Consider the following 57,671-nt stretch of genomic DNA (forward strand, 5'->3'; position numbering starts at 1 on the left):
TAATAGATCAAAATTGGCGATTACCGTCAACCCCACCGATGTCATCAATACAAAAAACCTGTGTAAGATCACACTATTTTTAAATCAGAAATACGGTGCGGAATGACGGATTAACATATCTTTAAATACTATGTTATCTTCATTCTTTTTGTGGGGAACGGGGTATCTTCTAATAGGAATAGCAAATCAATTTAACGACTTATTTCCTGATAAAATCAATTTATTTTTTATATTTTTAGCAATGGCAATAATAGGAATGGGATCGTCCATGAATAATATTATTATTACCATTTATATGCAGAAATTCGCAACTAATGATAACTCGGCTAAAATATTTGGCTTAACGTCAATTTCTGTTGGTTTTTCCATGTTTATTGGCCCTTTGATAGGTTCCGCAATATCTTATTTTTTTTCCATAAGCATCGTTTTTTTTACAACATTTGTAGGTATTTTTTTAACCGTAATTATGGTTGTTTTAATAAATCGTAAATTCACGTCATGATACCGTTTTACCCTTTTACTATTGTGGGAACCCAGTGAACAAAAAACACAATTTTAGAAAGTTTAATTCCAGCAATAGCAATTATTATTAAATTCTTTCAAGAAATTTTATCTGAATTAGCTTTGAATCGATATGACAGACACCGATATAAAGGTATCTGTCAGCTCAAATCCGTTTTATGATTCTGATTTATTGTGCAGAAAATATCTATAAAGCGTCATTATCATCATCGTATGTCCGATTCATTTCTTGGATAGTAAATTCTTTAACAGATTGAACTTTGATTGGGCCGTTGGGGCCATATTTGTAGATATTGCCAGCCAGATCGCTAACTAAAAACATGACATATGACATTCTATCGCGTTGCCTATTTCTTTCTGTGCGAGCAACGCCATGTATATTGGCTCGAACATTCGGGGTTAAATTTTCTGTCAGCACTTCGATCGAACTACCAAAGTTAATTATTAGGTATCCTGGAACAGGATCAATAGCTAAAAGCTCATCATTTATGTAAGCCAATAGGCCACGTTCAGTCGATCTTAGGACGGTTACCCATCCTAAATCCCGATGAAATTTAGAGCCTCGGGTGGCTTTCTCTGAGCGGAAGTGGTTAAACGATAACATCAGGTTTCCTCGCCCTTCTGAAATACCATCGGTGACGAGTTCCCAGTCACGACGAGGAATACCAACATAAGTTAGCACAGAGCGTAGTACACATATACCGATGTGTGCCATATGGTGACCTAGTGTTGCGACTTCTGATGGCATAAGGTTCCAGTGTTCCCGTTCGAGGCGGAACTGTTCCCACTGATCATGTTCTCTGCTGAAATAACCTTCGTAATAATTGGGAAAAGTATATGATTTGAATCCCGTATAGGGGCGAAGGTCACCTTCTGTGGCGGGTTCAAAGAAGTGGTATGCAAATCGATCGCCGTGTTCAAAATCCATATATGATGGTGCTTTCAGGAGGAAAAAACCATCCCGGAGGGCTCGGTTAAAGCCGTCGTTGTCAGTAAAAATAAGATCATCTCCCTCTAGATAGGAGCGTGCCATGTCTGCTGATTTATATGTTTTTGAGGCTTCGCTTTCTGATGGCATTGGTGGTAGCTTGATTGGCGTTCGCATTGTTGATGATGTTGTCATAATGATAGTCCTTAGTTGTGGTGACAGAACTTTTGTTTCTTTTTTGTATCTCGGAAATATATATTAACAATACTACATGTGGTGTTTATTCTTATATGTCCGTTATCTTGAAATCCATAGGGTATATTCTTATATTATTTTCTTATAGTGTATTAATCTATTTTTTCGTTATATTAAAGTCTGGATAATTCTATTAACAAGTTTATTTGTTAAAACGTTAAGTAACTATTCGGCAAAGTAATTGATGTTGATTATTAACTATCCTAGCTGACTTTTTGAATATTACAAGAATTTGATGGTTTATATATGAAAAATAATGGAAATATAAATGGCGATAATAGAGTCATGTTTTTTTAATCGATTGTTAATATGAAAGTTTTATAAATTACTTGATGATGTTTTATTGCTTTTATTATTTGTTATTAAATGTGATAGTTTACCAATGATATTTTTATAACTCTCATTAAGTCCTGTAATTAATATTTTATTGTGATTATATTGTATATTATTTAAATGCTATTGCTTAAATAGCATGTTTAACATCATGGCGATATTGATAATTAATCCGATTTTAATGGTTTAATATTATATTTATCAATTGGTTATGTGATTTTCATCGATTCGTTTTATTTTACTTAATAGGGGAAATGGCCCTAAGAGAGGGCCGTCTATTATGTTTATTTAACAACAAATAGTTGCAGGAAAAATTTTATGCTTCATCATGATATTCATTGATATAAAGCGTTAGTTCAATTCCTGGCTTGATATCTGTTATTTTTATACCATCGTTCCAGTTCATTAAATCCTTAATGTTGATACCATGACGTTTAGCTATACTGGTAATTGAATCACCTTGGCGTACACGGTAAATAATAGCATTGTCATTATTTACCCTTAATAATTGTCCAATTTTTAACAATCTGGCGGTTTTCAGATTATTCAGGCGCTGTAATTCACGGATGGAAACATTAAACCGCTTTGCAATAGCGGATAATGTATCACCTGAACGAACTTTATATTGGCTTTGTTTACTCAGTCGGTGGTTGTTTTTAGCAACTTCTTGGCGAATATTGCTCAAAACTGTTTTATTTGCCAGCGAGTTTTTAAACTGATCAACTTTTGCCTTTGGCAGCATGATGTAATGTGGGCCGTTAGGTGATGTCACTCCTCGCTTATACCCAGAGTTGTAGGCTTTAATCGATGTCAGGGACATGCCCGCCAGTTCTGCGGCTTGAGACAGCGTGATTTGTTGACCGACATCAACCTGATCAAGCGCCCGCTGATTATTGGATTTCGGCAGCGTAATGCCATATTTATCGCTGTTACGGATGACATCACTGAGTGCCAGAACTTTAGGCACATAGAGCGCAGTCTCCCGTGGTAGTGATAGTGACCAAAAATCCGTTGGCTTACCTTTTACTTGGTTCTCTTTTATTGCGCGCATAACACGGCCTTCACCGCTGTTATAAGCAGCAATAGCCAATAACCAGTCACCATTGAACATTTTATTCAGGCGTTGTAACAGATTCAGGGCGGCAGTTGTCGATGCGGCAACGTCCCGACGGGCGTCGTACCATTTATCCTGAGTAAGACCGTAATTGCGACCCGTATCCGGGATAATCTGCCACAGACCAGCGGCCTTGGCGTGTGAGGTAGCATGCGGGTTAAAAGCACTCTCCACTATGGGTACCAGTACCAGTTCCATCGGCATATCGCGTTGCTTGATCTGCCTGATTATCCAGTACATATACGGTTCAGCCCGTAAAGTTACATCGTGGAGATAGCTCTTGTTTTTCAGGTAATAATTTCGTTGTTCACGTACCCTGTAATTATCAGGGATCTTCATCTTCAACTCATCACGGATGTATCCCCACAGCTCATGCTGAGCGCCAGAATCACCCTCTCCCCAGTAGGTAGCAAGCTGATTGGTATCATCAGTTGCTATCTTGCCTGTCTTTAGACTCGTTGAAGACGAATTCTGTGCCCGTTGTCCGGCTGTCGTCGACCAATCTGGCCCTGATTGACAGCCAACCAGCAAGACAGATGCGAACAGAATCGCTTTTGTCTTCATAATTAATTTTTATAGTCGCTTAAAAGACGACCAATAATACTTATCTTGGTTTGATATAGCAACTCTATAAATCAAAATTGATCTTTTTGTCTTCTTAGTTGACGGAAAACGGCGGAAAGCGGTTGAGAGTTGGGTGTAATTCCAATATTTCTTTGTAAATCAATATCATCACATTTTAAGAAAATATTGATTTTTTTCTCAGTTTGTAATGTGGTTGGTATTGTTGGTTGATTATTTTCCCTCATTCTGATTACTTTTTGCTGGTATTCGCTGATAGTCTGATTGGGTAAAACAGCATGAGCAAACTTCATATTAGAAACGGTATATTCATGGGCACAACAGATGAGTGTGTCATCAGGCAGCTCAGCTATTTTTCCGATAGATGTATACATCTGCTCAGCGGTGCCTTCAAAGAGACGTCCACAGCCACCAGAGAACAAGGTATCCCCACAAAAGAGATAAGGCGCTTGATAAAAAGCAATGTGCCCCAGAGTATGGCCTGGAACATCGATGATCTGGAAAGAAAAATGACCAAAATTGATGCTATCACCGCCACATACTATGATGGTGGCACCTTTGCTTTGGGTTTCTGCTGGGCCGTATACTAGTAGCTCAGGGAATCGCTCAATAATTCCAGGGACGCCACCAACATGATCGTGATGATGATGGGTAAGTAAAATTGCATCGGGTATCCAACCACGAGATTCCAAGGTATCAAGAACAGGTTGTGATTCTGCCGGATCAACGATGACAACATGTCTATTTTCGTCACAAAGTAACCAAATGTAATTATCCGAAAGGGCAGGAATGCTGATAAGCTCCATTGTATACCTCTTATTAACAGCGGGTTATTAAGGAAGAAGCCATGAAATCTGCACATACAATACAGAATATAAATCCCCCGGCTTCTTGGGCTGATTTACCTTGGGGGGAGTATTACCGTGCCGCTTTGGAGCGCCAATTACAACCCTGGTGGCCGAAAATATTTGGTTTCCACCTGTTGAAAGTCGGTAATTTGAGTGCCGAAATTGACAGTAATGTCTGTCCGATTTTTAATCAGATTAATGTTGGTAAGGAAGGCAAGAATATGCAGGTGATTAGCGATCCTTACCATCTGCCGTTTGAAGAAAAGTCCGTTGATGCTTGTTTACTGAGTCATATGCTGGCTTACAGCGCTGATCCCCACCGTCTTTTACGGGAAGTTGACCGGGTGATGATTGATGATGGCTGGCTTATTATCAGTGGTTTTAATTCATTGAGTCTGCTTGGTTTGGGGAAATTAGTACCGGGATTATGGCGTCATCAACCCTATTGCAGCCGGATGTTTTCCATGATGCGCCAACTTGATTGGTTGAGCTTGCTTAATTATGAAGTGGTGTATCGTGACAGCTTTCAAGTATTGCCTTGGCGAAATGAAACAGGTTTTTCTAATCGGCACTTGTCTGTATTAGGCTGTGTCAGTCTGATTATTGCTCGCAAGCGTACACTGCCATTAACACTAAACCAGAGAAAAGTGGCGCGATTAAAACCTAAATTGGGTAATGCCGTTGGCGTAACAAAGTGTTACCGAAAGCGTAATTAATCTCTATTTTCAAGGTATCCCGTGTCGGTTTCTGTTGGCAAGTTTGCTGCGGCACGGGCCAGTTCATCACAACGCTCATTTTCATCATGTCCGGCGTGGCCTTTGACCCATTGCCAATCAATGTCATGGTGGCTAATGGCTTGATCGAGACGCTGCCATAAATCGACATTGCTGACAGGCGATTTATCTGCTTTACGCCAGCCACGTTTTTTCCAGTTATGGATCCATTGTGTAATGCCTTGACGCACATACTGGCTGTCGGTGGTTAAGACAATTTTGCAAGGGCGAGTCAGTGTCTCCAGGCCAATAATTGCCGCCATGAGCTCCATTCTGTTGTTTGTTGTATGATAAAAACCTTCGCTAAGGGTTTTTTCGTGTTGTTGATAACGTAATAACACACCGTAGCCTCCAGGCCCCGGATTGCCGAGACAAGATCCATCGGTGAAAATTTCTACCTGCTTGCCCATATCTGGTAGACTCTTCTTATTCAATTCAAAACCCTAAGTTTGACATAAAAAGGCATTATGAGCACGGCAATTACACGACAAGTTGTTCTTGATACCGAAACTACCGGTATGAATAAATTAGGTGTTCACTATGAAGGGCACAAGATTATTGAAATTGGGGCTGTGGAGGTTATTAACCGTCGTTTAACCGGTCGCCATTTTCATGTCTATATTCAGCCGGATAGATTGGTCGACCCTGAAGCATTTGAAGTGCATGGGATCAGCGATGAATTTTTGCAGGATAAACCGCTGTTTGCTGACATTGCGGATGAGTTTATTGAATTTATTCGCGGCGCTGAATTGATTATCCATAACGCTCCCTTCGATATTGGCTTTATCGATTATGAGTTTGGCAAGCTGGATCGTGATATTCCGCCAACTGCGGATTTCTGCAAGATTACTGATAGCTTACAACTTGCAAGAGGGCTATTTCCGGGGAAAAGGAATAACCTTGATGCGTTATGTGATCGTTATGATATAGACAATTCTAAACGAACCTTACACGGGGCGTTACTCGATGCTGAGATATTGTCTGATGTCTATTTGATAATGACAGGCGGGCAGACTTCTCTTGCCTTTTCAATGGAAGGAGAGATTGCTAGCGGTGCGAATGTTTCTGAAATACAGCGTATTACCCGGCCTCAAATAGCATTAAAAGTTATTTATGCAACGGATGAAGAGCTCGCTGCACATGAATCCAGGTTGGATTTAGTGGAGAAGAAAGGCGGGAGCTGTTTATGGCGTATGAATCTTGGACAAAGTTAATATAAAATTGCCGATAAATTACCTTTTTGGGTGAAAAATTGATCTGGTGCGCCACTTTGTTATAAAAAATATTGACGGAATGATCTTGGATTCGTAATATTCACCTCGTTCTTAACCAGAACACTGCGCGGTGCGGTAGTTCAGTCGGTTAGAATACCGGCCTGTCACGCCGGGGGTCGCGGGTTCGAGTCCCGTCCGCACCGCCAAAGATTCCGAAGCCCTGGGTAGTTGCCCGGGGCTTTTTCATTTGTACTTATACCCGTCATCTTTCAAGTTGCCTCTTTGTTGGCTGCACTCACTCACCCCAGTCACATCGTTATCTATGCTCCCGGGGATTCGCTCCCTTGCCGTCGCGATGCATCTTGAAATCCATAGGGTATATATCATTCAGTAATCTCTCGATAATAGACAATGATGAAATTGCATTGAAATAAGACATAGAGACGCTACCAGCTTTCTATAGTACTTGTTTCTGCAATTCTTATTAGGAATTTATTTTCTTTGCCAGGCTTATAGCGTGATGGCCAAATATCTGATGGATGTAAACCCAATTCAGTGGCAATTAATGCTTCTCCCTTTGGCCACGGGCGATGTAATGCATTACTCAATGTCGATGATGCTAATCCAGCTTTGCGGGAAACGGCTGAAAGATTTGTTCCTTGTTTTCTCAGTGCTGCAATAATATCTGCCGGATGCCAGTCTTGAATATCCATAAATAATCCCCAAATTTTAATTGTAAGAAAAACATTGATAATAGATAAATTATCAATGTCTTGCTGTTTGGTAGTAATTAGGTGCAGATTATCAATGAATGTTAATTGAATTGGCTATCGGAGAGAATACTGAATAATGGCATCGATTGTTTTATGGAAAAATATAACCTATATATTGAAGGTGTTTTTTTTGAATGTAAAGAGTATTATTATTTTATTTGAAAAATATTTTTAGTTTAATAACTTAAATAAATAATAATTTATGATGAATATTTTTACGCCGTTTTTTATATAATTTATTAATGGTTTTGTATTCACATAATAAATGCAGTAAAATTCCTTATTTTTTTAAACCACGACCCAGAAATTCTATTCTATATATACCCGTCATCCTTCAAGTTGCCTCTTTGTTGGCTGCACTTGCTCACCCCAGTCACATAGTTTGCTATGCTCCCGGGGATTCACTCCCTTGCCGTCGCGATGCATCTTGAAATCCATAGGGTATATATCCTATAGATTTGAATTAATAGAAACTTACAACTCTTGGCTGCCAATAGTGACGAATCTTTCTGGAATATATAGGTCAAATTTATTTTCTTTGCAGAAATCTTCTAATTTTATATGCAGCGGTAGATTAAATTTTTGATAAATTGACTGTATATGATTAATGGCATCTTCTGTGCTTATCATTAATTCTTCGCTGATACTCTCTTCATCCGGTGAGCGAAGGGCTAGAAAAAGAACTTCCCATTCAGTTTGGGTTAGTATGTCGTTAGGCGGTGTAAATTCTAAAGTCGCTGGAGGTGATTTTTCATGATAGTAAGCAGTCGAAAAGTTTTGGGCTTTGGACATATGAAACGTGATGCCGATGCAGTTCCCATTTTCATCACAAAGTGGGTATTTACTACAGCGATAGGTTTGCTTGACTTTATTTCCCCCAAAAATGTGCGTCTCAAGTGAAGTGACTGTTTTCATGGTTTGCATCACTTTTTGATCCTGACGACAATATTCTTCTGTATATTCTGCAATAGGTGAAGGTAATTCGTCCGTTGCAAGCCCTGCAATATCGAAATCTTCAGGCAAATTGAGCAGTTGGTAGAAAGCAGGATTTGCGTATATAAATTTTGATTGGCGATCTTTAACGCCCCACGGCTCATGACTTTTTTCCCACATGTAAATTAATTGCGGAGTGATATTATTTGGTCTTTTTTTGATATTTGACATGAAAGTACCCTGGCTGTTAATTAAGTAATCATCTGTATGTCTATTTTATGTGTTCTATTTAAAATAACCTGATCATATAATAGATTGCAATAATTAATTCGCCAAAAAAATAATATTTTTTTTATTTTATCTATATCTGTTAATTAAATTACTTATTATTTTAGGTAAAAATACCATTATATAAGAAAATATAACTATAAGTATTATTTTATTTTAAATTATTTATTTGATTTTTGATATTAAAATAATATTAGTTTTTGATTTGGAACAATATAAACAGTTAATTTAGTCGTTGAAAATTGCCATAAATCAAGAATGTGTCGCCTCTTAATTGGTTATTGTATCTCTTGATTTGCAACCAATAGCTGTGTTTAATTAATTTACCCCTTTATATGCACAATGAGTTTGTTTATTACTTTGATGATGCTGAAATTCATTGTAGAGCAGTAAGGCAAATCAAAGAATTGCCGTTCAGATGAAATCAAGATAGTTTCCTGATATTTGGCTTTAAAGATTGCGGTTTGTACGCTGTGCTGAGAAAATTATTCCCCTAAACGTTTTTATCCCACTTGGAGTAGAAAATGACCACTCGTAAAACCCTTGCTAATGCTATTCGCTTCCTGAGCATGGATGCTGTGCAGAAAGCAAAATCAGGGCACCCTGGTGCGCCTATGGGAATGGCTGATATCGCTGAAGTTTTATGGCGTGATTATTTGAATCATAACCCAACTGATCCACATTGGGCCGATCGTGATCGTTTTGTATTGTCTAACGGTCATGGTTCTATGCTGATTTATAGCCTGTTGCATCTCACCGGTTATGATGTTTCAGTCGATGATCTGAAAAATTTCCGTCAGTTACACTCTAAAACCCCTGGCCATCCTGAGTATGGCTATACTTCAGGCGTAGAAACTACGACAGGTCCTTTAGGGCAGGGGATTGCCAATGCAGTCGGTTTTGCAATTGCTGAACGCACTCTGGCCGCGCAATTTAACCGCTCTGGTCATGAGATCGTTGACCATAATACTTATGTCTTTATGGGTGATGGTTGCATGATGGAGGGCATTTCTCATGAAGTTTGCTCTCTGGCGGGCACGCTAAAGCTAGGCAAGTTGGTTGCTTTCTATGATGACAATGGCATTTCCATTGATGGTCATGTTGAAGGTTGGTTTACGGATGATACGGCAAGCCGTTTTGAGGCTTATGGCTGGCATGTGATTCGCGGTGTTGAAGGTCATAATGCAGATTCAGTTAACGCTGCTATCGAAGAAGCCCGTAAAGTTACTGATAAACCTTCTCTGCTAATGTGCAAAACGATTATCGGTTTTGGTGCGCCAACCAAAGCGGGGACCCATGATTCTCATGGTGCGCCATTGGGTGATGCGGAAATTGCGGCGACTCGTGAAGCACTCGGTTGGAACTATCCGGCATTTGAAATTCCAGCGGAAATCTATTCTGAGTGGGATGCAAAAGAAGCTGGCAATGCGAAACAAGCCGCTTGGAATGAAAAATTCGCTGCTTATGAAAAAGCGTATCCTGAATTAGCGGCTGAATTCAAACGTCGTACCGGTGGCGAGTTACCGGCAAACTGGGAAGCTGAATCAAAAGCATTTATCGAGCAGTTGCAAAAAAATCCCGCCAATATTGCCAGCCGTAAAGCATCCCAGAATGCCTTGGAAGCTTTTGGTAAGGTGTTGCCTGAATTTATGGGGGGATCTGCTGATTTGGCACCAAGTAACCTCACGATGTGGTCAGGTTCTAAGCCATTGAACGAAGATCAAGCAGGTAACTATATCCATTACGGCGTTCGTGAGTTTGGCATGTCAGCCATTATGAACGGTATCGCTCTGCATGGTGGTTTTGTGCCTTATGGTGCAACCTTCCTGATGTTCGTTGAATATGCCCGTAACGCAGTGCGTATGGCGGCATTGATGAAAATTCGCAGCATCTTTGTTTATACCCATGATTCAATTGGCTTGGGTGAAGATGGTCCGACTCACCAGCCAGTAGAACAGCTTGCCAGTTTGCGTGTGACGCCAAATTTGAGCACATGGCGCCCATGTGACCAGGTTGAATCTGCGGTGGCGTGGAAATACGCTATTGATCGTAAAGCAGGTCCATCAGCACTTATTTTCTCTCGTCAGAATCTGGCACAGCAAGAACGTACTGCTGAGCAGTTGGCTAATATTGAGAAAGGGGCTTATATCCTGAAAGATTGTCAGGGGCAGCCAGAACTGATTTTGATCGCAACCGGTTCAGAGATTGAATTGGCGGTGGAGGCTTACAACCAATTGACTGAGGAAGGGCGTCAGGTGCGGGTAGTCTCCATGCCGTCTACTGATGCTTTTGATAAGCAGGATGCTGCATACCGAGAAGCGGTTCTGCCTGCTGCGGTTTCGGCACGTGTTGCAATCGAAGCGGGTATCGCCGATTACTGGTTTAAATATGTCGGTATGAATGGCGCTATCGTTGGTATGAATACATTTGGTGAATCAGCGCCTGCTGATCAACTGTTTAAAGCGTTTGGTTTCACTGTAGAGAATGTGGTCGCTAAGGCTAAAGCTCTGCTGAAATAATTAGTCACTTCATAAATGAGCGCACCTGAGGTAAATGTTGAACAGGTGCGCTCTTTTTCTGCACGATATCGTTATCGAAGAGGGATCGTGGCAGTTTTCCTCGGCTTATGCCACGCAAATTCCAGGGACGGCGACTTTTTGGAATACGTGAGGCGAACCGACAATCCCATCAGGATACTTGGCGAGTTTCTCCTTGAATTCAGGGTCCGTGAATGCGGCGCGGAAACGCTCCAGACTCTCCCAAATGGCATAGTTCATGAATGTGCCACTGCCAGCGATTCCGCGATGTAATTGTGCGGAAATCAGACCTACTTTAGACCGGAAATATTCTGCATCTTCCTTCCAGGTTTCTATTAGGGTATCAGCCATTGAGGGATCAACATGAAATATGTTCACCAGCACGATGGAGCCATCGGTGTTCGAAAATAACTGTTCCCGCAGGGTTACGTGGGTGTCCATTTCTTCTAGCTTGACCATTTTTATCTCCTGAAAATTATGTGTTTATATATTTATGCTTGTATTGCTATCCTGCCGAGGCGAGTCGCGTGATTTACGCGGTGTTTGACAGCAACATGTCAACGTAGAGACAAACGTGTTCCATTAATTCATGCTGTTTCCACGTTGTATTTCGTTTATACCCGTCATCTTTCAAGTTGCCTCTTTGTTGGCTGCACTCACTCACCCCGGTCACATAGTTTGCTATGCTCCCAGGGATTCACTCCTTTGCCGCCGCGATGCATCTTGAAATCCATAAGGTATAACTGTTCGGTCGTTCTTTGTCGTTATTAACAAACGAATCCGTAGCGCTATGTTATGTAGTGCTATGTTATGTAGTGCTATGTTATATAGTGCTATTTTGGCACTGGTGACTCTTCCAGCTTCGTCTCCAGGCTGATCAATGTGTTTAATGTCACTTTTAGCTCGTTAGGATCGGTGGATTGCACCAGTGATCCGACCCATTCAGCTTCCAGCGATATCGCTGCATCAAAAGTACGCGAACCAAGCTCGGTCAGTTGATAGAGCGGTGAGCGTTCATGCCGAGGGTTGGTGATGGTTTTCACCATCCCTGAATTCAGCCCGAGATTCAATTGCTTTTGCACTCCTTGGCGTGTGATACCCATTGCGGCGGCAATCTGAGGCGCGGTAAGTGGACGTGATGCGTGCGCAATCGCACCAAGTACTTGCCATCTCGCACTCGTGATTCCCAATGGGGCAACGAGCTGATCCCCTTTAGAGAGCAGTAAGGCGTTGAGCCGAAATACCGCCAATGTGATCTCAGTGAATACCTCAAACGCCGAAGTTTTCTCGGTTGACACGATTTACTTCCTTTTCCTTAAGTACATCAAAAAACGACAACCAGTTTCCACTTGTTGAGATTGAATGTCAATATTCCAACAAGTGATATTGATGATCAATGTCGCAGTTGTGAGTAAATAACGGTGGGATTGTTTCTTTCTGCTAACAATTAATTTCGGTACCTTCACTTCGCAGGTTGATCACTTTTTGCCATTGCGATTAATGACTATTGCTATCAATCCCCTTTTCCCGTAATCTCATTATTTATAGCTGAATCGTTTCATTTTATTGTCTGACGCGGTTTTCTGCGCGCAGTTTTGGCAATTTTGTGATAAGCAGTCAGTACATCAGTGATTGAGTCGGTTATTCTAAGCGGTTGCGTGGTAATAACTATATTCAGGGAGTAACATGACAATTAAGGTGGCAATAAACGGTTTCGGCAGAATAGGGCGCAGTATTTTACGTGCTCTTTATGAGTCTGGGCGTCGGGCTGAAATTGCGGTTATTGCTGTTAATGAGCTGGCAGATGCCGAAGGAATTGCTCACTTGCTGAAATATGACTCTAGTCACGGCCGTTTTGCCTGGGATGTGCGTCTGAATAATGATGTGTTGCAGGTTGGTGATGATAATATTCGTTTGTTTCATCAACCCGATATATCGACGTTGTCTTGGCAAGAACTGGGAATTGATATTGTTCTTGATTGCAGTGGGATTTATGGTAGCAGAGCCGATGGTCAGGCACATCTTGCCAGTGGTGCCAAAAAAGTGCTGTTTGCTCATCCGGGGGGCCATGATTTAGATGCGACGGTGGTTTATGGTGTGAATCAGCACTTACTGACAGCAGAGGATCGCATTGTGTCCAATGCTTCCTGTACCACTAATTGCATTATTCCCATCATTAAATTATTGGATGATGAATTTGAGATTGAATCGGGTACAGTGACAACCATTCATGCCTCGATGAATGACCAACCGGTGATTGATGCTTATCACAAAGATTTACGGCGTACTCGGGCGGCTAGTCAGTCTATCATTCCGGTGGATACTAAGCTGGCCGCAGGGATAACTCGGATTTTTCCAAAGTTCTGTGACCGTTTTGAAGCTATCTCCGTGCGTGTACCAACGATTAACGTTACAGCTATCGATTTGAGTGTTACGGTAAAATCTTCAGTAACTGTTAATAAAATCAACGAATTAATGCAAAAATCAGCAGCTACTTCATTTCGTGGTATAGTTGACTATACCGAATTGCCGTTAGTCTCAACGGATTTTAACCACGATCCCCACAGCGCGATTGTTGATGGCACACAAACGCGAGTCAGTGGGCAACATCTGATTAAGACATTAGTCTGGTGTGATAATGAGTGGGGATTTGCTAATCGAATGTTGGATACAACGTTAGCAATGGCTGCTATGGGTTTCAAATGATCTGTTGTTGATCGACGGTCCATATATAGATCCGCACACGGCGCAAGATTAAATAATTTAGAGAATCAATGAGAGGATTCACCATGTCTGTAATTAAGATGACCGATTTAGATCTGGCGGGTAAGCGTGTTTTGATCCGCGCTGACCTGAACGTTCCGGTAAAAGATGGCAAAGTCACCTCTGATGCGCGTATCCGTGCTTCCTTACCGACCATTGAGGCAGCATTAAAACAGGGTGCCAAAGTCATGATCACTTCTCACCTTGGCCGCCCTACTGAAGGCGAATCCAGTGAAGAATTCTCGCTGAAACCAGTAGTAGACTATCTAGAAGAGAAATTATCTTCCCCCGTTCGACTGGAAAAAGAGTATCTGGAAGGCGTGGATGTTGCGGAAGGTGAACTGGTTGTGCTGGAGAACGTTCGCTTTAATAAAGGTGAGAAGAAAGACGACGAAACCTTGGCTAAAAAATATGCTTCTCTGTGTGATATTTATGTCATGGATGCATTCGGTACGGCTCATCGTGCACAAGCTTCTACTCACGGTGTGGCTAAGTTTGCTCCTGTGGCCTGTGCCGGTCCTTTGTTGTCCGCAGAGTTAGAGGCATTAGGTAAAGCGTTAGATAATCCAGCCCGTCCAATGGTGGCTATTGTTGGCGGTTCTAAAGTTTCAACCAAGCTGACCGTTCTGGATACGCTGTCTAAAATTGCTGACCAACTGATTGTCGGTGGTGGTATCGCAAATACCTTTGTTGCCGCGGAAGGCCACAATGTCGGTCGTTCTCTCTATGAAGACGACTTGCTCCCGGAAGCGAAGAAATTGCTGATAAGCTGTGATATTCCGGTGCCAACCGATGTTCGTGTGGCAACAGAATTCTCTGAAACAGCCGAAGCAACCTTGAAATCTACCCGCGATATTAAAGATGATGAGCAGATCCTCGATTTGGGGGATGAATCTGCTCAACGGCTGGCGGATATTCTGAAAAACGCCAAAACGATTCTATGGAATGGCCCGGTTGGTGTATTTGAATTCCCTAATTTCCGTCAAGGAACTGAAATTGTCGCGCGCGCCATTGCTGATAGTGATGCTTTCTCTATCGCCGGTGGCGGCGATACGCTGGCAGCGATCGACTTGTTCGGTATTGCTGACAAAATTTCTTATATCTCTACGGGTGGTGGTGCTTTCCTTGAGTTTGTGGAAGGGAAAAAACTGCCTGCGGTTGTGATGTTGGAAGAACGTGCAAAACAGTAATTAAGTCATGACGGGTAGCGGCTGATTGGCTGGCTGCCCGCTCTAAACAGGACCCACGTAACATGTCTAAAATTTTTGATTTCGTAAAACCGGGTGTCATCACTGGTGATGATGTTCAAAAAGTGTTCGCTATAGCCAAAGAAAACAGCTTTGCTTTACCGGCGGTCAACTGTGTAGGTACTGATTCAATCAATGCCGTGTTGGAAGCCGCTGCCAAAGTTCGTTCTCCTGTGATCATTCAGTTCTCTAACGGCGGTGCTGCTTTTATTGCCGGTAAAGGTTTGAAAGCTGAAGGTCAACAAGCGGCTATTCTGGGTTCAATTTCTGGTGCTCACCATGTTCATCAGATGGCTGAACATTATGGTGTTCCTGTGATCCTGCATACTGACCACTGCGCGCGTAAATTGCTGCCGTGGATTGATGGCCTGTTAGAGGCGGGAGAAAAGCATTACGCAGCGACGGGTAAACCCTTATTCTCTTCTCACATGATCGATCTGTCAGAAGAATCTCTGGAAGAGAATATTGAGATTTGCAGCCATTATCTGGCTCGTATGGCAAAAATCGATATGACGCTGGAAATCGAGTTGGGTTGTACTGGTGGGGAAGAAGATGGGGTTGATAACAGCCATATGGATAGCTCTGCTCTGTACACTCAACCGGAAGATGTTGCTTATGCTTATGAGAAACTGAATGCTATCAGCCCACGTTTCACTATTGCGGCTTCTTTCGGTAACGTTCACGGTGTTTATAAGCCGGGTAACGTTAAACTGACACCAAAAATTTTGCGTAACTCTCAAGACTATGTGTCTGAGAAATTCAATCTACCGCATAACAGTTTGGATTTTGTTTTCCACGGTGGTTCCGGTTCTACGGCGGAAGAGATCAAAGAAGCGGTTAGTTACGGTGTTGTTAAAATGAATATCGATACTGACACCCAATGGGCGACTTGGGAAGGTATTCTCAACTACTACCAAAAGAACGAAGGCTATCTGCAAGGCCAGTTAGGCAATCCAGAAGGCGCGGATAAACCTAATAAAAAATTCTACGATCCACGGGTATGGCTGCGTGCCGGTCAGGTTTCTATGGCTGCCCGCTTGGAACAGGCTTTCAAAGAATTGAACGCGATTGATGTATTGTAATTAGTGAAAGCGTTCCCTCTGAATGTTTATTCAGAGGGAACGTTAGCCGCATTCGGTAAATGATATGTTACATCGCATCTACTCTTTTTATCATTTCCATTGCAACAGCCATAGACATGAACAGTTTGCTCTTTGTCTGAGGAAACTCCTCAAACCCTACGTTCATATACAGCTTTTTGGCTATGTCGTTCTTCGCATCGACGATAATCATCGGGGTAGGAATAGATTTTGACGACTCTATAGCTTTTCGAATTGCATCTATAAGCAATATTTCACCAAACCCTTGGCGTTGAAATGACTTACTTATAGCTAGGCGACCAATAAGTGCGCAATGTAGTGTAGAAGGGTACTTTTTCGATATTTTCTCTGGTAGTTCGTCTAGCTCTACCGTGCATAGTGCTAGGGAATAGTATCCCTTTATTTGAGATCCATTTTGACTACTTGTAAGGACGAATGTTCTTGATAAGTCCTTTTTATCATGTTGTCCCGATACTGCCTTCAAGTAGTTGTTTAGTGCGGGTTCACCACAGTTAAAATTATTTCTATCGTGTTTGTTTTTATCTAGACGTTCTATCTTCATTTTTTATTGTTTCTTTATGTCTACGAGCAGCACAAAGGAAACGTTCGTTTACCTTGATTGGTTTTTCCAATGCATGAACAAATGCCAATGCATCTTCTTGACACAATTGAATACGCATATTTTGTTCAATGAGTCTTTTTGCCTCTGCTACAGCAGCATTGGCAATAAAGCTATTCAAACTTGCATACCCTGATAGTGATAACGCCCTTTCAAGTAGCTCTTTGGTCTCTGAACTCACCCTTGTGGTGATTCTTTCATTTGCTAATGTGGCCATAAGCCTTACTCCTACCGCATTGTGGTTATTAGTTCTTTAGTTCACTATAGATATCCACTACTCGTTTGCATTATTTATTTGGAGCTAGCGGAACATATTGGTTTAGTGAAATGCTAAGTTTGCTTCATTGGCTAGTTTAAGATTTTTTTTAACAAAATTCAACATGTGTGCCAAAATGACGCCATAATTGTGAGACTAAACAAACCATAGTCAGATAGAACAAAAATCATCAAGATTCGGGTGCAAGTGAATCCGAGTATGCAGAGTTGTTAGCAAAAACCGCCGTAAACCCTCTTTACGGCGGGAAGCAGCCACCTGAGTTGTACTAGCTCTAGTCTGAGCTAGTACAGTTAGTTTCTATTTAAAGTTCTATACCCGTTATCTTTCAAGTTGCTTCTTTGTTGGCTGCACTCACTCACCCCGGTCACATAGTTTGCTATGCTCCCGGGGATTCACTCCCTTGCCGTCGCGATGCATCTTGAAATCCATAGGGTATGTGACCAAATTTATGAAGCTCTCCGCATTCCTAAATTCTCAGCGATAGCCGCAGAGCGAATATTAATAGCCTCTGTTGATATTTTATTGATCTTCTGCCCTTTCAATGATTTTTTAATTGCTTTCATTGTCAGGAATTTGCCAACGCCTTTGAAATTATATTCTCTATCTATTGCAATAGCGGGTTCTGTTGCTTGCAATAGCGCTCTCTCTTCATTACTCAATTGCGTATAGGGATGAGCCAGTGCATAGTTGATATGTAATTCTGATTGTTTATTTTTTAAATCATGATAAACCTTAACCTCCATTGCCGCGTAAATTTTTCTTTCACCGGAATAATCATTTTTTTCGCTTTTATCCATTAAAGCAAAGAAATCTGTTGCTGCATAGAAATCGGGATGATTACTTCTATACCTATGCCCTTCTGTATATTCTGATATCGTATCTTTTATCGTTCTTGCCATATAACCGGATATTTCAGATCCCAAAGAAAGATTTGTTTTTGATTTTTCTGAAAGGGATCTGTTTTCTTCGAGCCGGCTATATATAATTTGGCTTTTTTCTATACCTTTTAGTAACTCTTCATGGCTTAGCAAATAACCAGACGGATCGGAATCACCGACGCGAACCACTTTCAATGATTTATTTTTTGTATAACTACTTTCTTTCTCGTTCCATTTGACAACATGTGAATTTTTGGCTGCCAATTTAAATTTTAATTCATCAAGGAAATTCACCTCTTTAGTATATTTTCCTCTTTCTGGTGCTAATCCATTTTCATCCTGCAAACTTACTGGATTATTTCTCACCATTCGGTATAGATTCAGCCCATCAATGGTTCCTGCCGGATCCGCGCTTAACCATCTGCCCGCCCACGGTTGATAATAGCGGTAACCGTAATAATACAGCCCGGTGGTATCCCGTTCTTTGCCTGAATAGCGAATAGTTTTATAGTTGGCTTCTGTTTGGCTATTGGCTGCCCACATCGCTGTGCCGCCAAATGGATAATACTCTTCCTCACTAATAATCTGCCCTTGGTTGTCCAGTTCAAGCTGGCTGGAGCCGATCAGATTATCGTAGCTGTAACGTAGCTGATTGTTGTTGATACCTTCTGGTTTACCGCTCTCCCAGTGCAACATCCGTACCTGTGCGCGACCGGCTTCACCTAGTGTGATCACGTGTAATTCTTCTATTGTTGTGGTGCTGTTCTGAGTTGTGCGTAGTTCCAGCCCCGGCAAATAGATTACCCGCTGCTGCGTAGTATTTTGGGTTGGCTGTTCACTCACTTTCAGTTGTCTCATTCCATTGCTGCCGTAGCGGTACCATTCATTTACTGGGCCGTTGTTGACCTGCTTTAGCTCTCCTCGTGATGTCCAGACCAGCGTCTGGCCGGGTAATAAACTGGTTTGGTGACCACCGGCATCAAATAACGTATCTACTTGATTGGGATCTGTTGTCAGCGTACTGAGAACGCCGCGATTGCTGTGATTCGAGATGGTGATAGCGGTGGTGTAGTTATTTTGGGTAGCCGGTGAGCTGTGTCGAATTTGCGTCAGATTACCGCTGTGATCATAACTGTAGCGGCGAGTATAGTTAGTGTAGGTATTGTTGTCGGAAGGTAGCGCAGGGGAGGGCAGTTGATTATTTTGCTGACCTATATTGGCCATTTCACGTCCGGTGGCACTAATAAGCTGATACAGGGAATCGTAGGTATAGCTATTCTCCGGGACCACTTTCTGATTGCGCCAAAAGCGGGTGGCTTCCGCATCGTTACGGATATTGATCACATTGCCTACCGGATCATATTGATAGCGTAAGTCTTGCAACACCTTGGTATCTGACGGACGGCGGGTAGTGATACCAATAAGCCGTTGGGTTTCTGGTTCATAGCTGTATTCGGTGATAACCCCGTTACCGTGCTCTTCACGTAATTTTTGTCCGGCGGCAGAGTAGGTCAGCGATTTGATAATCACTTGTTCGGCTTGACCTTTGAGTGTTAACCAACAGCCTTTTAGCTGCCCGGCTACATCATAGGCCAGACGCTGGATGTTGCCTTTGGCATCGGTCTGGATAAGTAAAGCCCCGGTGGCATCAGTGCTATTTTGGGTGGTATAGACATCACTGCTCAGTTTTTGCTGCCAGAGGCTTTGATCTTCACCTGTCCAGTCGGCATTTTGATCATCGACGAGCAGTTGTTGAGATTGTGATAGCACGACGCCAGCCAGAGAAAGGCTGTTGAGTTGAGTGAGTCCAGCGGTATCGTAATGGCGGACACACTGACCAGCAAGGTTGTACTCTTTTTCTTGCGGCGTATTGCCGGCCCAGATAAGGCGCTCGGTCGTTTTCTCTTTTGCCTGCATCTGTTCGATGATAGCAAGTAAGCGACCGGGTAGGATGTTGTCTTCGTAGTGATAGTTTTGGCGGACACCAGTTGCATTGATAGTCAATACCGGGCGACCTTCAACATCGTTGAGGATGATAGTTCGACCAGCATCAACCCCTTCTTCACGTAGAACCTGACCTGCAAGATTAAAGACGCGAATGAAATTCGGGCCGCTCTGATTTTTATTCTTACGAGGATCGGTACTTTTTACCTCAAATCCTTGAATATTGAACTCATGGAGTGTGATCAATTCATCACTGTTTTCATCAGCTTGAGTACGTAGATATTCTAAAGTACGTATATTTAGCTTCCTGTTATCTAATACACTGATCGATGGTGTTTTTTGGTCAATTGCAGAATGATAACTGCTCATATTTAAACTCCTTAATGCGGTATTAATCTTAAAAATAATTTAAGTTACGGCAACAGCCAAAAGACCTTATATCACTAAATAAGTTAAGGAAAGTGATTTATCGTGATGTTATTAATGCAAACGCTTTGGTAATTTTTGAGATTGTATTGATGGTAATTAAGGTTTCAGCTAACTGGTGTGATCGGCCAACTATTGGGAGAACAAGTGGTTGGCTGATTTGATATATCGATGGTGCTTAAATAACGAATCATTTGTATTTCACTGTTAAATACATAACGGCAATTTCACTATCATTTAAAGTGAGCAAAAAAAGGCGATGATTGCAAGCATGACGGTTTTCGAATTCAATAGGCTACAATTACCCATCTTCAGGTGATGGGAGCTCATTGAGAATAAGATATTGGCTGATGCCGATGGGCAAAAATTTTCTACAACGGACAGTACTATCCAGTCCCGTTACTCCAGAAAATATCTGGGTAAAGGCCGAGGGATTTCTCTGTACACTCTGATAGCCAATTATGTTGTCGTGAATGCGAAAAATATCGGGCTGAATGAGTATGAAGGCCACTCTCTCTATGACATGGTTTACAGGGGTTATACGCTGGAACCGCCGAAATTTCCGACCTGCTATTTTTAGTCAGATGACAAAAATGTAACCGTTCAGTCATATATCACCAGTGTTAGCGCAATGCGCTTTCAACGGATACTTACCACTGATGCCGGAAGTCTGCGAGGATCCGCCCCTTTTCTGCTGAACCTTTCGCCACTCTCAAATTATTGGGATGCGTTCATCTCATTCACTAAACCTTGTGGCGTATTTCGATGATTAAGTTATTCATTGACAGGGCATTGAGTCGCTTATCCATTTCGCTTGTGTTGAGAGTGTCTAAATTTGCATCCCACTCATCCAGGAGGATAACACGATTCTGCATCCCTGATAATAATTCAAGTTGATGTAATTGTTTTTGTCCTGTGGAGCCTGACAATGCGTCGTCACTGGTATCAATGCCGGGGCCAAAAAATAAAGCATCGGGATGTTTACTCTTCAAATATTTTATGAGCGATGATTTACCTGCACCATTCCCCCCCATGATCAATAGTCTTCCATTAGAAGTACGACCAATGAAGCTGTTACCTAAGATATCCTGTACGTTTATCTCTTTGCCATCATGCGTGTTGGTAATTGATAATCGTGTATGATCAATACTGGAGAGGTAATCATAACCTTTGAGGGTTGCAGAAAAGGAGTACAGCTTTGTAATTTTGCTTTTCAATAATAAAATCTGGCTTGTGCTCATACTGGCAGCATGAATGTTTTGGAACAGCTGCAGGCTTCTTGGCAGTACGGCAACCAGCGCGCCGATAGCGACTTCGTTAGCTGAAACTTGGTAATATGAAAATCCTACCAGCAACGGGATGGAAATGAGAATGGGAGTGCAGGAAATTATCTGCTCCAGCAGTTTGTATGACTCTTTTCGTTTGAAATAAATAGTGGCTTTCTCCCGGGTTGATGCCTGTGCTGAAGCCAGCCGCTCCCGGTCACCATAAAACATGCTATCCCATATTTTACTCATGAAATGCAATGTCGTTATTTTATCGCTTTGCATGTTACCGGCAATTTTCCCGATTTTTCCTTTTGCCAGATACAAGAGTATGACTGTAAGTAACATGCAAAACACAATGACTCCAGCCAACTCCACACCTAGAATGATAAATAACGCGATAGTGGTGAAGATAACGTTAAAATATATGGCGAGAATCTCAACGAACTCAAAGCCTACCTCATCAAAAGTACTGAGTGCTTCACCACTGAGCCAGAGTTGAGTCATCTTTTTGTTCTCGTCTGTTGCGTGTGAATGATTGTGTGAGACTTCCTCTAATGTTGATAAATAATAGTTTTGCCATAATGAGTTAGATAGTTTCACACGATAAAACAAAGATGATGAACCCAAAATATAAGCAATAAAAATAGAAAGGAAGAACATTCCGGTATAAAAAAGAGCCACGGAGGGGCTTAGGTTAATGTTTTCCCCTGCCATCCCAATGAAATATGTCGACAACCCCACAAGCATTTGTTGAAGGCAGATGAACCCGACGCTGGCTATAAAAAACTTGTTGAAGATAATGTTGTTCATGTTTTTTGAATTATTGTTCCTGTTAATTTTAGCGCATGTATCATTGCTGGCCTAAGGTGCGATGGCAGTTTGTCTATGATATCCTTGAGTACATCTTCAAATTTTGTAATTTCCACTTTTTGCAAAATTTTTGTTCTGTCTTCCTGATTATAAGAGGCGGCAAGGCAGGACAGCAGCAGTCGTTGCTTGTTGTCATCAAACAGCGGTTTGATTTCATCAATAAAAAATTGAGATGTCTTGCGTAATGTTACTGCGGATACCACTTTTATTTTTCGTTCCTTTTCTTCCTCAGAAGTTGCGGAGTTAACATATTCATTGAGTAAGTCTATATTGGCTGGATGATAAATTATTTTTGACAGTTTAAGGATGAACCAGAACTGCTCGGTTAATGACAGCTGTTTTAATTCATGCAACATTTGTGTTCTGCACTCTGCGGCATCAATCATGTTTAATAGTCTGAAATATTTTATTTTCTTATTGAACAGAATATCAGTCGCGGAGTGATTGACCCTCAATCCCGGTGGGAAGTAGTTGAGCTGCGGCGACAACTCCATGACTGGGTGGGTTCTGACAATCAGGCTGGTTGTCGGTTTTTCCAGGTGAAGAACAGCATGTTTTTCCTTTCTGCCATAGGGGATGACCCGGCAGTCTCCTTTTTTACTGATATAAGCCTCAGAGAGTTTGATGTCTCCTAAACTCAGGTTGTGGCTAACCTCGTCAGTTTCATCAAATGAATATATTGCATTCAAAGAGCTTCCTTCAAGCTGAAGCAGAACTCCGGCAAATCCATGATCATGAATTGAGGTATCGTTATCCCACCAGTTAAGCACCTCAATGTAAAAGCGGGAATTATCGAAAAGTTTCAGATGTAGCTCAGAAAATTCAGAGGCTATCTGTATTTTAGACATTGAGCTATTGTCCAGAATGCCGATTAGACCTGTGAAAGAAAAGAGAGAGGTTAAATCAATCTTGTCTAGCTCTAATTTAGCGATGTCGGCGAAGGTGTAACAACTATAGTCATCCTCGCGCCATCGGGTATCAATATTTTGTGCCAAGATCTTAATTGAATCTAACATGTTATACCCCGTCAGTTAAGGTTGTTCTGAGCTTTTAATAAAAAATCTCTGGTTCTTTTGGTCACTAGGTTATCCAGATTCTTCATTGCTAATGTTTCTGCAATAGAGTTTATTGTGTTCCTTTTTAACACATCAGTCGCGGGATGAATCGTGACCATATCTGACTCAAGATAGTTTCTGCGCGCATTAAGAATTTCATGGGAGACTAGGATGCTGTGCACTACTTTATCCAGAGGCCTTCTTTTCCCAAGCAGCGCCGACATTGAATAATTTTCAGGTTTAATGATTTCCTGATAGTTAAACTGTTCATGACACCGCTCATCAATAAAGAGTAAATGGTGCGTCAGTTCATGCAACAGAAACTCTGCGACATCATGGGATGTCAAATTTCCATGACCGCTAATCCAGATACTGCCTATTGCCGTTGAAGATGAACCACCAAATGATGAGGCACTGAGTTCATTGGTTGATTGTCTGAAGAAAATGGTGTGGATGACCAGATCGAATATTAGCTTAATATCAGCATTGCTACTGGAGAGCTGGATATATCCTTTTCTGACGAGTTCAGAAAGCTCGCGGTATCTCTCAGCACTATGCCTGCCGCCGATCATCTTTAACTGATTCAGATCATCGAGTTCCCCCGGTTGATAGGCATTTTTTAACGCATTTATTTTTTCATCATCTACAACAATGATATCCTCACCCACGTTAACAGGTTGATAGGGTTGGTGTTTCTGAATAAATTTGAGATAAAATGGTCTGAGGTCATCAGTATTTGTAACCTGTTGCCCATTGAGGAATTGCCGGGATAAAAGATAGACATTTTTCACTAGCTCTTGTTTACCAAGGATACTCAGCATATAGGCTCCAGAGAAATATAAAGCACCCAATATCTGGGTGCTTGATTTTTATGCGTCAAAAGCAAGCATATTCATTGGTCCAAGAACGGACACTTCTTCACTTTCCATTTTGTTAACCTGGATTTCTGTTGCTTCAATTTCGATTTCTTTTACTGAGCTGATCAGTTCTTGAATATCCATAGTGTATTATCTCATATATGATATTTTAGTATATCCAATCATGTATTGGGTATACTAAAACTAGCAGCGATATTTTTCTGCTTCCACATCAAATTGATAAAGATGTGATGATAATCATATTTATCAAAAGTGAAATAATTTGGGGCGATTCACAACCAGGTTGTGTAACGTTATCAACATCTCCTCTGGCATATCATCAATTAATTCAGCAAGGTCACTGATTGAGTATTGCCCGGTTTCATGCATCCGGTACAGCTCTTTTTGTTGTTTATCAGAAAGTTTTGGCTGCTTTCCTCGTTGTTTCCCTTTCGCCCTGGCGATAGCCATACCTTCCCGGGTGCGCAGGCGTATCAGATCCCCCTCAAATTCGGCAAAGGTAGCCAGTATGTTGAAGAACATTTTCCCCATCGGGTCTGTCGGATCGTAGATGCTGGTTCCCAGTGCCAATTTTACGCTTCCGGCCTGTAGTTTGTCAGCAATCTCAAATATTAATTATAAATTAATATTTTTAAAACAATTCTGTAATTAGCAATTGAGGAGTTAAAATGGAAATTGAATTTATTGAAGAATCTGAGCCATCAGTTGAAGTTCTTTGTAATAGTGTTGATTGTCCATAACAACTAAACTAAATCCCCTCTGATTGGATTTAGGGGGGAAGGTATATAATGATGAACCAAAGAGAAATAAACATATATTTATCAAAGTTAATATCAAATCCAAAATATTCGATAAAAATGTATGAAAATCTAAATAAATTTATGGATAAATATTATATAGCTACGGAGAGCAGAGAAGTATTAATTAATTTTTTTAAAAAAATGGAGGAAGATTTGTTAGTTCGTCGATTTTGCAAAAAATAAAGAGAATGGATGGTTTGAAAGCAGCACTTACCAATGTATATAAATATTTAGGTGAAGAGAAGTTTGAGTTCGAATTTGAAAAATATTTAAATAGCCTTCCTTTTAATAATGAAGTTAAAAGGAATCTTGTTATCGAATCTAAGGTTTTTTGTAGTTTCATAATCGACTCAACTGGAGATGATGTACTAAAACTAATTGCATTATATGAGAAAGAAAAGAACAGCCTTATAATTGATCTTCAAAATATGAATGATAATTGGATAGATTATACACCAAATATTGACATAGCTCCGCTGGAAAAAGTGTTTATTATTTCTCATCCAACAGTGAGAGTGAAAAAATTTACTAAAAACATTAGTGTATTACTAAATAACGTTTCATAATTCTGCTACACATGACCTTCTTCAACCCATTGTTATATATGTAATTATGAGTGGTATAAGATGTAGCACTATTTTAGAATCTTATTTAGATCTTCTTCATAAGGGGGAATCTCCTAGTATTTTGAAAGAAAATTTAATGGAAAGAGAAAGTAATATTATGTTTTATAAGAAAAACAAATCCCGAGAAATTATCTCATGTATGATGGGTGATGTTATCTGTCATATTATCTTGTCGTGTAAGAATGTAATATTAGCTAGTAATATATTTAATGAAGTGAATGAATGTTATGATATCGACAAGGATACCTTCATATCTTCTCTTAAAATGCTAAATTCAAATGGTTTAATCTTTCTTAGTGCTAAGGATATTCTCAATGAGTAAATATGAAAAGCTTGGTATTGGTGTTAACTATAAGTCATCTTTTTCGAAAGAAATTTATAAAAATATTCAACATATTGATGTTCTTGAAGTACATTCTGAAAATTTTTTTGGGATAAGGAAGATATTTATTTAGAAAAATGCTGTAACGAGGTTCCAATTATATTTCATGGTATTGATATGTCATTGGGAAGCGAGGAGAGTTTGGATAGTGAATATATAAATAAATTAAAGCAGGTTGTTAATGATAAAAACCCCAAATGGTATAGTGATCATTTATCAGCGACACGGCACGTAGATATTGAGATTGGGCATTTAATGCCAATACAATTCTCAATTGAAAATGCATGTAAAATAATAGAAAAAATAAAGAAAATAAAATCACAATTTAGTGATAGATTTATTATTGAAAATATTGCTTATTATTATGAAATGTCTTTTTCTGATTTGTCAGAAATTGAATTTATAAATAGAATAATAAAAGGTAGTGATTGTGGTATGTTGTTGGATATTAATAACTTATATATTAATTCAATAAATCATAATTATGACCCAGAAGAATTTTTGCTAAAACTACCATTAGGTCATGTTGTAGAAATTCATTTGGCTGGTGGGGCATAGTAAGTTTGATATGATTATAGATACTCATGCTAATGATATATACCCGTCATCTTTCAAGTTGCTTCTTTGTCGGCTGCACTCACCCACCCCGGTCACATAGTTCTCTATGCTCCCGATGATAGATTTTTACAGGAATTGGATTTTATTACTTATGAAATCAAAGGTAACAAAATATCCTGTTCCTCTATTTAGAACTCACAATGTAGTTTATATTCGCTCGTTAACATTAAACGAGCGAATATGGGTTCAATTACATAATCACGTCGGCGGCCGTATCATTTTCATCCTCACTCACAGTAAACCACGGGAAATATTGGTTCTGTCGCAGCCAGCCTTTTGCGGTAATAACCCGGATTTCCCGCCCAATCGGATCATAAATATGCGTATCGGCATAGGCCCCTTTTCTGGCGCTGTCATCACTCACATATCGCCAGTCGTTGAGGAAATAGGGCTGATAAGTTCGTATCGTCTGTCCCTTATTGTCATATTCAGTGCGTCCCGTGACCGCCCAGCGCGTTTTGGTATCTTCCATTTTTGTCACCAGAGAACCATCTTGGTTACGTTGCCAAGCTTCGCCTGCCTCATGCCGTACAGACGCTTGCAGCAAACGGCCAAAACCATCACTGAATGCGACTTGTTGACGAATTTGCTGTTCAGAATCGCGGTCATAACGGTCCGTGGTCAGCGTAAGGTTATGGGGAGGTAAACCGATGCTGTTGGTTAGCAGCTTAACCAATGGTGTGCTGGCCTGTTGAGTTTGCAACCAACGGCGGCGAGCCAGTGCACAAATACGCCAATCTTCCGTGATAATCCGTAAATCACGCAGCGTCTTCCGTTCTTCCTGCGTTAATGTGTTGAAGGTTTCCTGACTGAATGCTGGCATCCAACTGTCCGGTGCATAGACCAGACACTGGGCGACAGGGAGTGGTCCGGTTAGAGCAATGGCAGTATTGATATCGATTGGTGGAGAGAACGGCTTTTCTTCCGGTGAAGAGTAACCTGTTTTCACACCATTTTCGATTCCCCAGAAGCGTTGCGTGACAGGGCGTCCTAGTGCATCCAAGATTATGAGATGCACATTATTATTGATATCAGTCAGTTGCACAGGTGTGAGAAAACGCCAGTCATAATTGGCTAAGACAGTCAAACCAGCCGCGTCTTGGGTTTGAGTGATGACACAGTAGTAGGTATCCCATTGCAGCGTCGTTTTCCCGGTTAGCAGGGTGTTACGTTGTGCGGCAGGACGCCAAAATTGTGCCTCAGTTCCGTAATCGGTATAGCCTTTACGTGCTACCCAGACTTTGTTTTCGCCGGTACGTGGGAACAGATAAGGCTCTTGTTGATATCCTGCTTGTGTCAGAATGTCGGGTAATTCATCTGGCGTGATACCGCCATCAAATGCGGATAACAGGGATTCTGTTAATACCGCCGTTTCGGTAAAGGCGATTAAAGCTTGTCGTGTCGGTATTTCCAATGGCGCTTGGGTTTTCCCATCGGTATAGAACGTTCGTTGCTGATTGAGGTATTCGCGTGGTTTGTCATCGGCAATCAGACTATTTTCAGCACATAGGGCTTCCAGATTTAAACCGTCAACAGGCACCTGTTTGGCATCGTAAGTAAAGGCATCACTGCGTGTACCATTCGGTAATCCCAACACTCGGAGCTCATTACCGATTAGATGATGCCAACTGGATTGCTGGCAGGTTAATCGCAATAGTTGTTGTTGATCGTCATAACTGCTGGTAAATAGCGTATCCGGTAGTGTATCGGGATACGGATTGGTTGTTGGTTGATTGCGGCGGGGATATTGCACTGAAACCTGTTTCAGTGGTTGCCCGAATAGGTCACTGGACAGCGTGATATCCTGATTGCACTGAGGATCACCGATAATACGTTCATAGTGATAACTGCGGCTTTCCACGACTGAGGTCCAGAGCACCGGGGAAGCGGTAGTGTCATCTTGTAATTGGCGCACTTGTGGACGGGATTCAGTCACTGTATAGGGAATCTTTTGCTGTGCGCTGCCATCTAGTCCGTAGAGTTCACTACGCAGTGGCTGACCTTTTAGTGCCCGGTTTAACCAGTACCGATTATGGTCATTTTCTGGTGTCAACGGAACATCTTTGCCCTCTTTCCAGAGAGTAAAACGTGGTGTAAAACCGGTGAACGCTTGTTTATCACCACGCCAATACCCAGTGGATAGCGTCTTGTCTACCTCAGGGACGCCGGTGGCATACCAGCTTTTGGTGAGTGCCGGCGGTGTACGTTCCAGCGCATTACCTTGAGCCAGTTGATGGCTGTCTGTCTGCTCAACATAACCAAAGCCACGAAATTCCCGCTCACGTCCATCCCAAGCGCCGTGAGCGTAACGTAGAGTGGTCACTAATTTATTGCCGCTGATTTCATCCTCGGTTTCTGTTTGCCACAGGGTATGGACTGGGAAGGGCAGATAACAAACCGGTGTTTGTCCGGTTGCTAATGCGGCGGCTTTGTCATCCAGCCAGAATTGGACAGAGCTACGGTAATGCAGGGTGTGATGAGCGCCCATATTGTTGTTCATTTCACTGAGCAACCACGGTTTTGTGTTAGTCAGATCGCAGCGCCAATGATGTGGTGCCATATGCGGTACGCTCAGGATCAGGCTGACAGCCCCTAATCCTTGTACATCGGCCACTTGTAACTGGCAAGTATCATCAAAATGCAGGCCGTCAGGAAAATGGAGTGTGAATGGTTTTGCAAAGCCGTTACCACTTTCATTCTTGAAAATCGTCAGACGGTCAGCATGAACATAAATCAAATCGGCAGGACCACTGCCGTCCAGATCGGCCAGATGAACTCGGTCGGGATTAAAATTGGCGACAGATTGGCTGAATCCCGGCAATGTAATTGGTTGACCAAAACGGCCATGTCCCAGATTTGGCCAGCAGGTGACTTGAGTTGCACTAACTTCAACCAGATGTGCTTGGCCCGAACCGAGTACGTCACTAAATGCCACTAATTTACGGGCATCGGCACCCGGTAACGGCAGAGTGATATCACCGGATTGCACCACATCCCGCCCTTGGGTAAAACCATCACGGTTATTAGCATACAAACGCACACTTTTGGGACCAATTAGCACTAAATCGGACAGCCCGGCCCCCATTAAATCGGCAAGTTGAGCACGGGGATGCGAATATTCTATTGGCAAGGCATCTAATGGTGTGAAACGTGTCCAGCTACCGTCCGGGTGTTGGCTGTGATAGCCCCTTAGCCCCGGTCCAGTGATAACCCAGTCCAGTTGCCCGTCACCGTTAATATCCATCAGTGAGGCGTTATCCTGCAAAGCTGGCGTGATGGGAAGGAGCTGCATTTTCCCCCAGGTGACCGCATTCATCTCTTCCCCGGCTTGACGTTGGGCAGATCGATACCACCAGCCATTTCTATCCTGATAGAGAATACCGGGTATGCCTTCTCCTTTCAGGTCAAGTAGTTGCCAGCGCTGAATGGTGTTGAAGTTTGCCAGTACATTCATTGATTGCCAGCGTGCTTTTTGTTCTGGCTCAAAAGGCTGGTAAGCCAGCTCCAGTGGTGGCAGTGAGATGACGGTATTGTTGTCCTCATGACCTATCCGACGGACAGAAACGAGCGTGCTGATCACCGCGTTTTCATCGTAATCCAGTATCAGACGTGAAACCAACGTGGGTTCATCGTCCCCTTTTGCTTGACCAGACAGGGTTTGCAGACGGTGAAACATCAGGATTTGACGGCATAAGCGCCGGGTGCGCAATTCAAAACCGTATTCATAACGGGAAAAACGGTCTTGGCGGCAAAGCCAGAGACTTGAGGCTTTAAACGGCGGTATTTCAGATAAGCTGTTTTTGCGTTCACCGTAATCAAATACTAAACAGAACAACCAGCCAGATTTGAGTGGGTCATCTCCGTTGAGCGTGGGAAAAACTTCGCTGGCGGTCAGGTTACCGTAATGTATTGCTTGCAGATAGCGTTGAACGGTTGCATTCGAGTGGGCTGCGAGCTCGTCAGTTTCGCAATCTGTTTCATCTTCGGCTCGATATTGATAATAAATCTGCTCACCGTGGGATGATACCGAGGCTTCCAACAACCATTGTGCTGTTTGGTTAATATATTGTGCTGTTTGCGTAGCATCTGGTGGATTGCTGATACGTGCCTGAGGATTTTTGCCCAGTAAATGGACCTGTCCGTCGGGGCTGTATATCAGCCAGAAATCGGTTGGGCCTGTTGTTTTGGGTTGCCAGTATTCCAACCGGCTAAAGTGGCTTTCCAGACGGGAACGATAACCGGTAACGGTGAAGGTCGTTCCTAAATTGATGCCCTGTAATGAGGATTCACTGCGGATATCAGCTTGACCACTCTCATTTAATGCGACGACCAACACTTCACCTTCCGGCCCCAGAAAAGTATCGGTCTCATCGTAATTCGGCACGCCGGTACTGGTGCGACGACGAATTGTCATGACGTTGCAATCCCACCCGAGACCAAACGGGCTGTTACCGGTTCCACTGTTGTAATTCAGAGTGAGCGAGGGTGCGTAACCACGTCCGGCAGAAATGGGTAATGGCAGGGATAAGGCGGCTATACCATTCGGCCCGGCTGGTGTTAACGCTTCACCCATACCGGTAATGGCCCCGCCGCCTTTGGGTAATGACAGCTCGGTAACACTGAATGTCTGTGAATTCTGCATGAAAACTCCTTACAGGCCCCCGGTTCGGAGCCTGTTTTAGTACGTTGGGACGGTTATTTAATGGTGTAGCGAATATGCAAAATGATATCGTTCAGGGTTTTTAGCATAGTGGCTTGTTTACCTTTCTCTGGCATGGATGCATTTGGGAAACTCAGTGTCAGCGAGCCTTGATCAATGGCAATGCCTTCGAATGGCAGGAATTTGCCATCGTTGAAATCGAGCTGGAATTGGCCGCTGTCATTCAGACCGTGAGAAACTGCCAGTGCTTCGCAGCCGTTAGCTAATCCGGCTTTATCGCCGTAAGACAATATTGCCTGCACATCCTGATAGGGTCCCAGTAGCGCGGGCAGGGTGACACTGATCTGTTTGATACGTCGAATTTTGCCAAGCGATGCCGGGTAATCTTCGCGGATTTTCAAATCGGCTAATGAAATGGATGCCTGCAAAGAGGTTTTAGTATCTGTGCCGGTGCCAAATGCCAAATTATTATTACCACTGCCGACACTGCCTGAACCTTTACTCACCAGCTTGTCAATTTCCTGACTCAGGGAGAAGGGGCCTTTATCTTGCGGTAATCCTGCATAAACTTCGGCCAGCGACACCGTGCGCTCGACCTCTAGCGCACGTTTATCGCGTTTCAGATGGGCATCTTCCATTTGCGCCAGACTCAGCATCAAGGTTTCACCAGCAAGCAGGCCGGCATAGGTTCCTTGCCAGGCGCCCGGTTTAATAAAGCGTGCAGAGTTATCATTGAGTTCCCAACGGTAAGCTTGTTCTGCCATGAGACAACGCGCCACAGCCAAATCGTAGAACTGGAAGTAAATCGCCGCCAATCGGCCACGTAGCCAGTTGTACAACGCTTGATTGCTGAACTTACGTTGTAGGAAGGCCAATTGGGATTGAGTCTGTTCTTGCTGGGTTTTCAGACTGGTTTTTTGCAATACGGCGGCTTCACGGCGTACTGTCAGCGATTTAAGTTGGGCGTCGAGTTGTTTCAGCTCAGCTTCGGCATTATTACGCTGGATCTCCCACTCTTGACGGCGACGACGGTAGGTTTCAGATTGGCTAATTTTATCCGCTTCGGTGTTCATAACATTAGCGGAGAATTCCATCACATAACCTGTTGCCTCAGCGATAGCGCCCCAACGGCTGCCACCACCGGCGAAGCCGAAGATGTTAGGCACCAGATCAGCCGCTGCACCAGCCAGACGGGATGCTTGAACCGCCGTGGTAAGCCCGGCTGCGGACGCTCGTAGCGTCATAGCTTGGTTTTCACCGGCGTTGATGTTTTCATCATACAGTTTGCTATAGCTATCAAAGCGCGATTGGGCTCCCGCTTTGGATTTTTCCAGCACGGTTTTCTCAGCATCTATTTCTTCGATGGTTTTGTCCTGAATGCTCAGGTTAGTCAATATCAGTTCTGCGGCCTGATTTTGTAATAACGCATTGAGTGCTTCCGCGTCCTGACGTTCGATAATATTTTGTAACGTGGAACCGAACTGGATGAGTTGGCTAACCATGCCGCGTGCATTTTCCAGCATGTGCGGGAAACGCCACAGGGACATAAATGACTCTGGTAGTTTGCCCCCACTTTGAGAAGTGGCAACGGCGGCGCTGAGTAACGCTTTTGGATCTGCCGGTGTGGCATAGATTGGCAGATATAGCGGTTGACCGTCGATAGAGAGGTCATGACGCAGGTTGTATACTTTCTGAGCCAATGTTTGCCAGTAATTCATCATCACTTCATTGATTTGCGGCAGGAAGAGATCGGTCAGGGTATTGGCACTGCGCAATGATAAAGGTGCCGGTGTACTCTGCCGCAGAGCGACTATTGAGCTTGAGTAAGCATTTTGGGTAGTAATATCAGCGGCTCTGTCTAGCCGTGGATCACTCCATGTCGTACTCAGCGGCAGATAAGGTTTATCACCTAATAGATGCAGCGCTTGCATATACCACATCTTCGCTTCGTTAAGTGTATCGCGCTCCAATTGGCGGTAAGCATGATCGCCGCGTGCTATCAACAGATCAAGGGTGCGCATAAAGGTTGAGACTTTGTAGTGCATCGGATCGTGTTGTGCTACCGCGTCAGGATCGACGGAATCTAAAGGATCACTGTTCCAACTGGTATCTTCCAGTAACGGGCGGACATTCCACTGATAGTTCTGAATCTGGCCGTGAACAATATAACCGGATGGGCTCCAGACATATTTCAGCCAGCGGTTCGCTTCATCAAAGTTTTGTTCATGCAACAAACGTTGAGCAACCAACATCGGGGTATAGTAGAACAGTTCCCAGAAATAAAGGCTGTTAGCACCGCTGAAATCCATTGGTTCGCTACTAATATTATTCAGGACATTGACGCTCTCAAAATGGGTCAAAATGGATTTAGGGTTTATTGTTACTATTCCTTTATCATCTCTAACAAAGTGAGGGCCCCACCAAGTACCATCTGATGGTGATTTCTTGAAGGTCATGTAAACCTTGGCGCTGTAATCCTGGTTCAATGGAACATCATCAAGAGGAATAAATAATGTGATGCTTATATTTGTATCTTTTAGCTGGCCTGAATAGATAATATGTGAATTATTATCAACAACATGTTTGAGATAAAGCTTAAACCAACGTTCATCACCATGAGTTGATGGGTTATAGGGAGGTATCACGAACGTAGCATAGAAACCTTTGTCTAACTGTGGTTCCTGAATATTCTGAGTTTCCATACTCAGAATCGTATCGATTCCGGTGGTGGCGCGTGCAACCAATTGGCGGGCAAAAAGGGTATTCAGACGAATACGGTAGACTTGCCATTGCATATATTGCGCACCATTTTCATTATGGTGCAAGGTCAGGGCATTATCGGTACTCACCTTGCGGGTAACAGGAATACTGAAACTTTCATAACCCAGTTTATGCCCATCCTCCGCCAATGCAGTAAAGGTGACATCAATACTGGCTGAGTTATTATTAAAATTCAGACCAGTACCATCTATTTCGAGGGTATTAAATTGATAATTCATTTCATCAAAGCTAGGTGATGGCTGAATGGAGACATTTTTATCCGCAGTAAAAGTTTGTTCTTTGCTACCGGCTTTTACTGTTACCTGAACTTTTGCCGGGGAAATTGCAGTATTGATCTCTACTGCGTTATAGACATCAGTAGCAATAATACGGAGTCCATTATTTTTTTCCTCCATATAGAGATATTGCTTAAATAAAGGCTCTTGATTAGAAGTATCTATAATATAGCCGTTATTACTATTGGTAATTTTTGAATATAGGCTTTGCTTCCAATTAGGAAGAAAGACACTGACTTCACCAAATTGGTTATCCCGATAAAACAGTAACCTGCTTTGGCTATTATTGGTGGTGTTTCCACTATATTGATAAACTGGGTATATTAACTTTTTATTTGATGTCCATTGTGTATTGACACTCAGATTGGTATAGATAATAAATTTATCCCCCAATTTGCCATATTTTTTTATTAGGTTGCATTGATTACGAGTTCGATCATCAGCTCCTTCATAGGTAATTCTTAACTTAGGTGAGATATGGATTTTTAAATCACTTGATGATGCTTGGTAATGGATAATTGGAATATCTCCGCCATGAACCATACTGAGATTATATTCTCCTCGACCATAACCATTATTGCTATTTATTGATGAAGGAATCTCATAATCCTCCGCATAGCGGTTATTCACTCTTCTGACACTATTAGTATCAAATTGTTTATAGCTGTTATTCCGATAAGCTTCACATTGTTCCTTGGTCATATCTTTGGATGCCATATCGGCAAAGATATATAGTCCTTGCATTGAAGCGGTTTTGTAGCCATCTAGTGTGTCTTGTTGGTTATAAAACATCACCAGCAACGTATCTTCACCCTGATAATCGGCACAATAGAGCCCGGGCGCTTTATTTTTTTTCAGTTCTAGCTTGGATATTTTTTCATTGACATCAAAGGTGATTGGCGTATTCCAGGTACCGTCATAGCGGATATGCGCCAATTTCAGTTCATAACGATAATTCGTCTCGGTTTGATAGCCATCTTTGCTATTTCCTGTCTGTTTGGTAATCTCCTTTTGTTCCAACCAGAGCAGATACAAGCGGGATTTATATATTACTGGACGGATAGTGCTTTTATAAGGATTAATTGGACAATCAATTTTGTGCCACTCGCTCCAGGCATTAGCCGCGAATTTACCGTCGCTGAATTTACTGTGATCGACACTGCGCCAATAATATTCACCGGCATCAGTTTCATTAAGTCCAATAAAGTAGGTCAGCCCTTGATCGTTATTAATATTATCGTGATATGCGCTAACAACTTTGAGATTGGCTACCTGTTCAAACGACGTCAGGTAAGACATAAAGGCATCTTCGACCGTATCGGCGTTTAATTGGCTTTGGCTGACGGATTGCAGTAATGCGCCCATCATTTTGGTTTGTCCGATGCGCATGGTCGGATCAATATAGTTTTCCGGGTAGTAAACTAATTGAGAAACACCTGACCAAGTGCTGTAGCGTTTATTATATTTGTCCCAGTCGATAAAGAACTGGCGGCTGATAACGCCTGAATCGGCATTTTCTTCCACATTTTCCAGCGCCCGATTGACATACAGTTGAATGCTAGCAATGGCTTCGGCGATTCGGGTGGTTTTGATTGCAGCGGAAACCTGATTATCAATCAGTAAGTATTGATACAGGTCATCACGGCTTTTAATGGCTGCCGCTGGCTTGGCAACTTGACGGGTATAGTAGGTGCTTAATGCGGCACTGCGGGATTCATCCAGAAAAGCGTTTAATGTATCCGCTTGTTGTGAATTCAATCCGGCGGTTAATACGCCCGCCGCATTTTCCCACTGGGCGTAGGTCGGGGTTTTTTGATTGGATTGAATATAATCCAGTCCGACCAAAGCAGCAACGCCCTGCGGGGCGACATTCAATTGTTGTGCAACATAAACCCATTGCAGAATAGTATTGATAGATGTCCAACAGGAGAAAGCATTTTCTTGTGTCACTGGAGGAAGGTGTTGATGATTTTGTGCTTGAATACTGGCTTGTAACAGCAAATTGGCATCAAGATTCATGGCGTCAGCCAGTTGTTCCGCCGTTAAAGTGTTAGCTTCTAATGCCGCTAATACGGAGGAGGCTTTTTCGCCTAGCGCGTTAACCCAATCCGCAAAACGCGTCAGTGTGATCAATGAAAGCGCATCATGCGTAGGTGCTGCCCCAGTAGACGCGCCAAACATTTCTGGTTTTGTCACAAACAGGCGGAAGGCGTTTTCGTTAATGCCGGTGGAGTGGTAAACCATTTCCAATTGTGCCAGAGCCTGGCAATACTGAACGATATGCTCCCGCATTTCTACTGCTTCCGATGAACCCGGCGTATACTTAGTATTCAACCAGTCCCAGAATTTTTCTGCTGTCATTGCACCGTCGCCGGGCTTTAACTTATCTGCCCAAAGCAGCACTGAATGAGCGACATTTTCCGATGATAATTGTAAGGAAGCCGCAATATAGGGCGCCATAACAGGTAATAAATCTGCTTTGTCTTTATCAAAATTTTGTAAACCGTGGTAGACGATATCTAGCAGATTCTTAATTTCAGGCGTTAGTGTTTTATTATAGCTGGTGGCGGTCATGACAAATAACTGGAACACACTCCACTTCTGTGTTTGTAACCAGCCGGTAATGGTATTGAGTTTTCTGATCAGGCTCGCCAATTGCTTATCATTGCTAGCGGATAAATTAGTTTCCCCTTCACCCACAGCAACCAGCAATAAATCCAATTCATCAATGGTTAATTGATGGGTTTCTGCCAGTAATTTCCCAATATATAAATTGGAAAGATTCCTTAGGCTATTTTTAATCTTTCCATCTTGATTATTATGGTCGGTAATTTTGAGTAGTCGGTAGAGTGAGACATCATCGATATTAAATGCACGCTTGAGTATGGTTTTGCGCCAATCACCGTTACTACCGGGATTTAAATCAATCTCTTCATCTCCGGTAGAAAAATATTGGCCGTTCAGTAATGGTGTATTAAACAGGCGATCAAATTGGCTAGGTTGATTTTCATATGAACGTTGTGAAATAGGGGCATTGCATAGTATCAGGGCAGTTTCAGCATTAATAGCATAACGCTGCATATAGTATTTAGTCAGAAAAACTTTACCTAATACTTCTGTGTTGATGTCCAGTTGCTGATTAACACTGCGCACAATGCCTTCCAGAATCGTGGGTGACAATTCTGTTGCACGGGATAGACGAATCGCCTTATTGAGTTTTAGCAGGAAAGAGTATTGGTTATATTCCTCAACGGTAAATTTTGCGGTGGCATAATGGTGTCCTCCATTAGATACTCGTTGTAGACCGATTTCAAAAGGTTGACTAATATCAGTTGGCGTTAACGTGATACCCATTGTGTATTCGGTGTTTACTTGGGGAGTCATATCGATTCGAGCAAGTTCTTTACCATCTTTTAATTCAATTTTCAGGTAAATAGCATCATCTTTGGATGTTTTAAAATTATAGTTTAATTTATAATTTTCACCACCCAAAGGGAATAAGCTCACTTCATTTAGCTGATAGGGGTTTATTATATATTCCCTAGTAATCCGATATACCTTGACCGTGCCATCACTACTGTTGACTACCGGAGTAATGAGCTGGTTATGACTATATTCCTGTTGACCAAAATTGCTGGCTTTACCAATAAACTGGCTAAGTTCTTCATCACTTAAATTATAATAACGTTTAAGGTATTCCGGCATAGCCAGTGAAGCCGGTTCGATATTACCAAAATTTTTCTTATAAAGTTCCTCTGCATTACCTTCGGTAATCTCTTCCGTCAAAATATTAAACAGCTCAGGTGAGATTGAGGCATTAATACCCAATAGGGAGGCTTGATGCATTAGCCCGGCAATTGCCGGTGATGCATTGAGTTGCTTAAGTCCAGGATCTTGTAGCTGGATAACTTCACGCACATTTTCATAAGCATCGTGATAAGGCGTCGCGCCGGAAGGACGGAAAGTGGAGAGCATTTCCATCACTTTGGTATAATTATCCAGATTAGACTCAGTTTTAATACTTTCCAATAATAGCTCGTTGGATAACGAGAGTGTGGAAAGTTCTGTATCCATATTTTGCTGACTGAGCGCCATTGATTTGAGATCTGGGCGGCGGGTATCCAGACGGTAAACAGAGTCGTTGGCGTGTAAATTGCGTGCCTCACGATAAAGCTCAGTCAAATAAGCGGCGGGGGAGAACATAGAGGAAACTTCACCTGGCGCGACATATTGACTGGCTCTACCGCTAAATTGGTTGTTATAGCCTATCAATTCGGCATTAGGGGTGATGATGGCAAGATGTACGGCATTTTGTAATTGAGGATTAGCGCGTTTAAGAATACGCGCTTCATATAGCCGATTATCCTTTTGGGCCTGTTGTGCATCATGATATAAATCGCGTGCTTCGGACCAAGAGAGGTGGGCAGATACTTGCTGGCGAAATTCGTTAAAAGAGCTGTGGCTAATATCTGTCAGGCAATTAAAACCACACTGGCTTTTTAATGCATCAGGTATCTCTTTTACAGGTGAATTCATATTTATTCCTTTTAAATCATAAAGTAAATGAAACATCCGTGTTGTCTTTACATCATGGATCAATCAGAGAATGATTCCGTTCCATCGGAAGAATAGATAATCAAATATAGATTTTGAGAAATAGCTGAGATATGCATAAGCAATAACTTGTGAGTGAAAAGCAGACATATCTTGATCTCTCGGAGAATCACTATCTCACTGTTTTGTTTAAATAGCTGTTGCAAAAAAAGCAGATGCAAAATTTGCAACTGATTTTCTAATCAGGGTTGGCTGGAAATGGCGCGGTGTTGTTCTCGTGATGAACTGTACGAGGAAAGCGAAGTTCAGTGATAACGAATATAAATTGTGCAATTTATTTAATGTTAAAATTGCGCTAATTACATGTTAATCATGATGGTATTTTATCAACTAATTGAAATATTTAATTAAATATTTAATCATGCCTATTCTCCCTTAATGATAATAGGTCAAATTTCTTTATGATCATTATTGTAACATAAGGCAGGGTTATAATTTATTTTGCAACAATAATGAAAATTGTTTGATAACTGCTAAGAATAAAGATGATAAAACTCAACCTCAGTTAATGCATACTTTGATGTTAAATAATGCAAAAAAGTAGTTTTAATGTTTTCTTGTTAATATTCCATTCTATTTCGGATGGAATGATTAGTTAAAATAAGAAGGATATATGATGCTATTTTGTTCAAAGAATTTGAAGTATTTTATGGAGTCAGCGAAAAAAGAGTCATTTACTTTAGCAGCAGATACACTTTGTATTACTCCCTCTCCCTTAAGTAGGATCATATATCAACTGGAACAACGTGTAGGTTGCCAATTATTTGAAAGATTACCGGGAAGGACTAAACTGACTGAGGAAGGGAGGGCCTTATATCAGGAGCTATTGCCGTGCTATGAGAGGATGCAGCGTGTTGAGGATAACTGGCATTATCGGAGAAGCGAGAGATTAGCGAACGCTGGCAAACTTATTATTGGGACAAGTGGAGAATATATTAATAAAATTTCGGCAGTGATAAAAAGAGCGGTGCAACGTTATCATTATCGTGATATTTACATAAAAAATAATTTTCTAGTTGATGATTCAGCAAGAAAAGAAGCCATCTTTTCTTCTTTAATGAAAGAAGATATAACCGTCTATGTGACGACTGAACATTATCCTGACAACGATAATATTATAAGAATAGATGGAACTTATCAGGTGCTGCGTCTTGCTATTGCTAATGATATTTTAGGATCGGAAAGTCATGCTGATGATATTATACACACATTGCCTTTGGCTCAGCATAATAGTGCATTCTTGAAACAATGTGACGGCTTTATTCCACGGAATGGTCTACCTGAGTACCAAAATTTAACTTTGCTAACTGTACCTGATTTCACTAATCGGTTGGATTTAGTGAGATCAGGTATCGCGATAAGTTTAATGACACCTAATGAAGTGATCTGTTCTGCTGATCTTCATAAAGGCATTACCTTTTTGAATTTTAAATTGTATCCAACACCATCAGTGAAATATTGTGCTTATACTCTCAGAAGTAAGTATAACGAGCCGTTGAATTTATTAATTTCCGATTTAATTGTTTAAAGGTTATCTTGAAATCCATAGAGTATATAGGGAGTTATCACTTTTATTCCCTGACTTTTTAATCGGTTACGTAATGCGTGGCTGGCGTACTGCATATTGACTTTCATGACATTGACCTGCACTGAGTACCACATTCAGTGGGTGGCCTTTTCCATCGACAGCCAGATGGATTATTCTATCTCAGCCTATTGCGGGACACCGCCTAATATTACGGATAGCCAGCCCACGGTTATCGTGAACACTGACGGTAGGCGTATGGTGATAAAGTTTTGGGTCAATGTTTTTCATTATTTACTTCCTTTGTTGTGTTGATTGAATTCAGTCCTTTTACATAATAGGGATAATTTTTCTATTCAGGTAATTGAAATAACAGTGGCATGTAAGATGATTTTTAATAACAGGCCCTGATTAGGGCCTGTTGCAGGTGATGGTTATTCGAGAATAGTGTAACGAATATGCAGAATAATATCGGTCAGCATCTGTAATATGGTTTTTTGTTTACTGGTGGCATTGGGGAAACTTAGCGTTAATGTCCCTTTATCATTAATATCGATCCCTTCAAACGGCAGGAATTTGCCATCGTTGAAATCGAGTTGGAATTGACCATTGTCATTCAGGCCGTGGGAGAGCGCCAAGGCTTTACAACCTTTAGCTAAGCCGGTGGCGTCACCACCATAAGACAGAACCGCTTGAACATCTTGATAGGGTCCCAATAGTGATGGTAAGGAGACACTAATTTGTTTAATGCGGCGTGTTTTGCCTAACTGCATCTCTTCCGGGTAATCATCTTTGAGTTTCAGGTCTTGCAGGGTTAGCGTCGTGGATAGCGTATTGTTGGTTAATTTCAATTGATTACCGTCATTACCGACGGAAGTCTCTTTATCTCCTTGTAGCAACGCTTCAATCTTATCTTTCAAAGCAAAGCTTTTCTCCCCTAAGGATTGGTACACCTGCGCCAGAGAAACCGTGCGTTCCACTTCCAGCGCACGTTGTTCTTGTTTCAGATGGGCATCTTCCATTTGTGCTAGGTTCAACATTAGGGTTTCTCCGGCGAGCAGACCGGCATAGGTTCCCTGCCAGGCTCCCGGTTTAATAAAGCGTGCAGAGGAATTGTTAGTTTCCCAACGGTAAGCTTGTTCCGCCATCAGACAACGGGCGACGACTAAATCGTAAAATTGGAAGTAAATGGCAGCTAACCGACCACGTAACCAGTTGTACAGCGCTTGATTGCTGAATTTGCGTTGCAGAAAAGCCAGTTGAGCTTGAGTTTGTTCCTGTTGGGTTTTTAGGCTGGTTTTCTGTAATACCGCCGCTTCACGGCGTACTGTTAGCGATTTCAGTTGAGCATCGATTTGTTTCATCTCTGCTTCGGCATTATTACGCTGGATTTCCCACTCTTGACGGCGACGGCGCCATATTTCAGATTGCGAGACTTTCTCCGCTTCAATTAATAGACCGTCTGCGGCGATCCCGCCACCAATAGCAATGGCATTGGCAATTGCCCCAAAGCGTGTTCCCCCGACCGCAAAGCCGTAGATATTGGGTACCATCTCCAGCGCGGCGGCAGCCATGTGCAAGCCTTTCAATCCGCTGGTAATACTTTGGGAAGCTATTCGCATATCCAGAGCTTGACGTTCACCGGCGTTGACATCTTCATCGTATAATTTGCTGTAGTTGTTAAAGCGCGATTGTGCCCCGGCTTTGGATTTTTCCAGCACGGTTTTTTCAGCATCTATTTCTTCGATGGTTTTGTCCTGAATGCTTAGCGTCGTTAATATCAGCTCCTTGGCTTGATTTTGCAGCAGAGCATTTAGGGCCTCAGCATCTTGGCGTTCAATAATATTTTGCAACGTGGAACCGAACTGTGTGAGTTGAGTGACCATGCTGCGGGCATTTTCTAGCATATGCGGGAAGCGCCACAGCGACATAAATGGCTGTGGGAGAGGGCCTCCACCTTGAGAAGTGGCAACGGCGGCGCTGAGTAATGCTTTTGGATCGGCCGGTGTGGCATACATCGGCAGATAGAGCGGTTGACCGTCGATAGAGAGATTATGACGCAAGTTATACAGGCGCAGTTCCAATTTGTTCCAGTAGCTCAACATAACGTCGTTGATTTGTGGCAGGAAAAGATCGGTCAGGGTATTAGCGGAGCGCAATAATAATGCGGGTGTTTGCGTGCCTTGTCGTAGGGTAGTTATTGCGTAGGAATATGCTTTTTGTATGGTCGTGTCTGCGGCATTGTCCAGACGTGGATTATTCCATGCAGAACTCAGCGGCAGATAGGGTTTATCGCCCAACAGGTGCAGTGCCTGCATATACCACATTTTGGCCTCGTTCAGCGTATCCCGCTCCAGTTGGCGATAGGCATGATCGCCACGAGCCATCAGCAGATCGAGAGTGCGCATAAAGGTGGCTACTTTATAGTGCATTGGATCGTGCTGTGCCACCGCATCAGGATCAACGGAATCCAAAGGATCACTGTTCCAACTGGTATTTTCTAGGAACGGGCGTACATTCCAGCGATAGTTTTTAATTTGACCACGAACAATATAACCGGATGGGCTCCAGACATATTTCAGCCAACGGTTAGCTTCATCGAAGTTTTGTTCATGTAGCAAACGTTGAGCAACCAGCATCGGGGTATAGTAGAACAGTTCCCAGAAATAGAGGCTGTTAGCGCCGCTGAAATCCATTGGTTCCGAGAAAGTTTGTATTACTCTGGCTGATGCAAGCCCTGGGAAGGTCCCATTATTATAGGTAGTGTCGAATGTAGCGGGTTTATTATTATCCTCTTTAACGAATCGAATGAAATGTGTTTCTGCTTTTTGATAGGCGGCGTAAACATAGAGATTGTTTTTATTCCCATAAGCGTTATCAACGCGAGGTAAGAATAATTTTACTGTCGTTTGTGTAATATCGCTTAATGTTCCCTGATAAATAGGAAAATGATCACCTGCTTTAAAAATATCACCATACATAATCTTAAATGATTTATTAGTGCCGTGGACATCAGTATTATATTTATCCATAACGATTTCTATATAAGCCCCTATCCCCATCATCGGTTCCTGAATATTCTGAGTTTCCATACTTAGAATTGTATCAATACCCGTAGTGGCGCGTTCAACTAATTGGCGAGCAAATAGAGTATTAAGACGAATGTGATAGGGCCCCCATTGCATATATTGAGCGCCATTCTTGTCATGAAAAAGCGTTAGAGCATTATCGGTTTTAACCTTTTGAATAACAGGGATATTGAAAGCTTCATAACCCAGTTTGCGTCCATCTTCTGCCAGTGCGGTAAAAGTGACATCAATACTGGCTGAATTGTTAGTAAAATTCAGATTAGAGCCATCTATTTCGAGAGCATTAAATTGGTAACACATTTCTTCAAAGCTAGGTGATGGTTGACCAGAGACATTATTATTCGCTGTAAAAAGATATTCTTTATTGCCAACTTTGATTGTGATTTGAACCTTTTCAGAAGAGATTGCTGTGTTGATATTTATTGATTCCCCAACATCGGTGGAAATACCACCTGATTTATCCTCCATATAGAAATATTGCTTAAATAGAGATTCGTCATCAGACGTATCGATATAACTATCATTGCTATTGGTATTTGTTGAGTATAGCTCTTTTTGAATAGTAGGAAGGAAGGCTTTTACCTTGTCATTTGTATTATCTCGAAAAAATAGTAATCTACCTTCATTATTATTGGTGACATTTCCACGATATTGATAAACAGGATAGATGAGTTTTTTATTTGATGCCCAATATGTATTGACATTCAGATTTGTATAAATAATAAATTTATCACCTGGCTTACCGTATTTCTTTATTAGATTACACTGAATACGCTCTCGACCTTCTTTTCCATCATGAATTATTCTTAATTTTGGTGAAATATAGATTTTTAAATCACTTGATGCAGCTGTGTAATTGATAACTATACTTCCGCCATATACTTGGCTAAGATTATGCTCTCCCCAATCATGGCTATTGCTATGATTTATCGATGAAGGAATTTCATAATCCTCTGCATATCGGTTATTTATTCTTATGACGCTATTAGTATCAGAATTAGTATCGAAATGTGTATAACCGTTATTTCGATAAGAGTTACATTGTTCATTGGTCATATCTTTGGAAGACATATCGGAGAAAATATAAAATCCTTGCATTGGAGCAGTTTTATAATCATCCAATTTCTCTTTTTTTCTATAAAACATGACCAACAAGGTGTCTTCCCCTTGATAACCTGCGCAATAGAGTCCGGGGGCTTGAGATTTTTCCAGTTCTAATGCTGATATTTTGCTATTCACATCAAAGGCTATTGGTACATTCCAGGTACCATCATAACGAATATGAGCCAATTTTAATTCATAGTAATAGTCAGTAATGACTTTATTATCCTTATCTTGTTTAGCTGTTTCCTTTTGTTCTAGCCAAATCAGATATAAGCGGGATTTATAGATAACTGGGCGGATGGTGCTTTGGTAGGGATTAATTGCGCAGTCAATTTTGTGCCATTCACTCCAGGCATTAGCAGCGAATTTACCATCGTTGAATTTACTATGATCGACACTGCGCCAGTAATATTGATTAATTTCTGTTTTGCTGTGTCCGATAAAATAAGTCAGACCTTGGTCATTATTAACATTGTCATGATAAGCACTAATGACTTCCAAATTAGCGACTTGCTCAAACGAGGTCAGGTAAGATTTAAATGCATCTTCTACCGTATCGGCATTTAATTGGCTCTGGCTGACGGATTGCAATAGCGTATCCATCATTTTCGTTTGTCCAATACGCATCGTCGGGTCGATGTAATTTTCGGGATAGTAAACTAATTGTGAAACGCCAGCCCAAGTACTGTAACGTTTATTATATTTATCCCAATCGATAAAAAATTGACGGGTAATAATATCAGAAACGGCATGGGTTTCTACATTTTCCATTGCCCGGTTGACGTACAATTGAAGACTGGCAATGGCTTCGGCAATGCGTGTGGTTTTTATTGTAGAGGACACTTGATTATCAATCAGTAAATATTGGTATAAATCGTCACGGCTTTTAATTGCTGCTGCCCGGTTAGTAATCTTGCCAATATAATAATTGCTTAATGCAGTACTGCGAGATTCGTCCAGAAATGCGTGTAGAGTATTCATTTGTTGAGTGTCTAACCCGGCAGTTAATACCATAGCTGCATTTTCCCATTGGGAATAGGTCAGTTTTTTTTGAACCGGCTGTATATAATCCAATGCTATCAGGGATGAAATACCTTGTGGGGCGATATTAAAATTATTTGCTACATTGGTCCATTGCAGAATAACGTCGATGGATTGCCAATTGGAGAATGTATTTTCTTTAGTAACCTGCTTATAATTTTGTGCTTGAATACTGGCTTGTTCTAATAAATTAGCATCAAGATTCATGGCATTAGCCAGTTGTTCTGCGGTTAAAGTTTTATTTTCAAAAGCGGTTAGAATAGGGGAGGCTTTTTCACCTAGTGTGTTAACCCAATTAGCAAAGCGGGTTAGGATGATTAATGTTGGTGCATTATGGGCTGGTGTCGCTTTATCAGGTTCATCAGAAATACCAAAAATGGTTGGTTGTTCTATGAACAGGCGGAAAGCGTTTTCATTAATACCGGAAGAACGATAAATCATTGTTAATTGTGCCAGACAGTGACAGTACTGAATAATTTGTTCCTGCATTTCTGGCGGTTTTGATAATTCTAAAATTCTCCTATTTTGTAACCAGTCCCAGAATTTTTCTGCGGTTATTTTCTTTTCGCTTGGTTTTATTTTATCAGCCCAGAGAAGAATAGAATGTGCGATATTTTCAGACGGTAATTGTAGCGTTGCGGCAATATAAGGCGATATGGTAGTCAAAAGATCTGTTTTCTTTTCATCATAGTTCTGTAAGCCATTGTAGACCGTATTGAGTAAGTTTTGAATTTCAGGCGTTAACGTTTTGTCATAGTTGGTGGTGGTCATTAAAAATAACTGATAGACACTCCACTTTTGTGTACGCAGCCAATTACTTAGGCTATCGAGTCTGTTTATGAGTTTCTCCAGTTCTTTATCATCAATAGTATATAAATCTCTCTTATCTTCACCGATAGTCATCAGGAGTAAATAGAGTTCATCAATCGTTAATTGGTGAATATCTGCCAGTAGTTTAGTCATATAGAGATTGGAAAGATTTTTTATATTATTAGCAATTTTCCCATCTTTATTTTCATGATTAGCAATATTGAGCAATCGATAAAGAGAAATATCATCGACATTAAAAGCACGTTTAAGTACTGTTTTGTGCCAGTTATCGGTATCGGTACTGTTCAGATTTAAGTCAATATTGGTGTCTTCGGTAACGAAACATTGTCCGTTGAGTGGTGGGGTATTAAATAGGCGATCAAATTGGCTAGGTTGATTACAATAGGAATATTGTGAAATGGAATCATTACATAGTATTAAGGCAGTTTCAGTATCAATGTTGTATTTCTGCATATAGTATTTAACTAGAAATATTTTCCCTAATACAATTGGGTTAATATTCTGTTCTGGAACAATTTCATCTAGTTTTAAAAATGACAGGTTTACGGCTCGTGATAATAAAATAATTTTATTGATTTTTAATAAATGTATTTTATGAGTATTCAGTTCATTATCTGGATATTTGCGAATAAATTGGCTGAGCTCTTCATCACTAAAGTTATAATAACTTTTCAGATATTCTGGCATTGCCAGCCAGGTAGGATCAATATCGCCAAAATTCTTTTTGTAAATATCCTCTGCATTAGCCTCGGTAATTTCTTCGGTTAGAATATTAAACAGTTCCGGCGAGATAGAGTGATTAATTCCTAACAGTGAAGCTTGATGCATTAATCCAGCAACTGCCGGTGATTGCTGAAATTGCTTAAGTTGAGGATCTTGTAATTGGATAGCTTTACGCACATTTTCATAAGCATCGTGATAAGGTATCGTACCGGCAGGACGGAAAGTGGATAACATTTCCATCACCTTAGTATCGCTGTCCAGATTAGACTGATTAGCTTTAATTCCTTCCAACAAAATTTCATTAGACAGAGAAAGAGTGGAAAGCTCGGTATCCATATTTTGCTGATTGAGCGCCATTGATTTGAGATCTGGGCGGCGGTTATCCAGATAATAAACGGAGTCGCTGGCGTGTAAATTGCGTGCCTCACGATAAAGCTCAGTCAAATAAGCGGCGGGGGAGAACATAGAGGAAACCGAACCCGGTGCTACATATTGGCTGGCTCGGCCACCGAATTCATTATTATAGCCTCGCAATTCAGCATGAGGGAGGGTAATGCCGAGGTGTACTGCATTTTGCAACTGCGGGTTAGCGCGTTTGAGAATACGTGCTTCATATAATTGATTCTCTTTTTGTTCTTGTTGTGCATCACGATATAAGCGGTTGGTCTCTGACCAGGAGAGATGATCAGAGACTTGCTGCCGGAATTCATTAAAAGAATAGTGGCAAATATCGGTCAGACAATTAATACCACATTGGCTTTGTAATACATCAGGTATCTCTTTCACGTATGAGTTCATGTTTATTCCTTTTAAATCATAAGGTAAATAAAACATCCGTGTGATTTCTGTACCGTCGATACAAATCGATACAATAAGAGAAGAGAATGATTCCGTTCTATAGGAAGATGAGGATCATCACTATGTCACTGTTTTCTTCAAATAGCTGTTGCAAAAAAAGCAGCTGCAAAATTTGCAATTGGTTTTTGATCAAATCTGGATGTGGAAAATCAGTAAAGGCCAGTTTTTTTATATATCGTGGACTGCTTCTTTTGGGAATGGGATATTTTTGTCATTGTATCCGTCATTATATTTACAATAACTTAATCTTTTGTTGAATTTGTAACACTTTCTTACAAAATCTACTTTTTGTAAATTAAGAAAATGAAAATTTTTCTTGCTATTTGGTGATGGTTTAATAATCATAACTTAAGTTCCATCATATTAGACAGTATGAAGGACCTTTCAACTCCTGTTCCCTTATTCAAAGGAATTAATCGATGGGAATACATTTCGTCTTCCTGTCTTCAACTTGCTATTACTCATGGCATAAGTGGTGTTTCTTATCTGTGGTAATAGGATTTTTACTATCTTGTTTCTTTAGTGACGCAATCAATCACGGCTATTCCTGACAGGATATTGATGCTGATGACGGTGATTGATAGCCGGGCGGGGGAATAACGTTAAAAGAAGGAAGTAAAACTAATGGCTATATCAGATCCACGCTTATGCTTTGATTGTAAACGGTTTCTGAAAAACTGGGTGGAATTTCAGTTAGTGGATGAACAGGGAAAGCCGCTGGTCAACATGCCTTATCGCCTGATCAGTCGCGGAACTCCAGGTTATGTGCGCCAAGGGAAAACCGATGGTTTCGGTGTGCTCAGAGAAGAGGAGCTGTTGCCTCATCCGGTGACGCTATATATTGATGCTCAGCCGCTGGCCGATGAGATGGAACAGCGTCCGTTGCGGGAAATACGCGGGGAAGAGGCTTCGGTAGTAAAACCACAAGCAGAAACCGAAGGCCATCAATATCGCTATGTGACTATCGGGCAGATCAGTGATGGGGTGCCAGTGATTAAAGATTGGAAAGATTCTAAAGATATTCCACCGCCTTATCATTTCCCGGACTCGGAACCAAAAGGCTATCAGGTTCATCCGTTAAATCGACGTTATGTATTGGAAGTGTGTCCGTTTAGAGCTTGGGTTTTACTGCTACATCATCAGAAGGAGTATTCTATTGTGAATGCTTATAACCAGTGTTTAATGAGCGTGCTGGCTTATGCCGATGGGGATGTCGATGTTGAAGGTTCTGTACTTCACTTTTTTAATCGGCAAATGGTCGATGTCTCAAGATTGCCCTATAAAGTGGAAGCATTGTCGGCAACACCTGTCGTTTACGATGTGCCGTTTAGTAAACGTTATGCCCGAGTGGAGTTTATTGATTCACAAGCAGGGAACAACAAACAGGGTGATACCAAACTGTTTTATGTTGCCAGTGAGAAAGATATGATTGTTAGTTGGCGGGGAACCGCTAGCCTGGATAATTATTTGACTGATGCCACCTTCCAGCCATTGGCTTTAAGCTGCGATGATGACAAAGCGTTGTGCAGTGATTTTATTCATCATGGTAAAGTGCATAAAGGGTTTTGGGAGGCATTTAATCTGGGGGGAAGGTTAATCGTTCCCAGTGATAAAACTAAAGCTAAAACTGAAGCAGTATTCCGAGATATCACCAGTTTGGTTACAAATAAGCGATTATTTATTTGCGGCCATAGTTTGGGAGGCGCGCTGGCATTATTGCACAGCGCACAACTGAAAGAACACAATCCTTGTCTTTACAGTTATGGAATGCCGCGAGCATTAACTCGTAGTGCGGTAGAGGAATTGTCTTCTATTATCCACTATCGTCATGTCAATGAAGATGATGTAATCCCTTCTGTGCCATTTGAGCAGGATATGGATAATGTTTTTTTTAATTATTGGGCACCGGCGGGGTATGACTGGGCAGTGATGAAGTTGCTGTCGCCGTCACCGATTATTCAGGCAATTAAACAGGCGACAGCCAGTAAAGAAATTTATCTGCATCATGGTAAAGTGGTTCATTTCTTTCAAGCCAACAGTTGCCCGGAATGGCTGGTTTCCGCCCGTAATATCTCCCTGATAACCGGTGTTGCTGAAAAAATATTGGATAACACTACAAAACTCTACTTAATTCCTGAGTTAAATCAGGAAACAGAAAAGGATTTTTCTCTGGCCGGTGAGCGGCAGAATGCGTTGTTTAATCAGCTCAGTCAACAAGAAAAAGACAAACTGTTTGTTGAAAACAGAAGTGCTGATTTGAAAGGCGGATTCGGTTTCTCTAATCATAGCTCGTATAAATATGCGGGTTATATTGACAAGCGCCTCAGAGAGCTATGTGAACCGGATAAGATTACGGTCTATCAGGACAGTCAGCGTCAATTTAAGGCGAAAATGGACAGTTATAAGATGCTTATCCCTGACAATGTTTACTACCGAAATCTCTATTTTCTGGATATGGATAAGCAGTTAATAAAATCACTGACGGTCAGCCAGCAGGAAGAACAGGGAGAACTGGCCTTACAGCATTACTGTGATAAACAGGAACTGTCCGTATGAAAATATTGAAGATAACGCTGTCCTTATTATTTCTCTATTCTATTTACTGGGCGTTTGGTGACACCTTTTTTGACTGGCTTTTTCCTTTTTCACCTGACGAGAAGAAACAGTTGATTACGGTGGAGGGTGTCGTGCCGAAATACACAAAACCGTATGTGTCTGCGCAATATATCTCAAAAGACTGTCTTAGATATCAGCTTGATGCAGGTATGTCGCCTTATCAAGTGCCGACTTATTATGGATTGGATTTGGATGTAAAAGCTGATCCACAAACTGGTTACTTTCAGGCGAAATTACCTTTCAATGGTGGAGGATGGTGTAAATGGAAAATCAATCAAGCGTATGTGGCGGTGGGTTATACCGATGTTAGTCACTTGGTGAAAGATGCTGTACCTTCTTCGGGACCTGGATTAGCTGCCTTTATCAATGACGCTGCACGAACAAATTATTCTGAAGCCTCTGAGACTCGTGCATTGAATACGATAAATTTCAGCCCGGTTATTTACCCGGTTTTGAAAATGGTTGAGGGACGTCCAAACAGAGTTTCCTTACAGGGGGTGGTGGATTTATTTCCTTTTCGACTGAAATTAATGTCAGGAGCGGAATGGAAAATTATTTTTAAACCTAAGCTGGATGAAACCAAAATGCCAAAAATTACTGTCACTAACGGAAGGGGAGAATGGGTTGAATATCCTGATGGACGAATCGACCTTAATCGTCAAACAATAGACTACTGGAAAATAAAATAACGTCACCAAGGCCATATTACTAATTTACTTAAACACCAACACCAAAAATAAGGAGTCCCTATGAACGATGGATTACACTTTCTTTGTCATATTACCGATTTGCCGGAGAAAACTTTTGCGGTAGCTGAATTTTCTCTACAGGAGGAATTATCCGAATTATTTACCCTATCTTTAACGCTGGTCAGTAAACGGGCCGATATTGATCTGGAATCACTGTTATTACAGTCTGTGAAATTCCGGGTGGTTTTCAACGACGTTGAGCAACGTCAGGTTAGCGGCATTATCTCACAGGCTATACGGGGGGATACGCATGCGCATCGCACCATTTATTACCTCACCGTCCAGCTTGCTCTCTGGCGGATGAATTTGAATCAGGACAGCCGGATTTATCATCGGCAAAGCGTGCCGGAAATTCTCACCAGTTTGCTGAAAAAACATTGCATCCTGTTCGATTGCCAATTGGATGAGTTTCATTACACACGGGAGTATGTGACGCAAAAACGGGAGTCCGATTATGCCTTTTTTGCCCGGTTAGTTACCGAAGAGGGGCTGAATTTCTGGTTTGAAGACGACAAGCTGTTTTTCAGTGACAGCCATTTAGGGATGACGGCCAACTTACCGCTGGTCTACCACCCGCAGATAGAGACGGCCACTGAAATGAATGTGATGAATCAGGTGCGTCTGGGCGTCTCCATGACCCCGGCGCGGGTCATTTATAAGGACTACAATCCCCAAAATCCCGATTACCGCCTGACACACCGGGCCAATATCGATCCCCGTGTGGAAGGGCAGAAAACCCTGTTTGAACTCTTTGAAAGCTATGGCCGCTTTCAGAAAGACGCGGAGGCGAAACCGTTTGTCCAGCGCCGTCATCAGGCCGTCGAAAATCAACGTCAGGCCGGTAGCGGGCAAAGTAACTGTTTTAAACTGATGCCGGGTAAAATCTTTGAGCTCAGCGAACACCCGGTTGATGCCATGAACACCCGCTGGCAAATCGTCACTATCCATCATCACGGCAAGTGTCCGCAGGCACTGCAAGAAGAGAGTGGAGAGTCAGGATCTTATCTGCATAACGAATTCAGTTTTATGTCGGGCTATAACGACTGGCGAGCGCTATATCGCTACAAACCACTGGCGGATGGTGATGAAGTGGCAACTGTGGTCGGCCCGGAAGGGGAAGAGATTTATGTCAATGAAGAGGGGTGTATCCGCATCCATTTTCACTGGGATCGGTATGATAAAGCCAATGAAAATGCCGCCTGTTGGGTACGGTTTGCACAAGGTTGGAATGGCAGCGGTTACGGTTTTATGGCTATCCCCCGTATCGGTCAGGAGGTGATTGTGTCTTATCTGAACGGCGATATTGATCGTCCGATTGTCACCGGTTGCACCTACAACGGTTCAAACCGGCCACCGTTAAATTTACCCGTTGAAAAGACCCGCACCACCTTTAAAACCCGGACTCACAAAGGAGAAGGTTTTAATGAATTACGCTTTGAAGATGAGAAAGACCGGCAGGAGATTTACCTGCACGGGCAAAAAGATCTGACCGCCCATATTCAGCACGACGCTTACTGGCATATTAAACACGACCATAAACAGCGAATCGATAATAACCGCTATAGCGAAATCTATGCTGATGACCACCGGAAAATCACCGGTTCCGGTAAATACAGTACCGATGGCAATGTGTCACACCGTATCACCGGCAGTCAGCATTTACAGGCCGGGGAGGCGTTGGTGGCTGAAAGCGGTCAGGAAACGCACCTGAAAAGCGGCGGTAAAATGGTGTTGGAAGCGGCGTCAGAAATTACCTTAAAAGTCGGCGGCCATTTTATCCGGTTAACTCCCGGCGGTATTTTGACTTCCCCTAATTTATTGGTCGGGCAAGGCTCAGCCGGTACCGGGCGTGGTTTATCTTTACAACTACCAGAGGGCGTTGCGCCTATGCCGGGGGTTAAATATCCTGCCAGACCGCTTTGTGCTGTGCAGGCTCAATTGGAAGCTAACTTGATTATCGATAACCAGGAGGATGCATGAGTACTTTCATAAACTGGCAACAATGGCTGACTACGCCTAATAAACCATCTATTTTCTTTATGCTCAATTCACTCGCGAAACCTAACCCCGTGGCGCTCTTTTATAGCAATGACTGGGTAGCGCAGGCTTTTCCGCTATACAGCAATACACCGATGGATCACATGCTGGCACAGAGCCCTTGGCTAGTTCAGCCTAAGTCAGATTGTCTGTCAGTAATTGGTCATCTGCTTGATAGTCAAACTCTGAGCGATAACAGTTGGGGATGGGCTTATCGCAGTGAGAATTTGTGGACCCAACAGCTTAATCATTGGCGTTCACGCCAGCAGGTGATATTACAGGAGAAACCGGTGCTCTTACGCAGTATGGACCCGCGTATCCTCAGTCTGTTATTGCCGGTAATGATCGCCAGCGATTGGTCAGGGTTCCTGACGCCGGTGTGTGAATTAATGATAGATATACCTGAGCCACAGATCTATTGCCGCCCTGAGAACTGTGGTCACGGTGGGAGTGAACAACCCTTTGTTTTGGGGCCTCATTTACTTCAGGCGTGGTTCCATTCTGATTACGCCTTACAAGGGCAGGTATTCGTACTTATTAGCGATTTATGGGAAAACCACGGTGAATTGGCGGAGAAACTGAATAAGCCAGAAGGGAAGTTACAGGAACGAATTATTGACTGGCTGAAATTGCGTTTAGAAAGTGGAGGTAGTATTAGTCACCTGACCAGTGCAGATTATTTATACCCGTTATCCTTCAAGTTGCCTCTTTGTTGGCTGCACTCGTTCACCCCGGTCACATAGTTTGCTATGCTCCCGGGGATTCTCTCCCTTGCCGTCGCGATGCATCTTGAAATCCATAGGGTATATAAGTCGGTCATTGTGGCGATTTTAAACAAGAAGAAGTGCGGTTAACTTCTTCTTGTGAAATATTAAATTGAAATCTCTAATTAATGAGATAATGGTAAAGTCAGGTTGTGGTTGGTGTAATTTATTTAATGTTATATTGAAATTCATTTAATGGGAATATTGCCGATAATTTTGCAACTAATTGAAATGTAAAATATGAATGATAATGAGATATTTATGTTCAATAACAGAATATTAATTTTACTTAAAATAATTATGCTAATATAGTGGTAAGTTATATTTATTTTATAATCATTATGCAAGTGTTAAATAAATTTTCATAATTTAGGTGGTGAAATCCAATATTAATTAATACATCTCCTAATGTAAAAGAATGCAAAGTAGAAACATCGTTGTCATGTTCTATGGTTAATATTCTATTTCTAGAATGAAAACAAGAGGGTATGTGATGATATTTTGTTCAAAGCAACTAAAGTATTTTATGGAGTCAGCGAAGAAAGAGTCATTCACGTTAGCAGCGGATACGCTTTGCATTACCCCCTCTCCACTTAGTAGGATCGTATATCAACTGGAACAGCACGTGGGGTGCCAATTATTCGAGCGACTACCGGGAAAAACCAGGCTCACAGAAGAGGGTAAGGCATTATATCAGGAGTTGTTACCGTGTTATGAAAGGATCCAAAAAGTTGAGGATAACTGGAATTGTCGTAGAAATTATAAATTGTCAAACAGAGACAAACTAATTATTGGCACAAGTGGAGAATATGTTAATAAGATATCTATGGTCGTAAAAAGAGCGGTGCAACGTTATCATTACCGCGATATTTGTATAATCAATAATTTCCTCATTGATGATTTAATAAGACAAGATGCAGTATTTTCTTCCTTAATGAAAGAGGATATAACGGTTTATGTGACGACTGAATGTTATCCAGATAATGATGATATCATCAGGATAGATGGTGCTTATCAAATGTTGTCTCTTGCTGTATCCAACGATATTTTAGAGCCAGAGAGTCATGCTGATAAAATAATATATCGTTTTCCTTTGGTTCAGCATAATAGTGCTTTTTTAAAACAATGCGATAATTTTATGCCATTGAATTATCCATCTGAATACCAGAATTTAGCGTTATTGACGGTCCCTGATTTTACGAATAGATTGGATCTGGTAAAAGCGGGTGTCGCGATAAGTTTAATGACACCCAATGAAATGCGCTATTCTGCCCATATTGATAAAGGTATAACATTTCTGAATTTTGAATCACGTCCAGCACCATCGGTAAGATATTGTGCTTATGCTCTCAGAAATAAATATAAAGAACCATTAAATTCATTAATTTCTGATCTGATATTTTAGGATGAGAGATAAGGTATTGTTATTTTAATTGGTTAAATATTGTTTTAATTATGTAATATTGAATATTAAAAGTCATCAAGCCATGAGATAAATATTTTCTCATGGCTTGTCCCTAATTATTTCTGGATAAAGTTTATTTTACTGTCGTACCCTTTTCTATAGGCGTGGCGAATTTCAGAGAAAGTTATTGCTTCGGCATATTCATTCGGGCCTTCTTTCCTTCTTTTTCCTGTTTTCCAGGGTTTATCCGAATTTAGCTGCTCGATAGTTAATTTTTCCCCGTTATATCCAGCCATAACAAATCTGAAATCAGGTGATGCTAGTTGTTTTATAAACCAATCCATACCTAATTTACTTGTTTGTCTAAAGAATGCCGCTGCAATAGTATTTTTTAGCCATGATTGGTCTGCTGCTGATAAGGTGCTTTCAAGTTCTCCTGCATTTCCTGCGGAAGCAAATTTCGTTAATATATCTCTCTGCCTTTGAATAGGGAAATCGCTACCATCACTATTTTTTAAAATAAATGCATCTAATTTCTGGAATCGTTTTTGGCCGGATAACCCACTGAAAAGACCTTTTGAGGGGAGAAGATTTTTTACTTTACTCTGAATATCTAATTTTCCTTTATTTTCTACCATATGAAAACTCCATGACGCAGTGTAAGCATATTGTTGTTCATAGGCTTCCTGTTTGATTTTATCAGTAGCTGAACTTTCCTCTATACCCATTGCATCCAGGTATTTACGTGAGTTAGTTCTTATATTTTCCTCATTCAATTTAGGTGGACTGTCTTCTTTAAGATTTTGAGAAATTCTAAAATAATCAGACAGACTTAATTCACCCATGATACCAAGCCCGGCATTATATTCGTCGATGGTAACAGGATTCTTATTAGCCGCGAATGCCTTCCCCATTTCTGATCCGCGGTGATGACTGAAACCATATATCACAGTGTGTTCGACATCTTTAATTTCAGGCGCTCTACCATCAGTATCATGATATTTAACTGGATTATTCCTCACCATTCGATATAAATTCAGCCCATCGATTGTTCCCGCGGGATCGGCGCTTAACCATCGTCCTATCCACGGTTGGTAATATCGGTAACCGTAATAATATAGCCCGGTGGCATCCCGCTCTTTGCCTGAATAACGGATGGTTTTATAACTGGCTTCTGTTTTGTTCCTTGCTGCCCATAATGCGGTTCCACCATAGGGATAGTACTCTTCTTCACTAATAATTTCTCCTTTGCTATCTAATTCAAGCTGACTGGAACCGATGAGATTATCGTAGCTATAACGTAGCTGATTATTGTCGATATCTTCCGGTTTACCACTCTCCCAATGTAATACGCGTACCTGTGCCCGGCCCGCTTCTCCTACGGTGATAACTTGCAAATCTTCGGTTGTGGTCGTGCTGTTTTGTGTTAGACGGAGTTCCAGGCTCGGCAAATAAGTTATTCGCTGTATTTGAGCGTTGTTGCTGGTCCGTTGTTCGTTGACTTTTAATATCCTTCTCCCGTCACCACTATAACGATACCATTCCCGATCATCATTGGTGCCCTTGTCCCGTTTCACCAATGTCACGTGTTGTAGCTCACCGCGAGTATTCCAGTTCAGGTTTTGTCCCGGAATCAAAGTGTTCTGATGTCCGCCTGCATCAAACAAAGCATCTACTTGTGTCGGATCTTCGGTCAGTGCGCTGAGTACTGCGCGATTGCTCTGGTTAGAAACCGTGATGTTTGTGGT

37 protein-coding genes, 1 tRNA gene and 1 pseudogene (1 of these 39 running past the window's edge) are annotated in these 57,671 nt (G+C 41.7%); 18 read left to right on the forward strand and 21 right to left on the reverse strand.

The window, feature by feature from the left end:
* The first annotated feature begins 130 nt into the window (after positions 1–130).
* Complete coding sequence (locus tag SLS51_RS08980; RefSeq protein WP_323837514.1) at positions 131–502, forward strand: MFS transporter; 372 nt, start codon at positions 131–133, stop codon at positions 500–502.
* Positions 503–709: 207 nt separating this feature from the next.
* Here the strand turns inward: SLS51_RS08980 and SLS51_RS08985 are convergent, their stop codons facing one another.
* The 3 genes from SLS51_RS08985 to gloB all read right to left on the reverse strand — a co-directional run bounded on the left by SLS51_RS08985 (position 710) and on the right by gloB (position 4,540).
* Complete coding sequence (locus SLS51_RS08985) at positions 710–1,645, reverse strand: 2OG-Fe(II) oxygenase family protein (protein ID WP_323837516.1); 936 nt, start codon at positions 1,643–1,645, stop codon at positions 710–712.
* 709 nt (positions 1,646–2,354) lie between these two features.
* A complete protein-coding gene (mltD, locus tag SLS51_RS08990; RefSeq protein ID WP_323837518.1) occupies positions 2,355–3,716 on the reverse strand; it encodes a murein transglycosylase D in 1,362 nt (453 codons plus the stop codon).
* A 71-nt stretch (positions 3,717–3,787) separates the two neighbouring features.
* On the reverse strand, positions 3,788–4,540 hold the full coding sequence (gene gloB, locus SLS51_RS08995; protein ID WP_323837520.1) for a hydroxyacylglutathione hydrolase: 753 nt from the start codon (positions 4,538–4,540) through the stop codon (positions 3,788–3,790).
* Positions 4,541–4,581: 41 nt separating this feature from the next.
* Between gloB and SLS51_RS09000 the strand changes: the two genes are divergently transcribed.
* The gene (locus SLS51_RS09000; protein ID WP_323837522.1) at positions 4,582–5,298 is read left to right on the forward strand and encodes a class I SAM-dependent methyltransferase; all 717 of its coding nucleotides are present in this window, start codon (positions 4,582–4,584) and stop codon (positions 5,296–5,298) included.
* Here the strand turns inward: SLS51_RS09000 and rnhA are convergent.
* Positions 5,295–5,765, reverse strand: a complete 471-nt coding sequence (rnhA, locus tag SLS51_RS09005; RefSeq protein ID WP_323837674.1) for a ribonuclease HI — start codon at positions 5,763–5,765, stop codon at positions 5,295–5,297. The genes SLS51_RS09000 and rnhA overlap by 4 nt on opposite strands.
* 57 nt (positions 5,766–5,822) lie before the next feature.
* Between rnhA and dnaQ the strand changes: the two genes are divergently transcribed.
* Both dnaQ and SLS51_RS09015 read left to right on the forward strand, forming a co-directional pair.
* Complete coding sequence (gene dnaQ / locus SLS51_RS09010) at positions 5,823–6,569, forward strand: DNA polymerase III subunit epsilon (protein WP_323837524.1); 747 nt, start codon at positions 5,823–5,825, stop codon at positions 6,567–6,569.
* Positions 6,570–6,698: 129 nt separating this feature from the next.
* Positions 6,699–6,775: transfer RNA gene (locus tag SLS51_RS09015), tRNA-Asp, on the forward strand.
* Positions 6,776–7,015: 240 nt separating this feature from the next.
* Here the strand turns inward: SLS51_RS09015 and SLS51_RS09020 are convergent.
* Positions 7,016–7,282, reverse strand: a complete 267-nt coding sequence (locus tag SLS51_RS09020; RefSeq protein ID WP_011145309.1) for a helix-turn-helix domain-containing protein — start codon at positions 7,280–7,282, stop codon at positions 7,016–7,018.
* Between the two features lie 534 nt (positions 7,283–7,816).
* Positions 7,817–8,506: a PAS domain-containing protein gene (locus SLS51_RS09025; RefSeq protein WP_323837533.1), complete on the reverse strand. Its 690-nt coding sequence runs from the start codon at positions 8,504–8,506 to the stop codon at positions 7,817–7,819.
* Positions 8,507–9,087: 581 nt separating this feature from the next.
* Between SLS51_RS09025 and tkt the strand changes: the two genes are divergently transcribed.
* Positions 9,088–11,082: a transketolase gene (gene tkt / locus SLS51_RS09030; protein WP_323837535.1), complete on the forward strand. Its 1,995-nt coding sequence runs from the start codon at positions 9,088–9,090 to the stop codon at positions 11,080–11,082.
* Positions 11,083–11,187: 105 nt separating this feature from the next.
* Here the strand turns inward: tkt and SLS51_RS09035 are convergent, their stop codons facing one another.
* The 3 genes from SLS51_RS09035 to SLS51_RS09045 all read right to left on the reverse strand — a co-directional run bounded on the left by SLS51_RS09035 (position 11,188) and on the right by SLS51_RS09045 (position 12,398).
* On the reverse strand, positions 11,188–11,559 hold the full coding sequence (locus SLS51_RS09035) for an antibiotic biosynthesis monooxygenase family protein (protein WP_011145312.1): 372 nt from the start codon (positions 11,557–11,559) through the stop codon (positions 11,188–11,190).
* A gap of 73 nt (positions 11,560–11,632) precedes the next feature.
* Positions 11,633–11,773 (reverse strand): hypothetical protein, encoded by a 141-nt coding sequence (locus SLS51_RS09040; protein WP_323837539.1) that lies wholly within the window; start codon positions 11,771–11,773, stop codon positions 11,633–11,635.
* A gap of 160 nt (positions 11,774–11,933) precedes the next feature.
* On the reverse strand, positions 11,934–12,398 hold the full coding sequence (locus SLS51_RS09045; protein ID WP_323837541.1) for a MarR family winged helix-turn-helix transcriptional regulator: 465 nt from the start codon (positions 12,396–12,398) through the stop codon (positions 11,934–11,936).
* Positions 12,399–12,786: 388 nt separating this feature from the next.
* On the opposite strand from SLS51_RS09045, the gene epd reads away from it, so the two are divergent.
* The 3 genes from epd to fbaA all read left to right on the forward strand — a co-directional run bounded on the left by epd (position 12,787) and on the right by fbaA (position 16,192).
* Entirely contained in the window at positions 12,787–13,806 is a 1,020-nt protein-coding gene (gene epd, locus SLS51_RS09050) for an erythrose-4-phosphate dehydrogenase (RefSeq protein WP_323837543.1), read from the forward strand.
* A gap of 83 nt (positions 13,807–13,889) precedes the next feature.
* Positions 13,890–15,053, forward strand: a complete 1,164-nt coding sequence (gene pgk / locus SLS51_RS09055; protein ID WP_323837545.1) for a phosphoglycerate kinase — start codon at positions 13,890–13,892, stop codon at positions 15,051–15,053.
* 62 nt (positions 15,054–15,115) lie between these two features.
* Positions 15,116–16,192, forward strand: a complete 1,077-nt coding sequence (fbaA, locus tag SLS51_RS09060) for a class II fructose-bisphosphate aldolase (protein ID WP_323837547.1) — start codon at positions 15,116–15,118, stop codon at positions 16,190–16,192.
* Positions 16,193–16,259: 67 nt separating this feature from the next.
* Here fbaA and SLS51_RS09065 read toward each other — a convergent pair whose 3' ends face one another.
* The 3 genes from SLS51_RS09065 to SLS51_RS09075 form a co-directional block, all read right to left on the reverse strand.
* Positions 16,260–16,772 carry a GNAT family N-acetyltransferase gene (locus tag SLS51_RS09065; protein WP_113026223.1) on the reverse strand — a complete coding sequence of 171 codons (513 nt, stop codon included), beginning with the start codon at positions 16,770–16,772 and terminating at the stop codon, positions 16,260–16,262.
* Positions 16,750–17,046, reverse strand: a complete 297-nt coding sequence (locus SLS51_RS09070; RefSeq protein WP_323837549.1) for a type II toxin-antitoxin system TacA family antitoxin — start codon at positions 17,044–17,046, stop codon at positions 16,750–16,752. Before SLS51_RS09070 ends, SLS51_RS09065 begins: the two co-directional genes overlap by 23 nt.
* A gap of 506 nt (positions 17,047–17,552) precedes the next feature.
* Positions 17,553–20,297, reverse strand: a complete 2,745-nt coding sequence (locus SLS51_RS09075) for an RHS repeat protein (RefSeq protein ID WP_323837551.1) — start codon at positions 20,295–20,297, stop codon at positions 17,553–17,555.
* Positions 20,298–20,697: 400 nt separating this feature from the next.
* Between SLS51_RS09075 and SLS51_RS09080 the strand changes: the two genes are divergently transcribed.
* A complete protein-coding gene (locus tag SLS51_RS09080; protein WP_323837553.1) occupies positions 20,698–20,934 on the forward strand; it encodes a Tn3 family transposase in 237 nt (78 codons plus the stop codon).
* Between the two features lie 163 nt (positions 20,935–21,097).
* On the opposite strand, the gene SLS51_RS09085 is transcribed toward SLS51_RS09080, so the two are convergent.
* From SLS51_RS09085 to SLS51_RS09105, 5 genes and pseudogenes are all read right to left on the reverse strand, one after another.
* A complete protein-coding gene (locus SLS51_RS09085) occupies positions 21,098–22,432 on the reverse strand; it encodes an ATP-binding cassette domain-containing protein (RefSeq protein ID WP_323837555.1) in 1,335 nt (444 codons plus the stop codon).
* Positions 22,429–23,508, reverse strand: a complete 1,080-nt coding sequence (locus SLS51_RS09090) for a hypothetical protein (RefSeq protein WP_323837556.1) — start codon at positions 23,506–23,508, stop codon at positions 22,429–22,431. Before SLS51_RS09090 ends, SLS51_RS09085 begins: the two co-directional genes overlap by 4 nt.
* An 11-nt stretch (positions 23,509–23,519) precedes the next feature.
* Positions 23,520–24,368 carry an aKG-HExxH-type peptide beta-hydroxylase gene (locus SLS51_RS09095; protein ID WP_323837558.1) on the reverse strand — a complete coding sequence of 283 codons (849 nt, stop codon included), beginning with the start codon at positions 24,366–24,368 and terminating at the stop codon, positions 23,520–23,522.
* A gap of 48 nt (positions 24,369–24,416) precedes the next feature.
* Positions 24,417–24,548 carry a hypothetical protein gene (locus tag SLS51_RS09100; RefSeq protein ID WP_323837560.1) on the reverse strand — a complete coding sequence of 44 codons (132 nt, stop codon included), beginning with the start codon at positions 24,546–24,548 and terminating at the stop codon, positions 24,417–24,419.
* 123 nt (positions 24,549–24,671) lie between these two features.
* A pseudogene (locus tag SLS51_RS09105) lies at positions 24,672–25,031 on the reverse strand (recombinase family protein); the annotation flags it as partial.
* A 382-nt stretch (positions 25,032–25,413) separates the two neighbouring features.
* On the opposite strand from SLS51_RS09105, the gene SLS51_RS09110 reads away from it, so the two are divergent.
* From SLS51_RS09110 to SLS51_RS09120, 3 genes are all read left to right on the forward strand, one after another.
* Positions 25,414–25,791 (forward strand): hypothetical protein, encoded by a 378-nt coding sequence (locus SLS51_RS09110; RefSeq protein ID WP_323837562.1) that lies wholly within the window; start codon positions 25,414–25,416, stop codon positions 25,789–25,791.
* 374 nt (positions 25,792–26,165) lie between these two features.
* Entirely contained in the window at positions 26,166–26,306 is a 141-nt protein-coding gene (locus tag SLS51_RS09115) for a hypothetical protein (RefSeq protein ID WP_323837564.1), read from the forward strand.
* 44 nt (positions 26,307–26,350) lie between these two features.
* Entirely contained in the window at positions 26,351–26,791 is a 441-nt protein-coding gene (locus SLS51_RS09120) for an MbnB/TglH/ChrH family RiPP precursor modification enzyme (RefSeq protein WP_323837566.1), read from the forward strand.
* 250 nt (positions 26,792–27,041) lie between these two features.
* On the opposite strand, the gene SLS51_RS09125 is transcribed toward SLS51_RS09120, so the two are convergent.
* Together SLS51_RS09125 and SLS51_RS09130 are read right to left on the reverse strand one after the other, a co-directional pair.
* The gene (locus SLS51_RS09125; RefSeq protein WP_323837568.1) at positions 27,042–31,493 is read right to left on the reverse strand and encodes a SpvB/TcaC N-terminal domain-containing protein; all 4,452 of its coding nucleotides are present in this window, start codon (positions 31,491–31,493) and stop codon (positions 27,042–27,044) included.
* 53 nt (positions 31,494–31,546) lie between these two features.
* A complete protein-coding gene (locus SLS51_RS09130) occupies positions 31,547–39,103 on the reverse strand; it encodes a Tc toxin subunit A-related protein (protein ID WP_323837570.1) in 7,557 nt (2,518 codons plus the stop codon).
* Positions 39,104–39,797: 694 nt separating this feature from the next.
* Here SLS51_RS09130 and SLS51_RS09135 point away from each other — a divergent pair.
* Entirely contained in the window at positions 39,798–40,709 is a 912-nt protein-coding gene (locus SLS51_RS09135; RefSeq protein WP_323837676.1) for a LysR family transcriptional regulator, read from the forward strand.
* A gap of 431 nt (positions 40,710–41,140) precedes the next feature.
* Here SLS51_RS09135 and SLS51_RS09145 read toward each other — a convergent pair whose 3' ends face one another.
* Positions 41,141–48,292, reverse strand: a complete 7,152-nt coding sequence (locus SLS51_RS09145; RefSeq protein ID WP_323837572.1) for a Tc toxin subunit A-related protein — start codon at positions 48,290–48,292, stop codon at positions 41,141–41,143.
* A 684-nt stretch (positions 48,293–48,976) separates the two neighbouring features.
* Here SLS51_RS09145 and SLS51_RS09150 point away from each other — a divergent pair.
* From SLS51_RS09150 to SLS51_RS09170, 5 genes are all read left to right on the forward strand, one after another.
* Positions 48,977–50,908 (forward strand): lipase family protein, encoded by a 1,932-nt coding sequence (locus SLS51_RS09150; RefSeq protein WP_323837574.1) that lies wholly within the window; start codon positions 48,977–48,979, stop codon positions 50,906–50,908.
* Positions 50,905–51,657 (forward strand): hypothetical protein, encoded by a 753-nt coding sequence (locus SLS51_RS09155; protein ID WP_323837576.1) that lies wholly within the window; start codon positions 50,905–50,907, stop codon positions 51,655–51,657. The genes SLS51_RS09150 and SLS51_RS09155 overlap by 4 nt, the downstream gene beginning before the upstream one ends.
* 60 nt (positions 51,658–51,717) lie before the next feature.
* Positions 51,718–53,697, forward strand: a complete 1,980-nt coding sequence (locus tag SLS51_RS09160) for a type VI secretion system Vgr family protein (RefSeq protein ID WP_323837578.1) — start codon at positions 51,718–51,720, stop codon at positions 53,695–53,697.
* The gene (locus SLS51_RS09165; protein WP_323837580.1) at positions 53,694–54,497 is read left to right on the forward strand and encodes a DUF4123 domain-containing protein; all 804 of its coding nucleotides are present in this window, start codon (positions 53,694–53,696) and stop codon (positions 54,495–54,497) included. The genes SLS51_RS09160 and SLS51_RS09165 overlap by 4 nt, the downstream gene beginning before the upstream one ends.
* A 514-nt stretch (positions 54,498–55,011) precedes the next feature.
* Positions 55,012–55,923 (forward strand): helix-turn-helix domain-containing protein, encoded by a 912-nt coding sequence (locus SLS51_RS09170; RefSeq protein WP_323837677.1) that lies wholly within the window; start codon positions 55,012–55,014, stop codon positions 55,921–55,923.
* Between the two features lie 116 nt (positions 55,924–56,039).
* On the opposite strand, the gene SLS51_RS09175 is transcribed toward SLS51_RS09170, so the two are convergent.
* A protein-coding gene (locus SLS51_RS09175) for an RHS repeat protein (RefSeq protein WP_323837582.1) crosses the window boundary here: on the reverse strand, positions 56,040–57,671 show its 3' portion. Its footprint extends 1,281 nt past the window's final position; the window shows 1,632 of its 2,913 coding nt (coding positions 1,282–2,913); the start codon falls outside the window, past its right edge; the stop codon is at positions 56,040–56,042.

The sequence above is a fragment of the Photorhabdus africana genome (assembly GCF_035181445.1).
Taxonomy (GTDB): domain Bacteria; phylum Pseudomonadota; class Gammaproteobacteria; order Enterobacterales; family Enterobacteriaceae; genus Photorhabdus; species Photorhabdus laumondii.

Excerpts from the sequence above, each read along its gene's own strand:
- SLS51_RS08980 (WP_323837514.1), top strand. The coding sequence starts at position 131 with ATGTTATCTTCATTCTTTTTGTGGGGAACGGGGTATCTTCTAATAGGA.
- SLS51_RS08985 (WP_323837516.1), bottom strand. The coding sequence starts at position 1,645 with ATGACAACATCATCAACAATGCGAACGCCAATCAAGCTACCACCAATG.
- mltD (WP_323837518.1), bottom strand. The coding sequence starts at position 3,716 with ATGAAGACAAAAGCGATTCTGTTCGCATCTGTCTTGCTGGTTGGCTGT.
- gloB (WP_323837520.1), bottom strand. The coding sequence starts at position 4,540 with ATGGAGCTTATCAGCATTCCTGCCCTTTCGGATAATTACATTTGGTTA.
- SLS51_RS09000 (WP_323837522.1), top strand. The coding sequence starts at position 4,582 with ATGAAATCTGCACATACAATACAGAATATAAATCCCCCGGCTTCTTGG.
- rnhA (WP_323837674.1), bottom strand. The coding sequence starts at position 5,765 with ATGGGCAAGCAGGTAGAAATTTTCACCGATGGATCTTGTCTCGGCAAT.
- dnaQ (WP_323837524.1), top strand. The coding sequence starts at position 5,823 with ATGAGCACGGCAATTACACGACAAGTTGTTCTTGATACCGAAACTACC.
- SLS51_RS09020 (WP_011145309.1), bottom strand. The coding sequence starts at position 7,282 with ATGGATATTCAAGACTGGCATCCGGCAGATATTATTGCAGCACTGAGA.
- SLS51_RS09025 (WP_323837533.1), bottom strand. The coding sequence starts at position 8,506 with ATGTCAAATATCAAAAAAAGACCAAATAATATCACTCCGCAATTAATT.
- tkt (WP_323837535.1), top strand. The coding sequence starts at position 9,088 with ATGACCACTCGTAAAACCCTTGCTAATGCTATTCGCTTCCTGAGCATG.
- SLS51_RS09035 (WP_011145312.1), bottom strand. The coding sequence starts at position 11,559 with ATGGTCAAGCTAGAAGAAATGGACACCCACGTAACCCTGCGGGAACAG.
- epd (WP_323837543.1), top strand. The coding sequence starts at position 12,787 with ATGACAATTAAGGTGGCAATAAACGGTTTCGGCAGAATAGGGCGCAGT.
- pgk (WP_323837545.1), top strand. The coding sequence starts at position 13,890 with ATGTCTGTAATTAAGATGACCGATTTAGATCTGGCGGGTAAGCGTGTT.
- fbaA (WP_323837547.1), top strand. The coding sequence starts at position 15,116 with ATGTCTAAAATTTTTGATTTCGTAAAACCGGGTGTCATCACTGGTGAT.
- SLS51_RS09065 (WP_113026223.1), bottom strand. The coding sequence starts at position 16,772 with ATGAAGATAGAACGTCTAGATAAAAACAAACACGATAGAAATAATTTT.
- SLS51_RS09070 (WP_323837549.1), bottom strand. The coding sequence starts at position 17,046 with ATGGCCACATTAGCAAATGAAAGAATCACCACAAGGGTGAGTTCAGAG.
- SLS51_RS09075 (WP_323837551.1), bottom strand. The coding sequence starts at position 20,297 with ATGAGCAGTTATCATTCTGCAATTGACCAAAAAACACCATCGATCAGT.
- SLS51_RS09085 (WP_323837555.1), bottom strand. The coding sequence starts at position 22,432 with ATGAACAACATTATCTTCAACAAGTTTTTTATAGCCAGCGTCGGGTTC.
- SLS51_RS09090 (WP_323837556.1), bottom strand. The coding sequence starts at position 23,508 with ATGTTAGATTCAATTAAGATCTTGGCACAAAATATTGATACCCGATGG.
- SLS51_RS09095 (WP_323837558.1), bottom strand. The coding sequence starts at position 24,368 with ATGCTGAGTATCCTTGGTAAACAAGAGCTAGTGAAAAATGTCTATCTT.
- SLS51_RS09100 (WP_323837560.1), bottom strand. The coding sequence starts at position 24,548 with ATGGATATTCAAGAACTGATCAGCTCAGTAAAAGAAATCGAAATTGAA.
- SLS51_RS09110 (WP_323837562.1), top strand. The coding sequence starts at position 25,414 with ATGGATGGTTTGAAAGCAGCACTTACCAATGTATATAAATATTTAGGT.
- SLS51_RS09115 (WP_323837564.1), top strand. The coding sequence starts at position 26,166 with ATGAGTAAATATGAAAAGCTTGGTATTGGTGTTAACTATAAGTCATCT.
- SLS51_RS09120 (WP_323837566.1), top strand. The coding sequence starts at position 26,351 with ATGTCATTGGGAAGCGAGGAGAGTTTGGATAGTGAATATATAAATAAA.
- SLS51_RS09125 (WP_323837568.1), bottom strand. The coding sequence starts at position 31,493 with ATGCAGAATTCACAGACATTCAGTGTTACCGAGCTGTCATTACCCAAA.
- SLS51_RS09130 (WP_323837570.1), bottom strand. The coding sequence starts at position 39,103 with ATGAATTCACCTGTAAAAGAGATACCTGATGCATTAAAAAGCCAGTGT.
- SLS51_RS09135 (WP_323837676.1), top strand. The coding sequence starts at position 39,798 with ATGCTATTTTGTTCAAAGAATTTGAAGTATTTTATGGAGTCAGCGAAA.
- SLS51_RS09145 (WP_323837572.1), bottom strand. The coding sequence starts at position 48,292 with ATGAACTCATACGTGAAAGAGATACCTGATGTATTACAAAGCCAATGT.
- SLS51_RS09150 (WP_323837574.1), top strand. The coding sequence starts at position 48,977 with ATGGCTATATCAGATCCACGCTTATGCTTTGATTGTAAACGGTTTCTG.
- SLS51_RS09155 (WP_323837576.1), top strand. The coding sequence starts at position 50,905 with ATGAAAATATTGAAGATAACGCTGTCCTTATTATTTCTCTATTCTATT.
- SLS51_RS09160 (WP_323837578.1), top strand. The coding sequence starts at position 51,718 with ATGAACGATGGATTACACTTTCTTTGTCATATTACCGATTTGCCGGAG.
- SLS51_RS09165 (WP_323837580.1), top strand. The coding sequence starts at position 53,694 with ATGAGTACTTTCATAAACTGGCAACAATGGCTGACTACGCCTAATAAA.
- SLS51_RS09170 (WP_323837677.1), top strand. The coding sequence starts at position 55,012 with ATGATATTTTGTTCAAAGCAACTAAAGTATTTTATGGAGTCAGCGAAG.